Annotated in this window: 46 protein-coding genes (2 of these 46 running past the window's edge); 20 read left to right on the plus strand and 26 right to left on the minus strand. The window is 73.1% G+C overall.

The features are described 5' to 3' along the window. From ABT354_RS06055 to ABT354_RS06065, 3 genes are all read left to right on the plus strand, one after another. Positions 1–5103 carry the 3' portion of a hypothetical protein gene (locus ABT354_RS06055; RefSeq protein WP_351489659.1) on the plus strand. The gene continues 1587 nt to the left of window position 1, outside the view, so the window shows 5103 of its 6690 coding nt (coding positions 1588–6690); its start codon lies beyond the left edge, outside the window; its stop codon occupies positions 5101–5103. A gap of 207 nt (positions 5104–5310) precedes the next feature. After that, on the plus strand, positions 5311–6030 hold the full coding sequence (locus ABT354_RS06060; protein ID WP_351489662.1) for a 4'-phosphopantetheinyl transferase family protein: 720 nt from the start codon (positions 5311–5313) through the stop codon (positions 6028–6030). 86 nt (positions 6031–6116) lie between these two features. Continuing rightward, positions 6117–6410 (plus strand): DUF6191 domain-containing protein, encoded by a 294-nt coding sequence (locus ABT354_RS06065; RefSeq protein WP_351489665.1) that lies wholly within the window; start codon positions 6117–6119, stop codon positions 6408–6410. Positions 6411–6464: 54 nt separating this feature from the next. On the opposite strand, the gene ABT354_RS06070 is transcribed toward ABT354_RS06065, so the two are convergent. After that, positions 6465–7445: a class I SAM-dependent methyltransferase gene (locus tag ABT354_RS06070; RefSeq protein WP_351489668.1), complete on the minus strand. Its 981-nt coding sequence runs from the start codon at positions 7443–7445 to the stop codon at positions 6465–6467. Between the two features lie 71 nt (positions 7446–7516). Here ABT354_RS06070 and ABT354_RS06075 point away from each other — a divergent pair, with 71 nt between their 5' ends. Next, positions 7517–7687, plus strand: coding sequence for a hypothetical protein (locus ABT354_RS06075; RefSeq protein ID WP_351490206.1), 171 nt, complete (start codon positions 7517–7519; stop codon positions 7685–7687). Positions 7688–7731: 44 nt separating this feature from the next. On the opposite strand, the gene ABT354_RS06080 is transcribed toward ABT354_RS06075, so the two are convergent. Beyond that, positions 7732–8505 (minus strand): helix-turn-helix domain-containing protein, encoded by a 774-nt coding sequence (locus ABT354_RS06080; protein WP_351489671.1) that lies wholly within the window; start codon positions 8503–8505, stop codon positions 7732–7734. Positions 8506–8635: 130 nt separating this feature from the next. Between ABT354_RS06080 and ABT354_RS06085 the strand changes: the two genes are divergently transcribed. The 4 genes from ABT354_RS06085 (at position 8636) to ABT354_RS06100 (ending at position 12882) form a co-directional block, all read left to right on the plus strand. After that, a complete protein-coding gene (locus ABT354_RS06085) occupies positions 8636–9130 on the plus strand; it encodes a glycine-rich domain-containing protein (protein WP_351489673.1) in 495 nt (164 codons plus the stop codon). 80 nt (positions 9131–9210) lie between these two features. Then, positions 9211–9846, plus strand: a complete 636-nt coding sequence (locus ABT354_RS06090; protein ID WP_351489676.1) for a class I SAM-dependent methyltransferase — start codon at positions 9211–9213, stop codon at positions 9844–9846. Positions 9847–10242: 396 nt separating this feature from the next. Continuing rightward, a complete protein-coding gene (locus ABT354_RS06095; protein ID WP_351489678.1) occupies positions 10243–12072 on the plus strand; it encodes a S9 family peptidase in 1830 nt (609 codons plus the stop codon). Between the two features lie 48 nt (positions 12073–12120). Then, positions 12121–12882, plus strand: a complete 762-nt coding sequence (locus ABT354_RS06100; protein WP_351489680.1) for an SURF1 family protein — start codon at positions 12121–12123, stop codon at positions 12880–12882. Between the two features lie 181 nt (positions 12883–13063). On the opposite strand, the gene ABT354_RS06105 is transcribed toward ABT354_RS06100, so the two are convergent. The 7 genes from ABT354_RS06105 to ABT354_RS06135 all read right to left on the minus strand — a co-directional run bounded on the left by ABT354_RS06105 (position 13064) and on the right by ABT354_RS06135 (position 19661). Then, positions 13064–14356 carry a hypothetical protein gene (locus ABT354_RS06105; RefSeq protein ID WP_351489682.1) on the minus strand — a complete coding sequence of 431 codons (1293 nt, stop codon included), beginning with the start codon at positions 14354–14356 and terminating at the stop codon, positions 13064–13066. After that, positions 14353–15090 carry a SigE family RNA polymerase sigma factor gene (locus ABT354_RS06110; RefSeq protein ID WP_351489684.1) on the minus strand — a complete coding sequence of 246 codons (738 nt, stop codon included), beginning with the start codon at positions 15088–15090 and terminating at the stop codon, positions 14353–14355. The genes ABT354_RS06105 and ABT354_RS06110 overlap by 4 nt, the downstream gene beginning before the upstream one ends. 344 nt (positions 15091–15434) lie before the next feature. Continuing rightward, a complete protein-coding gene (locus ABT354_RS06115; protein WP_351489686.1) occupies positions 15435–16493 on the minus strand; it encodes an aspartate-semialdehyde dehydrogenase in 1059 nt (352 codons plus the stop codon). After that, complete coding sequence (locus ABT354_RS06120) at positions 16490–17761, minus strand: aspartate kinase (RefSeq protein WP_351489688.1); 1272 nt, start codon at positions 17759–17761, stop codon at positions 16490–16492. Before ABT354_RS06120 ends, ABT354_RS06115 begins: the two co-directional genes overlap by 4 nt. Positions 17762–18015: 254 nt before the next feature. After that, on the minus strand, positions 18016–18669 hold the full coding sequence (locus ABT354_RS06125) for a DUF5063 domain-containing protein (RefSeq protein ID WP_351489690.1): 654 nt from the start codon (positions 18667–18669) through the stop codon (positions 18016–18018). Beyond that, complete coding sequence (recR, locus tag ABT354_RS06130; RefSeq protein WP_351489692.1) at positions 18662–19261, minus strand: recombination mediator RecR; 600 nt, start codon at positions 19259–19261, stop codon at positions 18662–18664. The genes ABT354_RS06125 and recR overlap by 8 nt, the downstream gene beginning before the upstream one ends. A gap of 64 nt (positions 19262–19325) precedes the next feature. After that, complete coding sequence (locus tag ABT354_RS06135; protein WP_351490157.1) at positions 19326–19661, minus strand: YbaB/EbfC family nucleoid-associated protein; 336 nt, start codon at positions 19659–19661, stop codon at positions 19326–19328. 446 nt (positions 19662–20107) lie between these two features. Here ABT354_RS06135 and ABT354_RS06140 point away from each other — a divergent pair, with 446 nt between their 5' ends. Then, the gene (locus ABT354_RS06140) at positions 20108–20854 is read left to right on the plus strand and encodes an SLATT domain-containing protein (RefSeq protein ID WP_351489694.1); all 747 of its coding nucleotides are present in this window, start codon (positions 20108–20110) and stop codon (positions 20852–20854) included. Positions 20855–20994: 140 nt separating this feature from the next. Here ABT354_RS06140 and ABT354_RS06145 read toward each other — a convergent pair whose 3' ends face one another. After that, on the minus strand, positions 20995–21816 hold the full coding sequence (locus ABT354_RS06145) for a diacylglycerol kinase family protein (RefSeq protein ID WP_351489696.1): 822 nt from the start codon (positions 21814–21816) through the stop codon (positions 20995–20997). A 152-nt stretch (positions 21817–21968) separates the two neighbouring features. On the opposite strand from ABT354_RS06145, the gene ABT354_RS06150 reads away from it, so the two are divergent. From ABT354_RS06150 to ABT354_RS06180, 7 genes are all read left to right on the plus strand, one after another. Continuing rightward, positions 21969–23252: an adenylosuccinate synthase gene (locus ABT354_RS06150; protein WP_351489699.1), complete on the plus strand. Its 1284-nt coding sequence runs from the start codon at positions 21969–21971 to the stop codon at positions 23250–23252. Positions 23253–23529: 277 nt separating this feature from the next. Then, entirely contained in the window at positions 23530–25302 is a 1773-nt protein-coding gene (locus ABT354_RS06155) for a DUF11 domain-containing protein (RefSeq protein ID WP_351489701.1), read from the plus strand. A gap of 139 nt (positions 25303–25441) precedes the next feature. Then, the gene (locus ABT354_RS06160; RefSeq protein WP_351489703.1) at positions 25442–27571 is read left to right on the plus strand and encodes a hypothetical protein; all 2130 of its coding nucleotides are present in this window, start codon (positions 25442–25444) and stop codon (positions 27569–27571) included. 108 nt (positions 27572–27679) lie between these two features. Beyond that, positions 27680–29833: a CLIPPER-2 domain-containing protein gene (locus tag ABT354_RS06165; RefSeq protein ID WP_351489705.1), complete on the plus strand. Its 2154-nt coding sequence runs from the start codon at positions 27680–27682 to the stop codon at positions 29831–29833. A gap of 80 nt (positions 29834–29913) precedes the next feature. Beyond that, entirely contained in the window at positions 29914–30435 is a 522-nt protein-coding gene (locus ABT354_RS06170; protein ID WP_351489707.1) for an SMI1/KNR4 family protein, read from the plus strand. Positions 30436–30565: 130 nt separating this feature from the next. Beyond that, on the plus strand, positions 30566–31024 hold the full coding sequence (locus ABT354_RS06175; protein WP_351489709.1) for an SSI family serine proteinase inhibitor: 459 nt from the start codon (positions 30566–30568) through the stop codon (positions 31022–31024). Positions 31025–31159: 135 nt separating this feature from the next. Beyond that, positions 31160–32530, plus strand: a complete 1371-nt coding sequence (locus tag ABT354_RS06180; RefSeq protein WP_351489711.1) for an aspartate aminotransferase family protein — start codon at positions 31160–31162, stop codon at positions 32528–32530. Positions 32531–32555: 25 nt separating this feature from the next. On the opposite strand, the gene ABT354_RS06185 is transcribed toward ABT354_RS06180, so the two are convergent. After that, positions 32556–36455 (minus strand): nSTAND1 domain-containing NTPase, encoded by a 3900-nt coding sequence (locus ABT354_RS06185; protein WP_351489713.1) that lies wholly within the window; start codon positions 36453–36455, stop codon positions 32556–32558. A gap of 181 nt (positions 36456–36636) precedes the next feature. Here ABT354_RS06185 and ABT354_RS06190 point away from each other — a divergent pair, with 181 nt between their 5' ends. Then, positions 36637–38070, plus strand: a complete 1434-nt coding sequence (locus ABT354_RS06190; RefSeq protein ID WP_351489715.1) for a glycosyltransferase family protein — start codon at positions 36637–36639, stop codon at positions 38068–38070. Between the two features lie 66 nt (positions 38071–38136). Here the strand turns inward: ABT354_RS06190 and ABT354_RS06195 are convergent, their stop codons facing one another. Beyond that, on the minus strand, positions 38137–38577 hold the full coding sequence (locus ABT354_RS06195; RefSeq protein ID WP_502983335.1) for a hypothetical protein: 441 nt from the start codon (positions 38575–38577) through the stop codon (positions 38137–38139). A 90-nt stretch (positions 38578–38667) separates the two neighbouring features. Between ABT354_RS06195 and ABT354_RS06200 the strand changes: the two genes are divergently transcribed. The 3 genes from ABT354_RS06200 to ABT354_RS06210 all read left to right on the plus strand — a co-directional run bounded on the left by ABT354_RS06200 (position 38668) and on the right by ABT354_RS06210 (position 42748). After that, positions 38668–39405, plus strand: a complete 738-nt coding sequence (locus ABT354_RS06200) for a GntR family transcriptional regulator (RefSeq protein ID WP_351489717.1) — start codon at positions 38668–38670, stop codon at positions 39403–39405. A 47-nt stretch (positions 39406–39452) separates the two neighbouring features. Next, on the plus strand, positions 39453–41903 hold the full coding sequence (locus tag ABT354_RS06205; RefSeq protein ID WP_351490161.1) for a dolichyl-phosphate beta-glucosyltransferase: 2451 nt from the start codon (positions 39453–39455) through the stop codon (positions 41901–41903). A 194-nt stretch (positions 41904–42097) separates the two neighbouring features. Continuing rightward, positions 42098–42748 (plus strand): putative DNA-mimic protein, encoded by a 651-nt coding sequence (locus ABT354_RS06210; protein WP_351490164.1) that lies wholly within the window; start codon positions 42098–42100, stop codon positions 42746–42748. 53 nt (positions 42749–42801) lie between these two features. Here ABT354_RS06210 and ABT354_RS06215 read toward each other — a convergent pair whose 3' ends face one another. From ABT354_RS06215 to ABT354_RS06280, 14 genes are all read right to left on the minus strand, one after another. Further along, positions 42802–44007, minus strand: coding sequence for a cytochrome P450 (locus tag ABT354_RS06215; protein ID WP_351489719.1), 1206 nt, complete (start codon positions 44005–44007; stop codon positions 42802–42804). Positions 44008–44163: 156 nt separating this feature from the next. Continuing rightward, positions 44164–44826, minus strand: a complete 663-nt coding sequence (locus ABT354_RS06220) for a response regulator (RefSeq protein ID WP_351489721.1) — start codon at positions 44824–44826, stop codon at positions 44164–44166. Further along, a complete protein-coding gene (locus ABT354_RS06225) occupies positions 44823–46136 on the minus strand; it encodes a sensor histidine kinase (RefSeq protein WP_502983349.1) in 1314 nt (437 codons plus the stop codon). The genes ABT354_RS06220 and ABT354_RS06225 overlap by 4 nt, the downstream gene beginning before the upstream one ends. Before the next feature lie 199 nt (positions 46137–46335). Beyond that, positions 46336–47163 (minus strand): NAD(P)H-binding protein, encoded by an 828-nt coding sequence (locus ABT354_RS06230; protein WP_351489723.1) that lies wholly within the window; start codon positions 47161–47163, stop codon positions 46336–46338. Between the two features lie 64 nt (positions 47164–47227). Then, positions 47228–48103, minus strand: coding sequence for an alpha/beta hydrolase (locus ABT354_RS06235; RefSeq protein WP_351489725.1), 876 nt, complete (start codon positions 48101–48103; stop codon positions 47228–47230). A gap of 161 nt (positions 48104–48264) precedes the next feature. After that, positions 48265–49596, minus strand: a complete 1332-nt coding sequence (kynU, locus tag ABT354_RS06240) for a kynureninase (RefSeq protein WP_351489727.1) — start codon at positions 49594–49596, stop codon at positions 48265–48267. Beyond that, positions 49589–50434 carry a tryptophan 2,3-dioxygenase family protein gene (locus tag ABT354_RS06245; RefSeq protein ID WP_351489728.1) on the minus strand — a complete coding sequence of 282 codons (846 nt, stop codon included), beginning with the start codon at positions 50432–50434 and terminating at the stop codon, positions 49589–49591. Before ABT354_RS06245 ends, kynU begins: the two co-directional genes overlap by 8 nt. 206 nt (positions 50435–50640) lie before the next feature. Next, positions 50641–51054, minus strand: coding sequence for a DUF3151 domain-containing protein (locus ABT354_RS06250; protein ID WP_351489730.1), 414 nt, complete (start codon positions 51052–51054; stop codon positions 50641–50643). 24 nt (positions 51055–51078) lie between these two features. Next, on the minus strand, positions 51079–52683 hold the full coding sequence (locus tag ABT354_RS06255; protein ID WP_351489732.1) for an MFS transporter: 1605 nt from the start codon (positions 52681–52683) through the stop codon (positions 51079–51081). 221 nt (positions 52684–52904) lie between these two features. Beyond that, positions 52905–53927 (minus strand): class II fructose-bisphosphate aldolase, encoded by a 1023-nt coding sequence (fbaA, locus tag ABT354_RS06260; protein ID WP_351489734.1) that lies wholly within the window; start codon positions 53925–53927, stop codon positions 52905–52907. 284 nt (positions 53928–54211) lie between these two features. Beyond that, positions 54212–54760 (minus strand): orotate phosphoribosyltransferase, encoded by a 549-nt coding sequence (gene pyrE, locus ABT354_RS06265; protein WP_351489736.1) that lies wholly within the window; start codon positions 54758–54760, stop codon positions 54212–54214. 284 nt (positions 54761–55044) lie between these two features. Beyond that, the gene (locus tag ABT354_RS06270; RefSeq protein ID WP_351489738.1) at positions 55045–55839 is read right to left on the minus strand and encodes an aldose epimerase family protein; all 795 of its coding nucleotides are present in this window, start codon (positions 55837–55839) and stop codon (positions 55045–55047) included. 95 nt (positions 55840–55934) lie between these two features. Further along, a complete protein-coding gene (locus tag ABT354_RS06275; RefSeq protein WP_351489740.1) occupies positions 55935–56951 on the minus strand; it encodes an SRPBCC family protein in 1017 nt (338 codons plus the stop codon). Positions 56952–57027: 76 nt separating this feature from the next. Continuing rightward, a protein-coding gene (locus ABT354_RS06280; RefSeq protein ID WP_351489742.1) for a polyamine aminopropyltransferase crosses the window boundary here: on the minus strand, positions 57028–57671 show its end. It continues 967 nt past the right edge of the window; only the last 644 of its 1611 coding nucleotides appear in the window; the start codon falls outside the window, past its right edge; the stop codon is at positions 57028–57030.

The raw sequence follows: 57671 nt of genomic DNA on the forward strand, positions 1-57671 counted from the left end.
GGGGGCGGTGGCGATCCCGTACCGAAGGGGCCCGCCGCACCGCAGGGCCCGGCCGCCGATCCCGGTGCGGACCCGGCGCCGGAGGAGCCCCCCGTACCCCCGCGGACAGAGCCGGAGACCGGGCCGGAGACGGCGCACCGGACAGCGGCGGGGGTGCCCGCGCCCCGGGAGCCCGGGGAGGCGCGGACCGTACGCCGGGCCGGGCCGCCGGAGCGGTCGGGGCCGGTGGCACCGGCGTACCGGAGGACCCACCCGGACACCCCGCACACCCCGGCGAACACCGGCACCGGGAGCACCGGGGGTTCCCCTCGGACCGCCGGGACCGGCCGGAGCGAGCGCCCCGGGGCACCCGCCCAGGAGGCCGCCCCCGGCTCCCCGGATGCCGTCCTGGCGCTGCTCGTCGGAACGGGCCACCCCGGGCCGGCCGCCGTCCTCGCCGAGCAGTCCGGCGCGCCCGCCCACCGGATCTCGGCCCTCCGGATCGCCGCCCTCGCCGAGAACCTCCGTACCGCCGACGGCGACGGCGCCGCCCGGCTCCGGGCCGAGCTGGCCGGGACCGACCCGGAGGAGCTGGCCGCCCACCGGCCGGACGCCCTGCTGGTGACCGCCGCGCTGCTGCGGACCGTCCTGGTCACCGGGGACCCCGAGACCGGCGCCCCGCTCGCCCGGCTGGCCGCCGCCGTACCGCCCGCGCTCGGGGCCGTCGCCCGTGAGGTCTCCCAGCGGGCGCTGCGGTCCACCCTGCTCCACGCGCCGCCGCTGGCGCTCGCCCGGGACGCCGCCGAGCTGGAACGCGCCCTCCAGGAGGCGTGCGAGGAGTGCCGGCAGGGCCTGGAGCAGCACCCCCGGCTCCGTTTCAACCGCGCCTCCGACATCGCCCGGCAGTGGCTCGCCCGCGACGGGCTGCTCGGCTCGCTGCTCCACCGGGCGGCCGGTGACGACCGCTCCGCCCGGGACGAGGTCGCCGCTCGGGTCCGCGAGCTGAGCTGCGGCACCGCCCTCCAGGACCGGCTCGCCGAGATCGACCGGCGGCTGATGAAGTCCAACCGCACCCGGCTGGAGGGGGCGTCCCGGCAGAATCTGCTCCGGCTCGCCCACCATCAGCTCCGGCTGGTGGAGCGCTGGGTGGTCTGCTCCCGCGCCCTGGACGCGGGGGCCGCCGACTGGGGTGCCGACCAGGTCCAGGAGATGCGTTCCACCGTTCTCGGGCTGCGCGCCCCCGTCCTCGCCGAGTTGGACGGCCACCGGTCCGGTGCGGTCCCGGACCGCACCGGATCACCCGGGGAGCGCGGTACGGGGGGTACGGGCGGCACGGGCAGCGGTACGGGTGGCGCAGGCGGTGCCTATGCCTGTGCCGCCGTACGGGCCGCCGCCGCCTCCCTCGCCCACACCTTCCGGCTGCTCTCCGGCGAGGCCCGGCCCGCCCCCGCCGCTCCCCCGGGCACCCCCGCACTCGGCCCCGTACTGCTGCGGATCGCGGGCGTCCGGCTGGATCCGGTGACGGGCGACGCACTCGTCCCCGTCACCTCCCCGGCGGAGTTCCTGGCCGCGAGCCGCCGCAGCCCGGCGGAGGCGGTCCGGCTGCACACCGCCGCCGAGCGGTACGACGTGGCCCGCAGGCTGCTCGATCCCCCGGCCCCGGTGACGGCACCCGCCGGGCCCGGCGACGGCGTTCCCGGTGGCCATGCCATCCCTGGTGACCACGCCATCCCCGGCGGTGACGGCGTTCCCGGCGGTGACGGCGGTGACGGCGGGCGGCCCTCCGCGCCCCCGCTCCCCGACGAGCTGCACACCCTGGTCGCCGAGGCGGGCGCGCGCACCTCGGCCCAGCTGGAGCAGCGCCGCCGGATCCTGGAGGACCGGCTGCGCCGGGCCCGGATCGACGATGTGTTCCAGGAGGCGGAGGAGCGCGCTTTCGAGCACCGGCTGCGGGCCGTGCCGATCACCCCGGTGAGCGATCTGGCCGAGGCCCGCGCCCGGCTCGACGCCCTCGCCGAGGAGCTGGAGCGGGCCCACGCGGGCTTCACCGCCCGGCTGCGCACCCGGCTGGCGGAGATCCCGGGGCTGACCGCCGAGGACACCGACCGGGTGACCCCCCTGCTGGACGCGGGCGATCTGCTCACCGCCCATGAGCTGATCTCCGCGCTGGCCGCCGGGGACGCCGTCCCCGACATCCGGCGGACCGATCCCGCGCTCACCGCGCTCGCCCACTTCTTCCCCGCCGTCCCGGACGCGCTGCCGGACGGCATCACCCCGGAGCTGATCGACGCGGTCCGCCGCCGGGAGCGCTTCCTCGGCCTGGACGGGCTGGACTGCTCGGCCATGTCGCCCGAGTTCGCCGAGGCGGCGGCCCAAGGTCTGGAGGGCTGGCGGGACATGGCGTCCCGGGAGGGCGCGCGGCGGCTCGACGGGCTGAGCGAGGAGTCGCTGCTGATGCCCGCGCTGCGGCTGATCGGCTTCCGCAGCACCCGCAGGCCCCAGCGCGACCAGCAGAAGAGCCTCGGCCGGGAGTACCGCTTCCTGGAGGTCCGGGATGTCACCCACACCGGGGAGTCGCTGGTCCCGGAGTTCGGCTCGGGGCTGCGGGGCCGGCTGCGGGTGATGCTGGTGTGGGGCCAGCCGACACCGGAGGCGCTGCTGGCGCGGGTGCGGCAGGACCCGGGCCAGGGCGGTCTGCTGGTCGCCTACTTCGGCACCCTGTCGGCGGCGGGCCGGGTCCGGCTGGCCGCCGAGTGCATCGGCCGCCGCCCGCTGCTGGTGCTGGACGACGCGGCGCTCGCCCATCTCGCCGCGCGGGGCAATCAGCTGCTCGGCCCGGCGACCCGGGTGCTGCTGCCGTTCTCGGCGGTGAATCCCTATGTCAGCGAGAAGCGCGGCCGGGTCGCCGAGGAGATGTTCTTCGGCCGGGGCGACGAGCTGAAGTCGGTACAGATCCCCACCGGGAACCAGGTGCTCTTCGGGGGCCGGGGGCTCGGCAAGTCGGCGCTGCTGCGGGAGGCGGCCCGCCAGTTCGAGCTGGGGACGGGCCCGGCGGGCGGCCAGGTCGCGGCGGTGCTCAGCCTGGACTCCACGTACACCGGCACCCATGCCCCGTCCGCGACGATCTGGCACATCATCGGCCGGGAGCTGCTGGACCGGGGCGCGCTGGAGATGCCGCGCAAGTTGCGTTCGGACGCCACCCCGACCTATGAACAGGTCCTGGCGGGGATCAAGGGATGGCTGCGGGGGGACAGCGGACGGCGGATGCTGATCATGCTGGACGAGGCGGACGGGTTCTTCGAGGCGGACTCGCCCCGCTTCACCGAGACCCGGCGGCTGCGCGACCTCAGTGCCCGGACCGACGACGGGGTCAAGGTCGTCTTCGCCGGGCTGCACTCGGTGCAGCGGTACGCGACCCTCGCCGTGAACAACCCGTTCAGCCATCTCTCCCAGCACCCGGAGGCGATCGGTCCGCTGGAACCGCAGGCCGCCGCCGATCTGCTGATCACGCCGCTGACCGCGCTCGGCTACCGCTTCGAGGAGCCGGCGCTGGTCCACCGGATCCTGGGGCACTGCTCGTACCAGCCCTTTCTGCTCCAGATGTTCGCCCACCGGCTGGTGCAGACGATGCACGACCGGCGGCGCGGCGAACCGGCGCCGCCGCCGTACCGGATCAGCCGGGCCGAAGTCGAACAGGTCCAGTCCGACAAGGAGTTGCAGCGCTCGATCACCGGGGCGTTCCATGACACGCTCCGGCTGGACTCGCGGTACAACGTCATCGCCAATGTGGTCGCCCTGCACGCCTACCACCAGGGCCTGGGCGCCCTGATGACCCATGCGGAGCTGCGGGATGAGTGCACCTACTGGTGGTCGGAGGGGTTCTCGGACCTCGATCCCGACCAGTTCCGGGCGTATCTGACGGAGATGGAGGGGCTCGGGGTGCTGGCGCCCGACCCGGACCACCGGGGCTGGCATCTGCGCGGCGCCAACGCCCTGAGCATGATCGGCACTCTGGACGATGTGGAGTGCCAGCTCCAGAGCGCGGCCAGCCGGGAGATCACCGAACGGCTCTCGGCGCTGGAGTCCCGGCACAGCTCCCGGCTCACCCACTCGCACTCGCCGCTGACGGCGGCCCAGATCGCCCAGATCCTGCCCGGCGGGCGGGGCGGTCCCGAGCGGCGCAATCTGACCCGGGTGGTCATCGGGACGCCCGCGACCGGGATCGACCGGGTCGGCCCGGCGCTCCGGGAGATCGCCGAGAGCACCGGCTGGGCGATGCCGCCGGTCGCCCGCCGCTCCGACTTCGAGCGGGAGCTGACGGGCGGGGCCCCGGGGCGGGGGCGGGTCGTCGTCTCCGATCTGCACGCCAAGGAGCCCGGCCCCGGGACCTGTCTGAGTTCGCTGGAGAGCGCCCGGCGGCTGGTGCCGGAGCGGGCGGGGGTGACCCGGTCCGCCGTGATCGTCGCCGGGCCCCGGCAGCGGGCGCTGTGGTTCCTCGCCGACGACCGGGAGGGCGACATCGACACGGTGCCGCTGCGCCGTTACACCGCGAGCGGGCTGCGGGTGTGGGCGCTGGACCGGTCCGCGTTCACCTCGGAGGCGGCGCTGGCGCGGCTGGCGGCGGCGACGGGCGGCTGGCCGCTGCTGGTGGACCGGGTCGCGGAGGAGCTGGGGCGGGGGCGCGGGGAGCGGGAGGCGCTGCTGACCGTGGTGGAGTGGCTGGAGTCGGAGGCGGGCGCGGCGGAGTTCCTGGGGCTCGCGGGGGTGGAGCCGGGCACCCGGCTGTGGTGGGCCTACCGGGCGGTGGGCGAGTTCATGACGGAGGACGGGCTGAGCCGGGAGGACGTCCTGACGGCGGTCGCCGCCGGGCTCCCGGCGGGTACCGGGCCGGACGGCGCACCGGCACCGGTGACCGCGCTGGGCGCGGTGGCTCCGCCGGCTCCGATGGCTCCGCTGGCTTCCGCGCGGTCGATGGCGGCGGACGCGCTGCCGACGGAGCTGGAGACCCTGGAGACGGTACGGGCGCTGCGCGCGATGCAGGTCTTCACGGTGGACGAGGGGGGACGGCACCGGCTGGAACCGGTCCTGCTGTCCTGCTGGCGCCGGGTCCGGGTGATGCCCTGAGGGCGGCGGGCCGTCCCGGGGCCCTCAGGAAGCGACCGGCCGTCCCGGGGGCGCGGGAAGCGACCGATCGCCCCGGGGCGCGGGAAGCGGCCGGCGCGCCCCGGGGGGCGGGAAGTGGCCGGCGCGCCCCGGGGGGCGGGAACCCCGGCGGGGGGACGGAGCGTTGGAGGGACACCGCACCCGCCGTGACCTGAGGAGAGGCAGCACATGTCCACCGAGTCCCCCGCCGACGGCAGACCCGCCCCCGTGTCCCCCGGGGGGACCGACCCCCGGACCGCCCCCGCGCCGCCGGGGGTGGAGCGGATCTTCTACGGCCGGGTGGCGGAGCTGGCCGCCGACGCCCTCGCCCACCGGGAGACGCTGGACGACGCGGAGCGCGCCAAGCTGGCGGGCTTTCTGCGCCCGCAGGACCAGGAGGCGTACGCGGTGGGGCATGTGGCGCTCCGCAGACTCCTGGGCGAGCGGCTCGGGACGGCACCCGCCGATGTCGTCCTGGAGCGGCGGCCGTGCACCCAGTGCGGCGGGCCGCACGGCAGACCCGTGGTCCCGGGCGACCCGGTGCACTTCTCGCTCTCGCACACCACCGGCGGGGTGCTGATCGCGCTGGCCACGACCGCCGTGGGTGTGGACATCGAGCGGCTGCCCGCGCCGACGACCGTGGACGAGATCTCGGGCCAGCTGCATCCGGGCGAGCGGGACGAGCTGGACCGGCTGGCGGGTGAGGACCGGCTCCGTGCCTTCGCCCGCTGCTGGACCCGTAAGGAGGCGTTCCTCAAGGCCACCGGGACCGGGCTGAACGAGGACCTGTCCCTGACCGAGGTCGGCGCCGGGCCGCTGCCGGTGCCCGTGCCCGGCTGGTCGATCGCCGATGTGCCCGCCGACCCGGGGTACGCGGCGGCGGTGGCGGTGGCCCTGCCGGGTCGATAGGCCCTGCCGGGTCGCCGGCCCCTCCCGCCAGGATCCCGCCGAGCCCGCATCCCCCAGGAGCCCGTACCCCACAGGAGAGCGACGCCATGGAACTCATCGTCTTCATGACCCTGCCCGGCCTGGTGATAGCGCTGCTGGTCGTCGCCTTCGCCGACCAGATCATGCGGGCCACCGGCCTCGGCAAGCGGCGCGGCCAGGTCTCCGCCACCGGTTTCGAGCAGCTGCACGCCACCTTCTCGCAGGGCAAGCAGAACGAACTCAAGGAACGCCAGAGCGCGCTGGTGCTGCGGGACGACGAGGAGGACGGCGCGCCCCCGCACCACTCCACGGTGGACCTGGACGGCGGCCGGGCGGTGGTGCGGCTGCCCAAGGCTCCCTGAGGGAGCCCCGGCGCTCTCCTGGGGAGCACGGCCCCGGTGGGCCGACGGAACGATTCAGCGGGGGCGGGTCGCCTTCAGGGAGTACATCAGCGGCACCCGGGGCCGGTCGGCCGGGAAGCGGTAGTGGTGCTCCCCCTCCTTGACGAGGTTCCCGAAGCGGGCGAAGACCGAGACATCGTGCTCATGCAGGAACTCCAGCCGCAGACCGGCGGCGCAGAGCGCGGAGACCACCTCGCCGATCGGGTGCTGCCACTCCACCGAGCGCCGGTTGGCGAGGGTGGCGGCACTGTCGGTGTAGGTGTTGGGCTCCTCGGACACCCAGGCGGCGGGCGAGAAGTAGTCGTGGACGACCCGGGAGCCCGTCTCGTCGTCCAGCATGTCCGTCACCGGGTGGAACTCGGAGAGATAGAGGAAGCCCCCGGGCGCGACCAGCGCGGCGGCGGTCTCCGCCCAGCGCTCGACGTCCGGGAGCCAGTTCAGCGCGCCGGTACCGGTGTAGACGATGCCGTACGAGCGGTCGGGCACCGCCTCCACCGCGTCGTACACATCGGCGGCGACGAATGCCGCCCGGTCCGGGCCGAGGCCCAGCTCCGCCGCGAGGGCACGGGCGTTCTCCACGGCGGGCTCGGAGAAGTCGAGCCCGACCACCCGTGACGCGCCGCGCCGGGCCCAGGCGAGGGTGTCCTGCCCGAAGTGGCACTGGAGGTGGAGCAGACTGCGGCCGGTGACCTCGCCGACCTCGGCGATCTCATGGCCGCGCAGCACCTCACGGCCGGCGCGGAAGGCGTCGACCGAGTAGAACTCGCTGGCCACATGGATCGGCACCCGCTCGTCCCAGTTGGCGCGGTTCGCCTCGCGCCAGCCGTCGGGGATCCGCTCCCCGGGGCCGCCACCGGACTGCGGCTCCCCGGCCTGCGGCTCCCCTGTCTGCGGCTCCCCTGTCTGCGGCGCTGCGGCGGGCGGGGTCCGGGGGTCGGTGTCCCCGGGGCCGGGGCGATCGGATCCGGGCTGGTCGGCAGGGGTCTGCTGGGGCATGGTGACGACGTTATCCACAGGCTGAGGACGGCGCGAACGGTTTGTCGGCGAACGGGCGCAGAATGGGGGGCATGACTGACGCCAGCGACTCGATGCCCGCCTGGGAGCGGCGGTTCCGCGCCCCCCGTGTCTCCCTGCCCGACTGGGCGGAGGACGCCCCGGACCGCAGCGACGGATCTTGCCGCTACATAAGAACGTCTGTCCAGTCCTGCCGGGCGGCCAGCGCTCTGCTCACCCGCTGACACCCACCCCTCCGGTCCCCCGAAGGAGCTTCTTCACCCGTGCTTCAGCCAGGGGTGGTCGAGTACCGCTCAATGCTTGCGCGGGCGCTTGACCGATCGAGTAGGCGCAGTTCCCATGGCCCGGTGTTCATGTCGAAGTCCTTACCGAACCCCACCCACTTGCCCGCCATGCGTCGGCCTGTCGGCTCGATCAGCATCTGGATGGCACCGTGATACCGCGCACCCTGGTAGTAGCCATCGGCCGCAGTCTGTTCCGTCCACGTGCCCGTGATGACGTTCCGGTCCACGGTGAGGTCCAGAGACAGTGGGCTGTCCGGGTTGGTCGACGCGCCAGGCAGGCTCTGGGCTGTCAGCCGGTTGCCGTGCTGGACGATCACGACATGGTGCTTGCAGTCGAATGTCTCGTCACGGCTGGATGAGTAGAACTCGTACCGGGACACCCAGATGCCCCCGTACTCGCCCTGAGTCTCCGGCTCCGGGCTCGCGACGACATCGGTCGTGCGGACTTCCCCAGCTTCCATGTCGTGGCCTCCTGCTCCGTCTGAGTGGACGCGGGTCATGGGGATGGCGAACCCCAGCGACTCGGGAACGCGGCCCGTGAACCGCCTCAGCGCCCGCGCGTACAGCGGACGGCATGTCCTGGTCTCCCCGGATTCCCAGCGTTGCACAAGCCGCTTGGAGGCGTCGTTGGGTTCGCCCAGCTCCTCGCCCGCGCGCCGGAGTCCTTGGGCAAACTCGTCCTGGCTGAGGTTCATCGACTTGCGTACTGAGGTCAGCACGTCGTTGGGGGTGCGCTCACGCTCGGCCGTGGTCGTCATGATCCGAGGTTAGTCACGCCGCGCCTCCAATGACACCGGTTTGACGCCCTCGGCGTGACGCCGACATGACGCCCGAGGGACGCCTTCAACGTCGCCGCAATGGTGCCGGCTGATCCGGAACATGGTCGTCATGTCCATCCGCATCAGCACTACGTGGAGGTCAGCCAGGATGAGTACGGCAGTAGTGGTCCGCGACCCGAAGGCGTACGTCACGCCGGACGTGTGGGAGCGGGAGGTGACGCTCCTCCTCCGGAACCCGGAGAACACCCGCGAACTGGCGGAGGCCAAGTTCGGGCAGGCAGTCGCCTACCTGGTCACATGCGGCGAGAACCCGGACCTGCTCATGGGTCCGTCCAAGCAGGTGGACGAGGCGTGGCACTCGTTCATGCTGGACTCGATCCCGTACCACCACTTCACTGACCGGCACTTCGGCCGGTATATCCATCACGTTCCCGAGCTGGGGGACCGACACGACTCGCGGGACGCCGGTCCGCTGGTCCTGGAACGGACGGTCAAGGCCATCCGGACGGCCGGGTTCGAGATCGACCCCGACCTGTGGGGCATGGAGGATGCGGCCAAGTGCACGCAGTGCCACGCCGGATGCACCGACTCACCCAACACATAGAACCGTCCACCTGCAAGTGAGTGGGGGCTCATCCCATACGTTGGGGGTGGGCCCCTTCCGCCATGAGAGGAACCGTCTGCATGTCGTCGACGCTGGCTGAGTCCTGGGAGCGCTACGCGGCCACCAGCAAGCCCCGTAGGGCCACCAACGGGTGCGGGGAATCGACCTGGCTCAACTGGACCCAGTACGCCGACCACGGCCCGGACGAGACTGTTCTCGGGCCGGTGGCGGGGCGGAAGGTACTGGAGCTGGGATCAGGCAGCGGTGACAACCTCGCTCACCTCGTCACCCTCGGGGCCAGCGGCGTGGGCATTGACGTCGCTCCGTCCCGCGAAGCCGTCGCGCGCAAGCGCTGGGGCGGTCTGCCCGGCGTGGAATTCCGTACGGCTGAAGCCGTCGAGTTCCTGGAGGGTGCGACGGAGGAGTTCGATGTCGTGCTCTCGATCTTCGGTGCCGTGTGGTTCACGGCTCCCGATACGTTGATGCCGCTTGTACGGGGGCGCATTTCTCTCGGCGGGGTGCTGGTGTTCTCGCACCTTCCCCCGGGGAGCCAAGAGCTACAGCCCGGCAAGACGGGAATGCGACACGACCACACCCCGGACGAGTGGAGGAGCCTTCTTGTGGGGCACGGCTTCTCCGATGTGCGTGTGTCCTTGATCGACCCACCCGAGGCCAAGGCTGTGGGCACGATGCTGGTTCACGCCCGAGCAGCCTGACGATGTGCCGGTTGACGTCCTCGGCAATGGTGTCGGTCGAGTCCCCATTGCGTATGCGCATCGCTATCTCCTGGAGCAGCGCCGCGTAGACCGGGTCCGTAGTGAGGATACGGTGTTCATCCTCGGATTCGACGGAGAGGTAACCGAAAGGCTGCCGGGGGGCGTCCACCCAATATGAAAATCGCGCTTCTGGGCAAGCACGAAAAGAGATTTCTCGCCTTCGGTCCGCGTTACCGACTGCCGACCTCAGCCCACTACTCGAACATTACTGCGCATTGCTTCTGATCTTAATTTGAATCGTTCCCGAACGAAGCATTCACGGCCTCGAATTCGAATGAACTCCGATTCAGATGACGAGCCGTGCACCAGATGACCGGCATCGGGTTGGATAGAGGCATGACTGACACCGAGAACCTGCCTGCCTGGGAGCGGCGGTTCCGCGCCCCCCGTGTCTCCCTGCCCGACTGGGCGGAGGACGCCCCGGACCGCTCCCTGTTCGTCTCCAACGCCACCGGCACCTTCGAGCTGTACGCCTGGGACCGCTCCACCGGTGAGCAGCGGCAGGCCACCGACCGGCCGAGCGGCACGACGGACGGGGTGCTCACCCCCGACGGCGGGTCCATCTGGTGGTTCAGCGACACCGACGGCGACGAGCTGGGCATATGGATGCGCCAGCCCTTCGGCGGCGGGGAGGATGTCCCGGCCGCCCCCGGTCTGGCCCCGGCGTACGGGGCGGGGCTGGCGATCGGGCGGCACGGCGCCGCGGTGGTCGGGCGCTCCACCGACGAGGAGGGCACCACGATCCATGTGGTGCGGGAGGGGCGGGAGCCGGAGGAGATCTACCGCCACCGGGAGTCCGCCGGGGTGGGCGACCTCTCCCACGACGGCTCGCTGATCGTGATCGAGCACACCGAGCACGGGGACGCCATGCACTCCGCGCTGCGGGTGGTGCGGCTGGACGGCACCCCGGTCGCCGAGCTGGACGACAGCAAGGGGGGCACCCGCGAGCTGGGCCTGGAGGCGCTGGGCTTCGCCCCCGTCGCCGGGGACACCCGGCTGCTCGTGGGGCATCAGCGCCGTGGCCGCTGGGAGCCGATGATCTGGGATGTGGCGACCGGCGCGACGACCGATCCGGCGTTCGGCCTTCCCGGGGATGTGCACGCCCAGTGGTGCCCGGACGGCTCGGGGCTGCTGATCGCGCACGACCACGAGGCCCGGGGCGAGCTGTTCCGGTACGACCTGGCCACCGGGGAGCTGGTGCGGATCTCCACCCCGTCCGGCTCGGTCTCGGGCGCCACCGCCCGGCCGGACGGATCGGTGGAATACCTGTGGTCCTCGGCGGCGCTCCCGCCGCAGGTGCGCTCGACGGCGGGCGGGGTGGTGCTCGATCCGCCGGGCATGAGGGCACCGGAGTCGGTGCCGGTCGAGGATGTCTGGGTCGAGGGGCCCGGGGGCCGGGTGCACGCCCTGGTGCAGCGCCCGGCGGGCGCCACCGGTCCGCTGCCCACGATCTTCGACATCCATGGCGGTCCGACCTGGCACGACAGCGACTCCTTCGCCGCGGGCCCGGCGGCCTGGGTCGACCACGGCTATGCGGTGGTGCGGGTGAACTACCGGGGTTCCACCGGATACGGCCGGGAGTGGACCGACGCCCTCAAGCACCGGGTGGGTCTGATCGAGCTGGAGGACATCGCGGCGGTCCGGGAGTGGGCGGTGGCCTCGGGTCTCGCCGACCCGGCGCGGCTGGTGCTCGCGGGCGGTTCCTGGGGCGGCTATCTGACCCTGCTGGGCCTGGGCACCCAGCCGGACTCCTGGGCGCTGGGCCTGGCGGCGGTGCCGGTCGCCGACTATGTCACGGCCTACCACGACGAGATGGAGGCGCTGAAGGCGATGGACCGCACCCTGCTGGGCGGCACCCCCGAGGAGGTGCCCGAGCGGTTCGCGGCCTCCTCCCCGCTGACCTATGTGGACGCGGTGGGCGCCCCTGTCTATATCTCCGCCGGGGTGAACGACCCCCGCTGCCCCATCCGCCAGGTGGAGAACTATGTCGACCGGCTGACGGCCCGGGGCGCGGTGCACGAGGTGTACCGCTACGACGCGGGCCATGGCTCGCTGGTGGTGGAGGAGCGGATCAAGCAGCTGGCGCTGGAGATCGCCTTCGCCGAGGCGCACCTCGGCACCGGCACCGGCACGAAGCGGGCCGAAGGGGTCGCCATGGAGTCCTGAGAGGGGGGCGGGACACGGTCCCGGTGAGGCGTTCCGTACCGTGGAGGGGTGTACCGGTTCCTGCTGACGCCCCGGTGGTGGGGCATCAATGCCTTCGTCGTCCTGGCGATCCCGTTCTGCATCTTCATGGGGTCCTGGCAGCTCGACAGGTTCGAGGACCGGGTCGACTCCCATCAGGAGGCCCGTCAGGGGCCCGCCGCCGGTGACCGTCCGGCGGCGCCGCTGAGGGAGCTGCTCCCGGTGGACAAGCTGACCGCCGGGCGGACGGCCACCGCGACCGGGGTCTACGGCAAGCAGTTCCGGGTCCCCGACCGGCAGGTGGACGGGGAGCGCGGGGACTATGTGCTGACCCTGCTGAAGACCGACGGCGGACGGCAGCTCCCGGTGGTCCGGGGCTGGGTGCCGAAGGGCGCCCCGGCTCCGGCCGCGCCCTCCGGGGAGGTCGCCGTGCGCGGTGTGCTCCAGCCCTCGGAGCACATGGGCACGGACGGGGTGCACTCCACGGGCGGTCTGCCCGCCGGGAGCCTGGGCATGATCAGTGCCGCCTCACTGGTGAACCTGGTGCCGGACGAGGTCCACAACGGATGGATCACGCTCACCGAGGCCGACGGGGACATGGTGACGGTGCCCCCCGCCCAGCTGGACGGAAGCGGACTGGATCTGAAGGCGTTCCAGAACCTCGGCTACACCGGCGAGTGGTTCGCCTTCGCCGCCTTTGTGCTCTTCATGTGGTTCCGTCTGTTCCGCCGGGAGGCGGAGGAGACCCGCGACCGCGAACTCGGGCTGCCCGCCGAGCCGACCACCGTCTGAGGGCCGCCTGAGGACCGCCTGAGGACCGTCCGGGACCCGCTGCCACAACGGCCGACGCCCCGCCCGGTACGGGCGGGGCGGCACGGTGGTGACGGCACAGAGGTGACAGTACGGCGATCACGGTGCGGCGCCGGGTGCCGGTGCGGCGGGTGGTCGCGGTCAGGAGCCGGTCGCGTCGCGGTCAGGAGCTGGTCAGCAGCCCCGTCTGGTAGACCGTGCCCGCGCAGGCGTTGGGGATGACGGCCTGGGCGGCCGGCGCGCCGGAGTCCGGGATCAGGGAGACGGTGACCGACCCGTCCTGCGGGCCGCCGTCCTGGCTGATCGTCTGCGGGAGCGTGCCGTCGCCGGTGACATCCGTACCACCGGCCGAGCCCTCGCCCGGCGCGGGAGGCTCCGAGGGGGTCGGGGCCGGGCTCTCGCCCACGGTCGGGCAGGTCTCACTGGGCACCCAGGCGAACCGCACGTCATAGCTGGTGTCGGGGGCCAGCATCAGCGCGGCCGACTCCTGTGCCGGGTCGGGCAGCCCGAAGGCCGCGTCACCGGAGGTGTGCCGGGCCACGGTGATCTTCTGCGGGTCGGCGGCACCGGCGTGTTCGAGGCTGATGGTGCCGGGTCCGGCGACCGTGCAGTTGCTGTCGGAGACATTGGCGATCCGGAAGGTGCCGTACACCGCGCCGTCGGCCCCCGGCGGGCCGGTCTCCTCCAGGGCGACCCCCAGTTGGGAGGCATCGCACACCTGGACGCCGGTGCCGGAACGGCCGGTCGGCGGGTCCACCGGGACCGCGCCGCCGTTGCTCCCGCTGTCGTCGGGGTCCCGCCCCGGGGTCTGGCCGCCGTCGTCGCCCCCCTTGTCGGGGTCCCTGGGCTTGGTGGACGGCCCCTTGCTGGGCTCGGCGGGGTTCCGGGTGGCCGAGGCGCCGGGGACGGGCGAGCCGCCGTTGGAGCCCTCGGCCGGGTTGACCTGGCCGAGGGGGATACGGGCCTCGTCCCTGCCACCGCCGGAGCCGGTGAGGTGCTGGACCACGGACGGGAGCGCGGTGCCCAGCAGCAGTGCCGCCGCGGCCACCCCGATCAGCGCCTGTCGTTTGCGGGCCCGCCGCTTGGGCACCGCCCGGCGCAGATGGTCGAGGGTCCCCTCGGCGGGGGCGAGGGAGCCCACCGCGTCCTGGAACATCCGGCGCAGCTCGTCCGCGTCGGAATCCGGACCGCCGGGGCCACCCGAACCGCTGGGAGCACCCGCACCGGCGGGACCACCGAGACCGCCGAGACCGGCGGGGCCGGCGGGTGAGTCGCCGCCGGACACCGGGGCGGCGTCCGGGGGGAGGTTCGTGCCGTCGGCCGGTCCGTCGGCCGTGTCGTCGCGCTCCTCGTCCTTGCCCACAGTCCCGTTCCCCGTCAGGTCGCCGGCCGGCCGGTCGTCCCCCTCGGGGGTCCCGGGACCGTGCCGGTCGATCCGCTTCTTGTCGCCGCTCACGCCGTGGCCTCCATCGCGACGCGCAGCGCCGCTATGCCCCGGGAGCCGTATGCCTTCACCGACCCCAGCGATACGCCCAGTGTCTCAGCGACTTGAGCTTCCGTCATATCCGCGAAGTATCGCAGCACCAGGACCTCGCGCTGACGGCGCTGGAGGCCGCGCATGGCCTTGATGAGTGCGTCCCGCTCCAGCTGGTCGTAGGCGCCCTCCTCCGCGCTCGCCATGTCGGGCATCGGCTTGGAGAGCAGCTTCAGCCCGAGGATCCGGCGGCGCAGCGCGGAGCGGGAGAGGTTGACCACGGTCTGGCGGAGGTAGGCGAGGGTCTTCTCGGGGTCACGGACCCGCTTGCGCGCGGAGTGCACCCGGATGAAGGCCTCCTGCACCACGTCCTCGCAGGACGCGGTGTCGTCGAGGAGGAGCGCGGCGAGGCCGAGGAGCGACCGGTAGTGGGCGCGGTAGGTCTCGGTGAGGTGATCGACGGTGGTACCGGCGGTCATGGTGAGGTCGGCGCCGTCACGCTGGGCCGGGATGTGGGTGGCGCGTGGGGTGGGCATGGGAGCGATCACCGGCATACCGCCGGGGAACCGGGGTGCGCGCGCCGGCCGGACGGCCGTGCCGAAGCCCGTGCCCGCCGCTTCCCCGCGCGGGGTGCCGGCTGTCGCCGAGGAGCCTCCGCGCGGGCGCAGGGCCCTGCGGACCGGGACCACGGCCGCGAAGTCGAGTACGTCTGCCACGTCTGTTGGACACGCGTCCCCCCCTCAGGGTTGTACGCGTACGTCATCGCGTTCGTCGATTCCTGCTCCGCTGTCATGCGTACTCGCTCCCCCATGCCCCAAGTGGTGCGTGGCACCGTTCAGAGGTGCACGCCAAGACGCCTCCCGCCGGGCCGCCGGTTGCATGACGGGGGAGATGAATTTTCGGCCATGCGCCCGTACGGGGGCCACCGGATTGGTGGACCGTTGTTCCGCGCACGGCACGTCCACAGGACGTTCACAGATACTACAAACCTGAAGGACATCCGTTCCAGATCGTTCCAGGTCCGATCATGAAACGATGTGGTGAAGGGTTTGAGCAACCATCACCGGGGGAATTCCGCCGCGACGGTCTCCGCGATGTGGACCGCGTTCAGCGCGGCGCCCTGGCGGAGGTTGTCGGCGCAGAGGAAGAGATCCAGCGCGCGCTCGTCGTCCGGGGCGCGGCGCACCCTCCCGGCCCAGGTGGGGTCGGTGCCGACGACATCGGCGGGGGTGGGGAAGTCGCCCAGCGCGGGCTCGTCGTAGAGCACCACCCCCGGCGAGGTGGCGAGGATCTCATGCGCCCGTGCGACGGTGACCTCGTCCTCGAAGCGGGCGTGCACGGTGAGCGAGTGGGCGGTGAGTACGGGGACCCGGACACAGGTCGCCGCCACCTTCAGCTCGGGCAGCCCGAGCACCTTGCGGGTCTCCTCGCGCAGGCCGAGCTCCTCGGAGGACCAGCCGCCGGGGCGGACCGTCCCGGTCCAGGGCACCACATTGAGGGCGAGCGGCGCGGGCAGCGGCCCGGTCCCGGCCTCGCCGACGGCCCGGCGCAGATCGCCGGTGGCGGTGCCCAGTTCGGTCCCCGCGACCAGCGCGAGCTGGGCCCGCAGCGCGGCCATCGCGCCCCGGCCCGCCCCGCTGGCCGCCTGGTAGGAGGAGATCACCAGCTCCCGCAGCCCGAAGGCGGCGTGCAGGGCGCCGATGGCGGGCAGCAGGGTGAGGGTGGTGTCATGGGGGCTCGCGACGATGCCGCGCGGCCGGATCCGCAGCGCGTGCGGGTTCAGCTCCGGGACCACCAGGGGCACATCGGGGTCGAGCCGGAAGGCGCCGGAGCCGTCCACGGCCACCGCGCCGAGGCTCACCGCGACCGGGGCCCAGCGGGCGCAGATCTCCTCGGGAGCGAGGAAGAGGACCACGTCGCAGCCGCGCAGGGCCTCCTCGTCCAGCCCCAGGACGACGCACTCCTCCCCGCGCACGGCCAGCTTGCGGCCGGCCGAGCGCGGGGAGGAGATCAGTCGTATCTCGCCCCAGATGTCCTCGTGGCGGCTGAGGATCTGGAGCAGCTCACCGCCGGCGGCCCCGGTCGCACCCACGACCGCGAGCGCCGGCTTGCGGGTCATCGCCCGGTGCCTCCGTAGACCACGGCCTCGTCGGAGTCGCTGTCGAGCCCGAAGGCGGTGTGCACGGCGCGCACGGCCTCGTTCACATCGTCGGCGCGGGTGACCACCGAGATACGGATCTCGGAGGTCGAGATCAGCTCGATGTTGACCCCCGCGTCGGAGAGCGCCTCGAAGAAGGAGGCGGTGACCCCGGGGTTGGTCTTCATCCCGGCGCCGACCAGCGAGATCTTGCCGATCTGGTCGTCATAGCGCAGCGACTCGAAGCCGATCTGCGCCTTCGCCTTCTCCAGCGCCTCGATGGCGCGGGCGCCATCGGTCTTGGGGAGGGTGAAGGAGATGTCCGTGAGGGCGGTGGTGGCCGCCGAGACGTTCTGCACCACCATGTCGATATTGATCTCGGCGTCCGCGATGGTGCGGAAGATGGCCGCCGCCTCGCCCGGCTTGTCCGGTACTCCGACGACCGTGACCTTGGCCTCGGAGACGTCGTGGGCGACTCCGGAGATGATGGCGTGCTCCACCTGCTGGTCTCCCTGCGGCTCGTTGCTGACCCAGGTGCCGCGCAGTCCCGAGAACGACGAGCGGACATGGATCGGAATGTTGTATCGGCGTGCGTACTCGACGCAGCGGTGCAGCAGCACCTTGGAGCCGGAGGAGGCCAGCTCCAGCATGTCCTCGAAGGAGATCCAGTCGATCTTCCGGGCCTTGGGCACCACCCGGGGGTCGGCGGTGAAGACACCGTCGACATCGGTGTAGATCTCGCAGACCTCGGCGTCCAGCGCCGCCGCGAGGGCGACCGCCGTGGTGTCGGAGCCGCCCCGGCCCAGGGTGGTGATGTCCTTCTTGTCCTGGGACACCCCCTGGAAACCGGCGACGATGGCGATATTGCCCTCGTCCAGCGCGGTCCGGATACGGCCCGGCGTCACATCGATGATGCGCGCTCTGTTGTGGACCGAGTCGGTGATGACGCCCGCCTGGCTGCCGGTGAACGACTGGGCCTCGTGGCCCAGGTTTTTGATCGCCATGGCCAGCAGGGCCATGGAGATGCGCTCCCCAGCGGTCAGCAGCATGTCGAATTCACGCCCGGCAGGGATCGGGGATACCTGCTCGGCGAGATCGATCAGCTCGTCCGTCGTGTCGCCCATCGCGGAGACCACCACGACCACTTGGTGGCCGTTCTTCTTGGCGTCCACGATTCGCTTGGCGACGCGCTTGATGCCCTCGGCATCGGCAACGGAGGAGCCTCCGTACTTCTGCACGACAAGGCCCACGTGCGCTCCTCGCTCGGTTCTCCACCGCAGCTCTGTACTGCGGTCGGCTCAGTCTAACGAGCGGCCGGATTCGATCCCCTGGCGTTCACATCGCGAGATGTCCTGCTCAGGAAGTGAGCACGGCCGCACTCGGACCACTCATGCCCAGGGAGCGGCGGGGTACTCGGGGTGTGCGGCGGCTCACATCATGACAAGGTGGCGGTTGGCCGAAAACCGACAGCCGCACCGCCCGTACCCCCTGCCGTGGCGACGGCTCAGCTCGTACGGATCCCCAGCGGGGCGGCGATCTCCTCGGCCATCACCCGGCCCGCCTCCTCCGCCAGCGCCTCGTCCGCCAGCTCGTCCGTGTCCAGCCCGTCCAGCTCCTCCAGGGGCTGGTCCAGCCGGACATGCGCCACCAGCGACTGGAGCGCCCGCAGCGCGGCCGAAGCGGTCGGCCCCCAGTTGGAGAAGTACGAGAACTGCCACCACCACAGCGCCTCGGAGACCCGGCCGGCCCGGTAGTGCGCGAGACCGTGGCGCAGATCGGTGACGATGTCCGCGAGGCTGTCGGAGATCCGGCAGGCCACCGGCGCCTTGCGCGGCTCGTACGGGTCGAAGACCTCGGAGAACACATCGACCGGGTCGAGCATCCGGGCGAACCGCTCCCGCAGGTCGTCCACGTCCGGCTCCGGACCGGTGTCCGGTTCATAGCGCTCGTCCGGGACGATGTCCTCGTGCGCGCCCAGCCTGCCCCCGGTGAGGAGCAGCTGGGACACCTCAAGGAGCAGGAAGGGCACGGCGCTGTCCGGCTCGTCACCCTTCGCCACCTCGGTGGTCGCGACGATGAAGGATTCGATCGAGTCCGCGATCTGGACCGCGAAGTCGCCCGGATCCTGGTGCGTCGCGTGCAGCATGGCATCAGACATCGAGAAGTCGTCTCCCCTCGAAGGCACGCCCCAGCGTGACCTCGTCGGCGTATTCCAAGTCTCCCCCCACGGGCAGACCACTGGCCAGCCGGGTGACCTTCAAACCCATGGGCTTGATCATGCGGGCCAGATAGGTGGCGGTCGCCTCGCCCTCCAGATTGGGGTCGGTGGCGAGGATCAGCTCGGTGACCGTGCCGTCCGCCAGCCGGGCCAGCAGCTCACGTATCCGCAGATCGTCGGGGCCGACGCCCTCGATCGGGCTGATCGCGCCGCCCAGGACGTGGTAGCGGCCCCGGAACTCGCGGGTCCGCTCGACCGCCACCACATCCTTGGACTCCTCCACCACACAGATGACGGAGAGGTCCCGGCGCGGATCCCGGCAGATGCCGCACCGCTCCTCCTGGGCGACGTTCCCGCAGATCACGCAGAAGCGGACCTTGTCCTTCACTTCCAGCAGGGCATGGGCGAGGCGGCGGACGTCGGTCGGCTCGGCCTGGAGGATGTGGAAGGCGATCCGCTGGGCGCTCTTGGGACCGACACCGGGCAGTCTGCCCAGCTCGTCGATGAGGTCCTGAACCACGCCTTCGTACACCGGAGTGCCTCTCCTCGGCTCGTACGGCCCCTGTGGCTCGTACGGTAGTTGTTCCGCGCGCGGCTTAGAAGGGCAGACCCGGCATGCCGCCGAGGCCCTGGGCCAGCGGGCCCATCTTCTGCTGCTGGAGCTGCTGGGCGTTCTCGTTCGCCGCCTGGACCGCGGCGACCACCAGATCGGCGAGGGTCTCGGTGTCCTCCGGGTCGACCGCCTTGGGGTCGATCACCAGGGCGCGCAGCTCGCCGGAGCCGGTCACGGTGGCGGTCACCAGACCACCGCCCGCCTGGCCCTCGACCTCGGTCCGCGCCAGCTCCTCCTGGGCCCGCGCGAGATCCTGCTGCATCTTCTGGGCCTGCTGGAGAAGCTGCTGCATATTGGGCTGGCCACCACCGGGAATCACGGTCACTCCAGGGCACACATCGAGATCGGATGTTCGGTCATGCCGAGCCTACGTGGTCGCCACGCACCACGCCGAACGCCTGCGGCGACACCTCTTTCGAGTGAGTGTCCGGTCCTTCCCCCGGCTGTTCACAGGCCACCCGACCACGGAGAATGCGGGTTTTCCCTCGCGCGGACCGCCGTTCGGCGGTAGGAAGGGCATACGCGTCCGCACCCACGCCACGGACATATGCGCCGACGGGGTGGGCGGGCGTGCCGTACGGCGGCGCGAGCACCGTACGGCGCCAGGGCATGACACAGAGCGACGGATCCGGGTACGGGACCGGTCGCACGGACCACGAAGCCGCACGCGCGGCACACCGCACGAGCGACAGAACCACACGCGCAAACGAAGCCGCACGAGCGACGAAGCCGCACGGACACAACACAACGAACAGGAGCGCCCCGGTGAGCCAGCCGGAGATGCAGCCCGGGGGGCAGGCCCGGGAGGAGCGCGGCGAGGCGTCGCGCGGGGATCTGACCGGCCGGCCCTTCCCGCTCGGCGACTGGGGACAGCCCGCGGAGCGGCTGGACGAGCTGTACCGCTGGGTGGAGACGGGGGCGCTGCGCACGGTCGCCTGGTATCTGAGCGACCGGGTCTGGAAGCGCCGGGCCGGGCGGGTACTGCGGCTGACCGCCGCCGCGGGGTTCACCGCCGGGGCCGCCCTGCCGCTGGCCGATCTCACCGGCGTGCTGCCCGGGGCCGCGGGCTGGGGGTATCTCGCCCTGCTGCTGGGGGCGGCGGCACTCGGCTGCGACCGCTGGTTCGGGATCACCTCGGGGTGGATGCGGAGCGTGGCCACCGCGCAGGAGCTTCAGCGCAGACTCCAGAAGCTCCAGTTCGACTGGGCGTCGGAGAGCGTCCGTGAGGTGCTGGGCCCCGCCGAGGGGACGGCGGCGGAGGCGGCCGAGCGCTGTCTCGGGGTGCTGCGGCGGTTCTCGGAGGAGGTGACCGAGCTGGTACGGGCGGAGACGGCGGACTGGATGCGGGAGTTCGCGGGACCGCCGGCACCGCTGGCCGCCCGCCCGGCGCCGCTGCCCCCGGCCCCCTTCCGGGCCGCCCCGGCCGACCCGCCGGCCTCGTCCCGCTCACCCGTACCGCCGGGCGCCCGCCCCACCATGCCCCGCCAGCGCCCCCCGGAGCCCCCGCGCTGAACCCCGCCGGGGACGGTCCGGACCCCTGCCGGACCCGGGGCCGGGCCGGCACGGGACCCCCGCCGGGACCGGGCCGGACCCCGGGCCCGGGCACGCGCACCGGACCCCGGGCTCAGGCACCCGCGCCGGATCTCCGGGGCTCAGGCGCCCGCGCCCGCCGCGGAGAGCCCGGCCTCCGGCCCCCGGCTGGGCGGCAGGGTCAGCCCCCAGGCCCCCGCGCGGACCGTCCAGGTGCGGGTCCGGACCGGCCCGGTGACCGTGGTGTCCGCGCGGTAGCGGAAGTCCGGCCCCGAGACCGTGACCGAGAGCGCCTCCGCCGTCAGCGCCCGCCCGGTGCCGCCGGGCCGGACGACCACCTCCGCCCGGCCCCCCACCGCCCGTACCGTCACCGCCGAGACCTGGTGGTCCCGGTCGGCCAGCACCACCCCGTCCGCCTCCACCCGCAGCCGCTGCCCGCCCGGCACCGGCGCCGAGCGGACCAGGGAGCGGCCCAGCAGCCGCAGCACCTCCCGCACCGGACCGGATCCCTGCGCCGGGGCCACCGGGATCACCAGCTCCCCGACGACCACCCCGTCGCTCTCGTCCACCAGCAGATCCAGCCGCCGGACCACTCCGTCCAGCACCGCCCGGGCCGCCGCGACCGTGCCCCGGGGCACCCCCAGCGAGTGCGCCAGCTCCACCACGGGCCCCACCGGGACCAGCGCCAGCGCCCCGTCCCCCAGCCAGCGGTCCCGGTGCAGCAGGGCCACCGCCCGCAGCAGCGCCCGGTCGTCACCGATCACCACCGGGCGTCTGGAACCCCTGCGGGCCAGCGCTCTGGCGAACTCCTCGGGCCCGTCCGGAAGGCAGATCTTCGCCGAAGATCCACCGCACAGGACATCCTTCGCGATCCGAACGGACTCGCCGTCACTTCGGCGGGCGACCGGGTCGATGACCACCAGCAGCTGGTCGTGAGCCGACACCTCGGTCCTTCCTCGGGTAGCATCTTTGTGCAAGAGCCCCTTGCGCTATTGCGCCAGGGGCTTCGTCTATTCCGGGGCAACCGGTCCGCGGACTCAGGCACGGCTCACGCCCCTGACCTTGGACATGCCCCGCCCGGAAGGGGTGTACGCCTGTGCCCGCACTTGTGCTGCTCGGTGCTCAGTGGGGTGACGAGGGCAAGGGAAAGGCCACCGACCTGCTCGGTGGATCAGTGGACTATGTGGTGCGTTACCAGGGCGGCAACAACGCCGGCCACACGGTCGTCGTCGGCGACCAGAAGTACGCGCTGCATCTCCTCCCTTCCGGAATCCTCTCTCCCGGGTGCACGCCCGTCATCGGCAACGGTGTCGTGGTCGACCCCGCCGTGCTGCTCTCCGAGCTGAGCGGGCTCAACGACCGGGGCGTCGACACCTCGAAGCTGCTGCTCAGCGGGAACGCGCACCTGATCACCTCGTACAACGTCACCCTCGACAAGGTGACGGAACGGTTCCTCGGTAAGCGCAAGATCGGCACCACCGGTCGCGGCATCGGCCCGACCTATGCCGACAAGATCAACCGCGTGGGTATCCGGGTCCAGGACCTCTACGACGAGTCGATCCTCCACCAGAAGGTCGAGGCGGCTCTGGAGTCCAAGAACCAGCTGCTCGCGAAGGTCTTCAACCGCCGCGCGATCGAGACCGACCAGATCGTGGAGGAGCTGCTGGGGTACGCGGACCAGCTCAAGCCCTTCGTCGCGGACACCACGCTGATCCTGAACAACGCCATCGACGACGGCAAGGTCGTGCTGTTCGAGGGCGGCCAGGGCACCCTGCTCGATGTGGACCACGGCACGTATCCCTTCGTGACCTCCTCCAACCCGACCGCCGGCGGTGCCTGCACCGGCGCGGGCGTGGGCCCCACGAAGATCAGCCGGGTCATCGGCATCCTCAAGGCGTACACGACCCGGGTCGGCGCCGGTCCGTTCCCGACCGAGCTGTTCGACGAGGACGGCGAGGCGCTGCGCCGCATCGGCGGCGAGCGGGGTGTCACCACCGGCCGTGACCGCCGCTGCGGCTGGTTCGACGCCCCGATCGCCCGGTACGCGACCCGGGTGAACGGCCTCACCGACTTCTTCCTCACCAAGCTCGACGTGCTGACCGGCTGGGAGGAGATCCCGGTGTGCGTCGCGTACGAGATCGACGGCAAGCGCGTCGAGGAGCTGCCCTACTCGCAGACCGACTTCCACCACGCGAAGCCGATCTACGAGCGGCTGCCGGGCTGGTCCGAGGACATCACCAAGGCGAAGACCTTCTCCGATCTGCCGAAGAACGCGCAGGCGTACGTAAAGGCGCTGGAGGAGATGTCGGGCGCCCCGATCTCTGCGATCGGTGTCGGTCCCGGCCGGACCGAGACGATCGAGATCAACTCCTTCCTCTGATCGGTCCGGCTCCGATCGGTCCGGCTCTGATCGGTCTGCCTCCGATCGTTCCGGTCCGATCGTTCCGGCGGTCCTCTCGGATGCCCGGACGGGTTCTCCCGTCCGGGCATCCGTGCGTCCGGGGGCCGTCACCCTCCCCCCGCACCCCCATCACCCCCATTGGTTCCTTACGGGCAATTCATCACGATTATCAGATAAATCGTGCAGATGGGGGGGATGTGTGCTGTCTGTGGATCATCCGCCGGCGAATCCATGAACAGCACGGAGGGCGCACCGTATGAGAACCATCCACGGACGGCACGGAAGGCCGGCCCGGAGCGCCGGGGGTGCTCTCGCCGTCCTCGCCGCGCTGGCGGCCGGGTCCGCCTGGCCCGCCTGGGCCGAGCCGGCGGTGTCGGTGCCGGAGGGCCCCGCGACCCCGGGGGCCCTCGCCGAACCGGTCACGGGCGCCGGTGCCGCCCCGGGGCCGCTCGCCTCCCCCGCGCCCCCGGGTGCCGGGCCGGGCACCCGGGTGGCCGGACCCGCCCGCGCCGCCCGGGCCGACCTCGCGGTCCGCGCCTCGGCGGCGCTCCCCCGCGCGGGAACCGCCCCGCCCCCGACCACCGGGAACACCGGCACCGGGGTCGGCATCAGCGGCGGGGTCACCGCGCCCGCGAAGACCGCGCCCGGCAGGATCACGCCCGAGAGCGCCGCACCGGCCATGACCGAACTGCTCCAGCAGCTCGTGGACGGCGACGGCATCTTCGAGTACCGCGTCACCGTGACCAACCACGGCCCCTCCCAGGCGGTGGACGTCACCGTGACCGACCAGCTCCCCGAGGCGCTGGTCTTCGAGTCCTCGCCGGACGGCTGCACCGCCCAGGGCCGGCGGATCACCTGCGGCCCGCTGGCCCGGCTCGCCGTCGGGGAGTCCCACTCCTGGCGGCTGATCGTCCGGCTGGCCGACGACTACCAGGGCGACGGCTCGGACATCACCAATGTCGTCGCCGTCTCCTCGCCGACCGAGGACCCCGACCCGGGCAACAACACCGCCACCACCACCGGGCTCCCCGTCACCCCCGGCGAGGGCACCGCCGATCTCGCCCTCACCATGCGGGCCGTCCTGCCGGCGGGACAGACCCGGGTACGCCCCGGTGAGACCTACGCGTACCGGATCACCGTCCGCAACCACGGCCCGGCCACCGCCCGCCGGGTACGGGTCACCGACCCCCTCCCGGACGAGGTGCGCTTCCTCTCGTCGCCGGAGGGGTGCACGGCCTCGGGTCAGGATGTCGGCTGCCCGGTCGTGGACCGGCTCGCGGTGAACGGCACCCTCACCTACACCCTCACCGTCCGGGTCCGCCAGCCGCTGACCCCGGAGAACACCCCCGGCCAGCCGCTGACCGGGGAGGACACCCCCGTACCCGAGAACACCCCCGTACCCGAAGACACGGCTGTACGGGAGAACGCGCCGGTACGGGGAGCCGCGCCGACCCCGCAGCAGACGGCCGAGGAGGCGGCCGAGGGCACCGCAGGGGACACCCCCGAGGGCGGTGACGGCGGGCACGACGGGCACCACGGTCATGACGGACACCCCGGCCACCATGGCGGCCATGACGGGGAGCCCCGGCTCCAGGAGATCGACAACATCGCCACGGTGACCGCCGACACCCGCGACCCCGTGCTGAGCAACAACAGCAACCGCGCCCACACCACGGGCCCCGACGGCGGCCCGCTCTATGTCGAGTACCCGGCGCAGCCCCACCCGCACCCCAGTCCCACCGGGCCGGGAAAGCCCGGCGGGCCACACCCCGGCAAGCCCCACCCCGGAGAACCCGGAGAGCCCGGCGGACCCGGACCCGGACCCGGACCCGGCGGCCCGGGTGAGCCGGGGGAACCGCCCGGACCCGGTGAGCCCGGACCCGGCCCGGGGCACCCCGGAGCGCCCGGCGACCCCCAGCTCCCCAACACCGGCGGCACCCTCCCCGCCTGGCTGCCCTGGTCCGCCGCGCTCACCCTGGCGAGCGGCTGCGCCCTGGTCGCCCTCGCCCACCGCGCCCGCCGCCCCTGACCCGTACCGCCGTCGCCGCGCACCGCCCCGTACCCCCGTCCCGTACGGCCCTCCCGTACAGCCGGGGCGGGCCGGTGGGCGGCGGTACCCCGACCCGCACGACAGAACATCCGAGATTCCGAGATGAGGGTCCACGGACATGAGACTCACCCGGGCCTCGGCCAGCGGCGCCCGCCGACTCGCCCTGGCCGTCCTGTGCGGGCTGCTGCTGACCCTGCTCCCGCAGCCCCCCGCCGACTCGGCGCCCCCCGGCCCGGCCGGGCGGGCGGCCCCCCGGGCCCTCACCTTCCCCGTCCATGAACCCTTCGACTCGGCGGTGGGCTCCCTGGGCACGGCCGTGGGCACCGCCACCTTCCAGAGCGGCGGCTGGCTCCGGCTCACCAGCGCGGCCAGCTCCCAGGCCGGGGCCTGGGAGATGAACGACTCCTTCTCCACCAGCCTCGGCATCGTCGCCGAGTTCACCTATGCCACCTACGGCGGCACCCCCTTCGACGGCAAGCGCGGCGACGGTCTGGCCTTCTTCCTCGCCAACGGCACCGCCGCCAATGGCACCGGCGCCCCGGGCGGCAGCCTCGGCTACTCCTGCGGCGGCGGCCCGCCCTGCAACCGGACGGGGGTCCCCGGGGCCTTCCTCGGCATCGGCATCGACGAGTTCGGCAACTTCTCCACCATCCAGGCCGGGAACGACGGACCCGGCACCCAGGCCAACCGGATCGTGCTGCGCGGCGGCGGCAACGGCACCACCGGCTACCGTTTCGGCACCTCCACCCCCGGCCCCACCCAGGGCACCTCCGCCTGCGGCCTCGCCGCCACCTCCGTGGAGACCTGCGGCCGGGGCGACTACCGCACCGTCCGGGTCACCGTGATGCCCAACGCCGGCCGGCTGCTGGTCAATGTGTGGTCGGACACCGGTCCCGGCACCACGCTGCAAAAGATGATCACCGACTTCAATGTGTCGGGCATCGCCAACCAGCCCGCACTGCCGTCCTCCCTGAAGGTCGGTTTCTCCGGCGGTACCGGCGGCGCCACCAATATCCATGAGATCGGCGATCTGAAGATCAATGTCCCGGCGGATCTGTCGATCACCAAGACGGCGAACCTCTCCACCGTCCCGGCGGCCGGCGGCCCGGTCGTCTACACCGTCCGCGTCGCCAACAGCAATGACAACGATGTGATGGGCGCCTTCGTCCGGGACGCCGTGCCGGGTCTCACCGGGGTCACCTGGAGCTGTACCGCGACCAGCGGCAGCTCCTGCGGCCAGGCGTCCGGCAGCGGCAACAACCTCAGTACCACGGTGAATCTGCTGCGCGGCGGCTCCGCCACCTACACCATCACCGGGACGGCGCCCGCCCAGCCCACCACGCTCACCAATACCGCCACCGTCACCCCGCCCAGCGACCGCTCCGACACGGACACCACCAACAACAGCGCCTCGGTGACGACGACGGTGACGGCGCGCGCGGATGTGGTCGCGAGCAAGAACGGGGTCGGGACCGGTCCCATCACCCCCGGCCAGCAGTTCGACTACCGGGTCACCGCGCTGAACAACGGGCCGTCGAACACCACCAATGTCCGGATCACCGACACCCTCCCGGTCGGGCTGACCTTTGTCTCATCGGCCGACGGCTGCACCGCGAGCGGCCGTAACCTCGCCTGTCCGACCCGGCCGAGCCTGCCCTCGGGCACCTCCGTCTCCTGGACCTTCCGGGTGCTGCTCGACCCCTCGTACACCGGTGACGGCTCCGATCTGGTCAACACCGCGACCGCGAGCCATGACGTGACGGATCCGAACACCGCCAACAACACGGCCACCGCGATCCCGCCGGGCGGGGTGACCGTCCCCCGGGCCGATCTGCGGACGGTCAAACGGACGGTGACCAGTACCCCCATCGCCCCCGGCCAGACCTTCGAGTTCACCGTCACGGTCACCAACGGCGGTCCGTCCACCGCCCGTCAGGTGCGGCTCACCGACCCGTTGCCGACCTCGCTCGCCTTTGTCTCGTCGGCCGACGGCTGCACGGCGAGCGGACAGAACGTGAGTTGCGGCCCGGTCTCCGGTCTGCCCACGGGTGCCTCGGTGACCTGGACCTTCCAGGTGCGGCTGAGCGCCTCGTACGAGGGTGACGGCTCGGACCTCCGGAACACCGCCACCGCGTCGGCCGCTACGGACGACCCCGATCCGACCAACAACAGCGGCTCGACCGGGCCGCCCGGTGGCCGGACCAATCGGCCCACGGCGGACATCGTCCTCACCAAGCGGACCGACTGACCGACCCCCAAAAAAATGCCCCCCTGTCCCCTCTGTCCCCTTCACCGCCCCTGGAACCCGCCCGCAGGCCCCGGCCCCGGACCACGAACGGATCGGAATCGATGTGAGATGAGAGCGACCAGACATCGGCCCCCCACGGTGAGGGCGGTCATCACCGCCCTGGCCTGTGCGCTACCGCTGTGGTCCGGCACGGGTCACGCCTCGGCCGCCCCGCAGCCCCTGTCCGTCACCGCCCCTTCGGCGGTCACGGCCCCTTCGGCGGTCGCCGGGCAGACCTCCCGGGTGGAGACCCGGCTGACCCGGGCCGCCTCGGCGGTCCCGCCCGGCGGTCTTGTCACCTACACCCTCACCGCCACCAACCGGGGCCCGTCGGTCGCCCGTGAGGTCATGGCCACCGATGTCCTGCCCGAGGGCATGGAGTTCGTCTCCTCCGCCGACGGCTGCACCGCGAGCGGCCGTAACATCACCTGCGGTCCCGAGCCCCAGCTCTCCGTCGGGGAGACCAAGCACTGGAGCTTCATCGTCCGGCTCGACCCCTCCTACCAGGGCGACGGCAGCGATCTCGGCAACTCCGCCGAGGGCACCTCCGAGGCCGTCGACCCGGACCCGGGCAACAACAAGCCGGATCCGGTGATCCCGGTGGGCCCCTTCGACCCGGTCTCCGACCTCAACACCGTGAAGACCGCCGTCGGCAACGGCCCGATCGCCCCGGGCGAGGAGTTCGAGTACGAGATCACCACCGAGAACACCGGACCGTCCGACGCCCGCAATGTGACCGTCACGGACGCCCTGCCGGCCGGGCTGGCCTTCGTCTCCTCCGGCGACCCCTGCCGGGCCTCCGGACAGCAGGTCACCTGCGGCCCGCTCGCCCGGCTGGCCGCCGACGACCATGTGACCTGGACCTTCCGGGTCCGGCTCAGCGACGCCTACACCGGGGACGGCAGCGATCTGCTGAACACCGCCACCTCCACCTCGGACTCCGAGGACCCCAACCCCGAGGACAACACCTCGCCACCGGTCCGGCCGCCCGGCGGGGTCTCCGCGCCGCAGGCCGATGTGTGGACCGCCAAGCGGCCCACGACCGGCACCCCGATCTCGCCCGGTGAGACCTTCTCGTACGCGGTCACCGTCACCAACGACGGCCCGTCCCGCGCCCGGAACGTCCGGATCACCGACACCCTCCCGGCCCCGCTGGCCTTTGTCTCATCGGCCGACGGCTGCACGGCGACCGGGCAGGACGTGAGCTGTGGCCCGGAGGCGACCCTCGCCCCCGGCGCCGCCAAGACCTGGACCTTCACCGTCCGGCTCGACCCCAACTACCGGGGCGACGGCTCGGACATCGCCAACACCGCCACCGCCGCGTCGGACACGGCGGACCCGGTGCCCGGGAACAACACCAGCCCGCCCGCCGGGCTCCCCGGCAGCGCGGTCAACCAGCCCTACGCGGATCTGTCGGTGACCAAGACGGCCCAGGGCGACACCCCGCTGCCCCCGGGATCCACCTTCGACTACCGGATCCGGGTCACCAACAACGGCCCCTCGGCGGACGCCCTCAACGTACGGCTCACCGACGCCCTGCCCAGCGGGCTCGTCTATGTGTCGTCGTCGCCCGCCGGATGCACGGTCACCGGCGCGGTGGTCACCTGCCGCCGCAGCACACCGCTCCAGGTGGGCCAGAGCGCCGACTACACCCTGACCGTACGGATCGACCCCGACTACAAGGGCGACGGCAGCGATCTGCTGAACCGGGCCCGGGTCACGGCCGACAACATCGACCCGAACAGCCGCAACGACGTGGACGAGGAGCTGCCGCCCGGCGGTTCGGTCGCCCAGCCGTCGGCGGATCTGGCCATCGTCAAGCGGCCGACGACCAACACCCCCATCGCTCCCGGTGAATCCTTCGACTACGAACTCACCGTCACCAACAACGGTCCCTCCACGGCCGAACAGGTCCGGGTGAGCGATGTCCTGCCGACCGCGCTCACCTTCGTCTCCTCGGACGACGACTGTGTCTCCGGCGACACGGTGCAGTGCGGACCGTTGGACTCCCTCGCCCCCGGAGCCTCGGTGACCTGGGTGTTCCGGGTGAAGCTCGACCCCGAGTACGAGAACGACGGCTCGGACATCCGCAACACCGCCACGGTGGACGCGGACACCCACGACCCGGTGCCCGGCAACAACACCAGCCAGGCGGCGGGCACCCCCGGCGGCCAGGTCAAGGACCCGACGGCGGATCTGGAGGTGACCAAGAAGACCCCGTAGCCCTCAGGGGCCCGGAAGTGTGATCGCCAGGCGTACGGCCGTCGCCGAACGGCCGTACGCCTGGCGCTACTCTGCCGCCTGTGTCTCCGACTTTCGACCGTGATCTCCCGCCCGCGCTCGCCGCCGCCAACCAGGCCGACTACGGCCACGCCGACGGCGACGGCATCGAGTTCGACCCGTACGAGGCCTTCCTCTCCGCCGAGGACACCGCCGACTGGATCCGCGACTGGACCGGCAACAGCGACCTGGGCGGCGAGGACTTCCTGGTCTTCGGCCGCGATGTGGGCGGCGGCCACGCGGCGCTCTGGCTGGTGCGGCCCGGCGCCCGGATCGCCGAACAGCCCGTGGTCTTCCTCGGAGGCGAGGGCGAGACCGCCGTCGTCGCCCGGGATCTGCCCTCCTATCTCTGGCTGCTGGCCGACGGGTACGGGCCGCTGGAGGTGGTCCAGTACCCCGACCGCGATCCCCAGCCGCACGAGGAGCTGACCTCGATCGCCGAGCGCTTCGCCCCGGGGGCGCGCCGCACGGGCCGCCAGGTGATGGCGGAGGCGGCCGGGGAGTTCCCCGACTTCGACTCGGTCATCGAGGCCCTCTGCCGCTGACACCCTTCCGGTGACCGGAGCGGCCCTTCCCGTACCTCGTTGGAGGGACCGCGCCGGGGTGTCGGCCGGGCGGGGGCGGGGGGCGGCGGTGATGTGGGGAGGTTCCTCCCCTTCGCTCTCAAGGAGCCCCATGCGCCGCCGCGCCCTTCTCCGTACCCTCGCCCTCTCCGTCGCCCTCCTCGGGGCGGGCACGCTCCCCGCCCAGGCCACCGCCGCACCCGCCACACCCGCCACGGCACCCGTCGCGCGGGCCGTCGCCGAGGCCACCGCCGACGCCACCGCGCAGGTCGGGCCCGGACTGCTGCTGACCCTCTCCGGGCCGGGCAGCGGCGGCGCCCGGTCCGTCCGGCTCCAGTGCGACCCGCCCGGCGGCTCCCACCCCCGGCCGCTGGCCGCCTGTGGCGAGCTGGCGGAGGCGGGCGGCGACCCGGACGCGCTCGCCGGGGAGCCGGGGTTCTGCCCGCTGAACCACGACCCGGTGACCGCCAGCGCGTACGGGGAGTTCATGGGGCAGCCGCTGAGCTGGCGCAAGACCTTCACCAACGCCTGTGCGCTGCGCCGGGCGACCACCCCGGTCTTCGACTTCTGACCCCGGTCACCGCCCGTCCCGTCCCGGACCTCACAGAGCCAGGGCCCCGGTGCGACAGAACGCCGTGGTGGCGGGGCCCGCGCCCGACAGAATGGCCATGCCGGACCGTACCGGCCGCTCCGTACGCTGGCCGCCATGACCACTCACGCCCAGCAGCCCGCCGACCCCGCCGCCGTCCGGGACACCGTCAAGGCCCTGGACCGCGCCCATGTCTTCCACTCCTGGTCCGCCCAGGGGCTGATCGACCCGCTCGCGGTGGCGGGCGCGGAGGGCTCGTACTTCTGGGACTACGACGGCAAGCGCTATCTCGACTTCACCAGTGGCCTCGTCTTCACCAATATCGGCTATCAGCACCCCCGGGTGGTGGCCGCCATCCAGGAGCAGGCCGGGAAGCTGACCACCTTCGCCCCCGCCTTCGCGATCGAGGCGCGTTCGGAGGCGGCCCGGCTGATCGCCGAGCGCACCCCCGGCGATCTGGACAAGATCTTCTTCACCAATGGCGGCGCCGAGGCGGTCGAGAACGCCGTACGGATGGCCCGGCTGCACACCGGCCGTCCGAAGATCCTCTCCGCCTACCGCTCGTACCACGGGGCCACCGGCACCGCGATCAATGTGACCGGTGACCCCCGGCGCTGGCCCTCCGACAGCGGCACCGCCGGTGTGGTGCGCTTCTGGGCGCCGTTCCTCTTCCGCTCGGCCTTCCATGCCACCACCGAGGCGGAGGAGACCGAGCGGGCGCTGCGCCACCTGGAGGAGACGATCGTCTTCGAAGGCGCGTCGACCGTGGCCGCGATCGTGCTGGAGACGGTGCCGGGCACCGCCGGGATCATGCTCCCGCCGCCGGGCTATCTGCCGGGGGTACGGGAGATCTGCGACCGGTACGGGATCGTCCTCGTGCTCGACGAGGTGATGACGGGATTCGGGCGGACCGGACGGTGGTTCGCGGCCGAGCACTTCGATGTCGTCCCCGATCTGCTGACCTTCGCCAAGGGCGTCAACTCCGGCTATGTGCCGCTGGGCGGGGTCGCCATCTCCGAGCGGATCGCCGCCACCTTCGAGAAGCGCCCCTACCCGGGCGGGCTCACCTACTCCGGCCACCCGCTGGCCTGCGCGGCGGCGGTCGCCACGATCGGGGTGATGGAGGACGAGGGGGTGGTGGAGCGGGCCGCCCGCCTCGGCGAGGCCGTACTCGGCCCGGGTCTGCGCGCGCTGGCCGAGCGGCACCCCAGCGTGGGCGAGGTCCGTGGGGTCGGCGCCTTCTGGGCCCTCGACCTCGTCCGCGACCGCGCCACCCGGGAGCCGCTGGTCCCGTACAACGCCTCCGGTGAGGCCAACGCCCCGATGGCGGCCTTCGCGGCGGCCTGCAAGGAGGGCGGGGTGTGGCCCTTCGTGAACATGAACCGCACCCATGTGGTGCCGCCGTGCACCACCGGGGACGCGGAGGCGAAGGAGGGCCTGGCGGTCCTGGACGCGGCGCTGACGGTGGCGGACCGCTTCACCGTCTGACCGTCACGGGAAGACCGTCACCGGGTCAGGGGCAGGTCGGGCGGTACGGGATCCCCGGGAGGTGGGTCCGCCACTCCTTCCCGGTGAGCCCGCCCCCGGCCCGCCCGCAGACCGCCGCCGCCGTCCCGCCCGGATCCAGCGGATGCGCCCGGTGGACCCGGCGGTCGGTGGTCACCCGTACCTCGTCGCCGTCCGGGGAGAAGCCCAGCGCCAGGACCGGGCCGTCGGCGGGCGGCAGCACCAGCCCCCGGGAGCGCGGATCGGCGGTCTCCCGGACCACGATCCGGCCGTCCGCGCCCCCGACGGCGACCCGGCGGCCGTCCGGGGAGAACGCCAGGGCGGGCGGGGTGCTGGGCAGCCCCCTGGCTGGTTCGGCCGGGGTCAGCTCCGCCAGCGGAGCGCCCGCGCCGGACCGCCACAGGGTGGTCCGGCCGAGCTGATCGGCCATCGCGGCCAGGGTGCCGTCCGGGCTGAACGCCACCGCCCAGGCGTCCCCCGCCCCCGGCATGGCCGCCGTGACCTCGCCGGTCCCGGGGTCGATCAGGCTGCGCCGCCCGGTGAGGACCCGGTCCGCCGGGGTGGTGCCCAGGACCGGGCCGTGGACCCCGGCCAGCAGGGTTGACCAGCCGTCCCGGCCCGCTTCCCCCGGCCCCAGCCGCAGCCGGTCCACCGACTTGTGGCGCTGGGCGGAGCGGGAGACCCGGATCTCCTTCCCGCCCACACCGACCGAGAGCCCGCCGTCGAAGTCCGGGGGCGCGGCGGCCGACCGGGAGACCCCCGAGGCGAGATCCCGTACGGTCAGCTCCCCCGCGCCGTTCGCATGGCCCAGATGACGGCCGTCCGGGCTGAAGGCCAGGGGCACACAGGGATGGCAGCCCACTTTTCCGCCGGGGCCCGCGAGGGTGGTGAGCACCCGCCCGTCGGCGGCGTCCCGGATCCTGTACGCGCCGCCGCGCTGGGTGACGAGACGGGTGCCGTCCTGGCTGTAGGCGGCACGGCCGAGGGGCGGCGGTACGGGGCGCCGCGCGGCCGCCGGGTCGAAGGCGACGGTCCAGACGGTGAGCGAGGGGAAGTGGCTCAGCGAACGGATCGTCCCGGAGGCGGGATCGAGGCGGACCTCGGCGAGGTTCATCGTCCCCCGGGGGACCCGGAGCAGCGACCGGGGCGCGCGGTCCCGGGAGAGCCGCCAGAGCCGGACCCCGTCGCTCCCCACGGTCGCCAGCAGGGTGCCGTCCGCGCCGAACGCCACATCCGCCGGGGCCTCGGTGGGCACCCGGGGGTGCTCCCGGCCGGTCCGCACATCCCAGAGGCGGATGTCCTTCCCGGTGGGGACGGCCAGCATCCGGCCGTCCGGGGCGAAGGTCAGGGTCTGCGCCGTACAGGCGAGCCGCCCCAGGGCCCGGGGGACGGGGAGCGGACGGCCCTCCCGGATGTCCCAGAGCCGGAGCCGGCGGTCGTCCGGGCAGAAGGCGAGCAGCCGGTCGTCGGGGGAGAGGGTGACCAGCCGCACTCCGCGCCGGTCGCCGGGGACGGTCAGGACCCGGCGCCCGGTGCGCGTCTCCCACACCGTCAGCCGGCCGCCGAACGGATGCGCCGCGTAGAGCCGGCCGCCGGAGCCGAACCAGCCCTCGTGGCGGCTGCCCCGGGGGCCGAAGGGCCCGCTGACGGGCCGCCCGGCCACCGTGTCCCAGATCCTGACGCCGTCCCGGTTCCCGTACGCCACCTTCCGGTCGTCGGGGCTGATGTCGATCATCCGGTCGGCGGCTCCACCGAGTCCGGGCCGGTCGGGGAGGCGGGCCCGGGTCGCCGTGTCCCACCGTGCGACCCGGTCCGGTCCGACGACGCTCACCGTGCGGCCGTCCTCGGAGAGGCGTGGCCACACGGAGTTGTCGTCGCTCTCGTGCATCTCCAGCTCGGTGGCGATCTCGGGCAGGGTGAACCGGTCGGTGAGCGGCTGGGCCGCCGCCGCGAAGAGCGCCTCCCTGGTCTCCGGCAGATCGGCGAGCCGCCAGGCCGCGAGGGAGAGCCGCATCGCCGAGCGGGGGTCCACGGCCCGGACGCTCTCGGCCCGTTCGGCGATCCGGCGGGCCTCCGTCTCGACCACCCGCCGCTCGGCGGAGCCGTTCTGACGCTGGATGACCACTCCGGCGACGGTGGTGAGACAGAGCAGGGCGGAGAGCGCCACCGTCAGGACGCGCAGTCTGCGGGTGGTACGGGCGGCGGCGCGCAGCCGGTCGTCGTCGGCGCGCAGGGAGGCGGCGAGGAAGGCGTGTTCCTCGGGGGCGAGGGGGAAGCGGGGTGTCCACCCGGAGCGGCCCGGACGGATCCTGCGGGCCCTGCGGGCCCGCAGGAAGCCACGGATCCGTCCGGAGCGCCGCGCGGTGGCGGCGGTGCTCTCCACCGGGCCGACGGCGCCCGGAGCCCCTGCCTCCGGGCGGACCGGCTCCCCCGGCTCCCGGGTATCCCGCTGCCCCGGGTGCTCCGGATGCCCCGGGTGCTCCGGGTGCTCCGGGTGCTCCGGGTGCTCCGCGTCCCGCCCCGGGGTGAACGCCTCCCGTGCCGCCGCCAGCTGCGCCCCCCGGTACAGCGCCCCCTCGTCCCGCCCCAGCGCCTCCCAGGTGCGGGCCGCGTCGGTGAGGCGGCGGTGCAGCCGCAGCCGGTCGCGGTCCGCCTCGATCCAGCCGCGCAGCCGGGGCCAGCCCCGGATCAGGGCCTCATGGGCGAGGTCCACGGTGCCGTCGTCGGCGGTCAGCAGCCGGGCGCGGACCAGGCGTTCCAGGACGTGCTCGAAGTCGGGGTCGTGCGCGAGTTCGGCGCGGGCGGCCGAGCGGCGGGTGTCCTCGGTGGCCTCGCCGGGCGAGACCAGCCGCAGCAGCAGGGCCCGGGCGGCCCGTGCCTCGCTCGCGGTGAAGGCGGTGAAGACCTCCTCGGCGGTGTGCGCGACCGCTCCCCGTACCCCGCCGATCGCCTCGTACGCCGCCACCGTGAGGGTCCGTCCGCGCCGCCGCCGCCAGGTCTCCAGCAGGGCGTGGGACATCAGCGGCAGCCCGCCGGGCTCATCGGCGACATCGGCGACGATCCGGGCGGTCAGCGCCCGCTCCACGATCAGCCGCGCCGCGCCGGCCGGGCCGACGACCGCCGCCCGCAGCTGCTCCGGGGTCATCGGCCCGACGAGCAGGACCGATTCCCTGAGTGCTGCGGCGAGTGCGGGGTGTTCGGCGCAGCGGCCGTAGAAGTCGGCGCGGACGGCGACGACGACCCGGCAGCCGGAGCCGGTCAGCAGCGCGATGAAGGCCTTCCGTTCGCCGGGGTCCCGGCAGAGGGTGAACACCTCCTCGAACTGGTCGACCAGGAGCAGCGCGCCGGGGGTGAGCAGGGCCCGGTGGGTCCGGGCGGGGGTGGGTCCGGGGGTGAGGATCCGGATCACGGTGGCGTCGGTCGCGGGGTCCTCCCGGAGGGCGGGCACCAGTCCGGCCCGCAGCAGGGAGGACTTGCCGCTGCCGGAGGCGCCGACGAGCGCGGTGAACTCCCGGGTACGGGTCATCTCACGGAGTTCGGCGATGAGTTCGTCGCGGCCGAAGAAGTGCTCCCGGTCCTCGGTCCGGTAGCGGGCGAGTCCGGGGTAGGGGGCCTCGGCCCCGTCGTCGGGGGCGACGGCGGCCCGGTCGGGGCCGGCCAGGTGCCAGCGTTCCTCCCACTCCACCGGGTCGCCGCCGCAGGCCCGGACATAGGCGAGGGTGACGGGGAGGGAGGGGAGCCGTTCCCCGGCGGCGGCGCCGGAGAGGGTGGGCGCGGTGTACGGGGAGCCCTCGGCCATGGCCCGGTAGGTGGGGGAGCCGGCCGTGCGGCGCAGGGCGCGGAGCCGGTGGGCGAAGTCCTGGACCGGTCCGGCGGTGGGGTCGAGCGGCTTCTCCCGGCGTCCCATGTCCCGTCGCCCCCGTCGCCCCTGTTCCCCCGCCCGGCACCCGGGCCCCTCGGCCCCGCTCCAGCTCAGGCGGCCCGGCGGCGCCCTGTCCGGCCCCCGGGCAGCCTAACTCGGCCGACTCGATTGATGGGTGCGGCGTGGGGGGCCTGCCCATCAACGCCGGGGCCGGTGGACTCGCCGCATGATCGAGACCGCGACCGTTCCCGTCCGCTCGCTGCCGCCGAAGCGGCGGCCCGCGCCCCGCACCCCCTGGGCCGTCGCCCTGCCGCCCGCCGCGCTGGCGCTGGCGCTCGGGCTGTGGGGGCTGGAGCGCGAGGGGACGATGTGGAGCGACGAGGCGGTCACCTACGACATGGCCGGGCGGAGCCTGCCGGGGATCTGGCGGACCCTCGGCTCGGCCGACGCCGTCCATGGCCTCTACTACCTGCTGATGCACGCGGTGTTCGCCGTCTGGGACCCGGGGCTCGTCCCGCTGCGGCTGCCTTCGGTCCTGGCGACCGCCGCGACCGCCGCCCTGGTCGCGCGGATCGGGGCACGGCTCGCCGGGCCGAGGGCGGGGCTGCTCTCCGGGCTGGTGCTGGCGCTGCTCCCCGTCGTCCAGCGGTATGCGCAGGAGGGGCGTTCGTACGCCCTGGTCTGCGCGCTGGTGGCATGGGGGACGCTGCTGCTCCTGGAGCGGCGGTGGCGGGCGTACACGGTGGTGATGCTGATCGCCTGTCTGCTCCATGAGTTCGCGGTGCTGGCGCTGGTGGCGCATGCGGTGACGGTGTGGCCGGCGGGGCGGCCGGGCGGGCGCGGGCTGCCCCGCGACTGGCGGCGGGCGGCGGCGGTGGTCTGCTGCGGTCTCGCGCCGCTGGCGGTCTTCTCGATGACGCAGTCGGCGCAGCTGGACTGGGTCGGCCCGCCGAGCACCCCCAAGCTGGTGGACTTCGCCGTCCTGGCGCTGGTGGGGCTGGTCTGCGGGGCGCTGCCCGGCGGCGGCGCGGTGCGGCGGCTCGCGCTGCCCCTGCTGGTCCTGCCGATGGGGCTGCTGATCGCGGTCTCCTTCGCCCACCCCCTCTATGTCGAACGGTATGTGCTCTTCCATGTCGTCGGGCTCGCGCTGCTGCTGGGGGCGGTGCTGGACCGGCTCTGGTCACCGCTGGTGGCGGGGGGCGCGGTGGTCACGGCGGTGGTGCACCTGACGGTCACGGGTCCGCAGCTGCGTTCCCCGGAGAGCCGCAGCGACCGGGTGACGGCGATGGCCGGGGTCGTCGCCGAGCTGGCCCGGCCGGGGGACGCGGTGCTGTTCGTGCCGGGGCAGCGCCGGGTGTGGTCCCTGGCGCCCGGCGATGGCTTCCGGGGGCTGCCGGATCTCTCCCTGGACCGCGCGCCGCGCGCCTCGCACACGCTGTACGGGACGGAGGCGTCCCCGGGGACGGTCCGGGAGCGGCTCCTCGACCACCCGGGCCGGGTGCTGGTGGTCGCGGACCGGCCCGGGGAGCGGCGGCTGGTGCCGGCCAGGGAGACGGCCGCGCTGGCGGTGCTGGAGCGACACTTCCGGCTGGTGGAGGAGCGGACGGTGAGCCGGGCCCGGATCGGGGTGTACATCCGGGACCGGGGTCCGGGCCGTTGAGGCGGAGCGCGGGGAGCCGGGGGCCGGGCCGTTGAGGCAGCAGGAGACCGGGGCCCGGAACCGTGTTCAGGAGCCCGGGCGCGCCGGGGCCTCCACCTCCAGGAATCTCCGCCCGGCCGCGCCCCGGTAGAGCAGCGCCTCCCACCCCGCCTCCGTGAGCAGCCGCGCGCACTCCCGCAGCCGTTCGTCCGCCTGCCGCCGGACCCCGCCGCCCGGGGGCCCCGCCCACTCCACCCGGACCGCCCCCGGGCGTTCGGACTCCAGCACCCGGTAGCCGGTGGCGACCCGGGTGCCGTCCGCGTCCACCGCCGACGGCGCCACACCGCCCGCCTCCAGCGCCAGGGCGACCGCCCAGGCCGGCCGGGAGCGTTCCCAGGGCGCGGGGGTGGTCCCGGTGAGCCGGCGGATCTGTATCAGCCCCGCGTACGCGGCCCGTACCTCCGTGTCACGAGAGGGGCCGGCCGACGCCCGGCCGTCCCCCGTCGCCGCCTCGAACATCCCATCCATACCGCTTTCTCCCGTCATATTCCCCTCACTTGGTCCTCACCGGGTGGCCTATATCGTGTCCGGGACCACCCTGGCGAAGGAGAGCCATCGATGCCCGCCCCCGGACCGTACGGCGCGACCACCGCTGTCACCCGCAGCACCCTGCGGCAGCAGATCGCGGACGCGCTGCGGGACGAGGTGCTGGCCGGGCGGCTCCCGCCCGGCGAGGAGTTCACGGTGAAGCAGATCGCCGACCAGTACGGGGTCTCCGCGACCCCGGTCCGGGAGGCCCTCGTGGACCTCAGCGCCCACGGTCTGCTCGACTCCGACCACCACCGGGGTTTTAGGGTGCACCGCTTCACCCTCGCCGACTTCCGGGCCATCGTGGAGTCCCGCTCCCTGGTCATGGACGGGGTCATCCGCCACGCGGAGCGCCGCGCCCACACCGGGACCCGGGCGGTCGCCATGGTCTCCGTACGCCGCCGCGCCGAGGAGGCCGCACGCGCCGCCCGCTGCGGCGATCTCGACATCCACATCGGCTACGACCTCCGTTTCTGGCAGGAACTGGGGTCGATCCTCGCCAATGTCTACATCTCCGGTTTCCTCTACCGGCTGCTGGTGCAGGGGTGGGTCTTCGCCGTGCCCCAGCTGCGGACCGACGACGACCGCGGCCGCTGGCTGTGGGGCGGCCATCTGGAGCTGGTGGACGCGGTGACCCTCGGCGACCTCCGGGCGGCCCGCGCGGTCATCGACACCCACAACGACCGGGCCTCGGCCTGGGCGGACCGGCTGGAGCGGGCGGCAGCCCGGCCCGGGGTACCGGCCGAACGACGAGAGGGCCAGCCGTGACCACAGCCCCGCACCCCGGCCCCACCGCAGCCGAACCGGGCGGCCCGATGCGCACCCCCCCGTACCAGGGCGATGTCGACCTGAGTGTGATCGTCCCCGCGTACAACGAGGAGGGCAGGCTCCGCCCCACCCTGGACGCCATCCGCGCCCATCTGTCGGCGGACCCGGAGCGCACCTGGGAAGTCATCGTGGTGGACGACGGCTCCACCGACTCCACCGCCCAGGTCGCCCGCCGGGCCGCCCGCGACGAGCCCAGGATCCATGTCGTCACCGCCTTCGACGGGGCCAACCACGGCAAGGGCGACGCACTGCGGCGCGGGGTCCTCGCCTCGTACGGCCGCCGGGTACTGATCACCGACGCCGATCTCTCCACCCCCATCGAGGAGCTGGAGCATCTGGAGGCGCTGCTGGCCGACGAGGAGTCGGCGGCGGCGATCGGCTCCCGCGCCCACCCCGACTCGCTGATAGAGAACCACCAGTGGCGGGTCCGCGAATGGCTCGGCCGGCTGGGCAACCGGCTGATACGCACCGTCGCGGTACGCGGGATCCATGACACCCAGTGCGGCTTCAAGCTCTTCGACGGCGAGAAGGCGCGGGCCGCGTTCGCCGGTTCCCGGCTGGACGGGTGGGGCATCGACGTGGAGATCCTGCGGCACTTCCGGCGCGAGGGCTGGCCGGTGACCGAGGTCCCGGTCCGCTGGTCCCACCGCCCCGGCTCCAAGGTCCGCCCGCTGGACTACGGCCGGGTCCTGCTGGAGCTGGTCCGGCTGCGCACCGGCCCGGTCCGGCGCGCGGACCTGGTGGTCGCCCTCGCCTTCCTGCTCGGCGCCGTCATCCTCTACCAGGACCTCTGGGCCGATCTGGACCGGGGCTATCTCGCCGACGCGGGCCAGGACCAGAACCAGTGGGAGTGGTTCTTCCGGGTCACCGCCGAGAACGTCACCGAGCTGCGCAACCCCCTCTTCACCTCCCTCCTGAACCATCCGGAGGGGGTGAATCTGATGGCGAACACCGTGATGCTGGGGCTCTCGGTGCCCCTCACCCCCATCACCCTGCTGCTCGGCGCCAGCGTCACCTGGACCCTCGTCCTGACCGGCGGCCTCGCCGCCACCGCCCTCTGCTGGTACTGGCTGATCGGCCGCTGGCTGGTCGCCAGCCGCTGGGCCGCCGCGATCGGCGGGGGCTTCGCCGCCTTCGCCCCGCCGATGATCTCCCACGGCAACGCCCACCCCAACTTCATCGTCCTCTTCGCGATCCCGCTGATCGTGGACCGGGCGCTCCGCCTCTGCCACGGCCGGCGGGTGGTCCGCGACGGCGTCCTCCTCGGCCTCCTCACCACGTACCAGATCTTCCTGGGCGAGGAGTCGCTGCTGCTGGCGGCGATGGGAATGGTCTTCTTCGGCCTGGCGTACGCGGTGGCCCGGCGCGATGTCGCCGCCGCCGTCCGGCGTCCGCTGCTGCGCGGGACCCTCATCGGACTCGCGGTCTGTCTGCCGCTGGTCGCCTTCCCGCTGGGCTGGCAGTTCTTCGGGCCGCAGAGCTACACCCATGTCGTCCACGGCCCCGTCACCCACAACAGCCCGCTCGCCTTCGTCGAGTTCGCCGGGCGCTCACTGGCGGGCTCGGACGCCGGGTCCGATCCGCTGGCGATGAACCGCACCGAGCAGAACGCGTTCTTCGGCTGGCCGGTGCTGCTGGTCTGCACGGCGGTCGTGGTGTGGCTGCGGCGGCTGGCCGTGGTCCGGGCACTGGCCTTCACGGCGGTGGCCGCGGCGCTGCTCTCGCTCGGGGTGAAGTTCCGTATCCCGTACACCGATGTGGTGCTCCCCGGGCCCTGGAAGGCGCTCGCCGAGGCGCCGCTGTTTGAATCCGTCATCGAGTCCCGGGTGGCGATGGTCTGCGCCCCGGTGCTCGGCATGCTGCTCGCCCTCGCCGTCGACCGCTTCCTGGCCGCGCGGCGCCGGCCCCGGGCGCTGCGGGCGGCCGGGGTGCTGGTGGTGGTGGCCGCGCTGGTGCCGGTGCTGCCCACGCCCTATCCGGTACGGGAGAGGGGGCCGGTGGCCGCGTTCTTCACCGAGGGGATGTACCGGGACTACCTCGCCGAGGGGGAGTCCGTGGTCACGGTCCCGGTCGCCTCACCGGGCCATGCCGACCCGCTCTTCTGGCAGTCCTCGGGCCGGATGGACTTCGCGCTGGCCGGGGGGTACTTCATGGGCCCCTGGGGCCCCGACCGGATCGGGATCTACGGGCCGACACCGCGCCACACCTCGAACATGCTCGCCGAGGTCCGCACCACCGGCCGGGTGCCGGTGATCGGCGGAGGCTGGCAGCGGCAGGCGGCGGCGGATCTGAAGGCCTGGCGGGCGGGGGTGGTGGTACTGCCGCCGCAGGACAACGACCACGCCCTGTACGCCACCGTCGAGGGGCTGCTCGGCAAACCGGGGAAGCGGGTCGGCGGGGTCTGGGTGTGGGATGTGGGCACCGGATACGGGGAATGAACGGGAAAAGCGCACCACGGGTGCCGTGACCGGGCTCGATGTGCGACGGTGTGACCGCGACAGCCCGCAGTACCGCAATACCCGCGATGCAGCAGTACCCGCAGTGCCGCCGACCGTGGTCCCGTCCGGGATCGCGCCGACCGCGACCCTGCCGGCCGACCGTGCCCCCGCCCCCGTTGGAGAGCGAGCCTCCCTTGGCCTGTGACCTCTGGCTGGTCCCTCTTGTCGATGTGCTCTGCCACAGCCCGGACAATCCGTTCGCCGAAGAACTCGCCGTCTACGACAAGGCGCTGACGGACGCGGGGCTGCCCGCCGTCCCCGTCTTCGCCTATACGCCGGGACTCTCCGGCGATGTGGCTCCGGTCGCCGGGTTCGACTACGACGCCCTGCACTTTCTGCGCCGCGCCTATCTGCTCCAGCTGTGCGGACTCGCGGTGACGCCGGTGGACGAACTCGGCGGCGACTACGAGCAGCTGCTGGAGATGTTCGAGCCCGCCGCCCAGCAGTCGCATCTCGTCTGGCACTACGACCACGCGGGCGCCTATGTCCCGGTCGACTTCGCGGCGCCGCTCTCCAATGACGCCCTGCTGGCGGGCGGGGGGCCGCTGGGCTCCACCCAGGGGCTCCTGCGCGAGCTGGAGTTCGTCGCCCCCGCCCTGGGCATCGACCCGGCCAACCCCCCGGCCCCGCCGGGGCCACCGCCGCGCCCCACCTCCCTGGAGGAGCCCGCGGCGCCCCTCCTCCCCGACGACAGCCCCTTCGCCCGTGAGCGCCATGTCTGGCTGGGTCTCCATGCTGCGGCCATCCGCAGCCTGGGCCAGGGATCGATGATCATCTTCAGTTGATGGCCTCAGGGGGTGCCCCGGGGGCGGGGGCACCCCCTGAGGTCCCTACGGCTCTACAGCTCCACCCGCAGCTCGCGCAGGCCCCGGATCACATACCCCGGCTGCCACTCCGGCTCGGCCACCAACCGCATCGTCGGGGCCTCGCGGAGGAGTTCACCGAAGGAGGCGTTCAGCTCCACCCGAGCGAGCGGGGCACCCAGACAGAAGTGGATGCCCGCACCAAAGGTGATGTGGGGGTTGTCCGTACGGGCGAGATCCAGCCGGTCCGGGTCGGTGAAGCGGGCGGGGTCGCGGTTGGCGGAGCCGAAGAGCAGGGCGAGTTCGGAGCCCCGGGGGATCACCGTGCCGTCGATCTCGATGTCGTCCAGCACCCAGCGCTCGAACATCTGGAGCGGGGTGTCGTACCGCATCAGCTCCTCGACGGCGGACGGCAGCAGGGAGTGGTCCGCGCGCAGGGCGGCCAGCTGCTCCGGGTGGCGGAAGAGCGTCCACCAGCCGCCCGCCGTGGTGTTCACCGTCGCCTCGTGGCCCGCGTTGAGCAGCAGCACACAGGTGGAGATCATCTCCTGCTCGCTCAGCCGGTCGCCCTCGTCATGGGCGGCGATCAGGGCGGAGATCAGATCGGTGCCGGGCTCGGCGCGCCGCTCGGCGATCAGCTTCCGCAGATAGGCGGAGAACTCAAGCGACGCCGTGACCGCCCGGCGCGCGGTCTCCTCCGAGGGGCTCAGCTCGAACATCCCGCAGATATCGGCGGACCAGGGGCGCAGCAGCCCCCGGTCGGACTCCGGGATGCCCAGCATCTCCGCGATCACCGCCACCGGCAGCGGCTCGGCGACATCGGCGAGGAGATCGCCGCCGCCCGCCGCGCGCACCCCCGCCACCAGCTCGGCGGCGAGCCGCCGGACCGTGGGCTCCAGGGCGGCGACCGTCCGGGGGGTGAACGCCTTGGTCACCAGCCGCCGGATCCGGGTGTGGTCCGGCGCCTCCAGATCGAGGATGCCGTGGTCGTTGAGGGTGTGGAAGGGCTCATGGGCGGCGGGCGGGGGTGTCCGCCCGAACTCCTCATGGGTGAAGCGGTGCCGATAGGTCCGCCCCAGCCTGCGGTCCCGCAGCAGGGCGGAGACATCCGCGAAGTGGGGGACCAGCCACTGCCGGGTGGGCTCGAACCAGTGGACCCGGCCGGTCTCCCGGAGCCGGGCGTACGCGGGGTACGGATCGGCGACGAACGAGGGCGACCATGGCTCGAAAAGTGCGCTCATAGCGGGAAGTCAACCGCCATGGCCGGGTGCGGGCCAGCCCTGTGGACAAACCTCCACCCGCTTGTGACCAGCCGGTAAGCCACGGCGGCCCCGGGGTCACGGGGACCCAGGGGCCGGAGGCCGGAGCCGGTTCGGTGGCATGCCGGTGCGCCGGGGCTATCCGGGGGTGACCAGCCGTGCCTCGTACGCGAAGACCGCCGCCTGGGTGCGGTCCCGCAGCCCCAGCTTCACCAGGACCCGGCTGACATGCGTCTTGATCGTGGACTCGGCGACCACCAGATGCGCGGCGATCTCCGCGTTGGAGAGGCCCTGGGCGATCAGCACCAGCACCTCCGTCTCGCGCTCGGTCAGCTCCCCCATCTGGGAGACCGTGCCGGACCGGGGGGACTGGGTGGCCAGCTTGGAGAACTCGGTGATCAGCCGACGGGTCACGGTGGGCGCCAGCAGCGCCTCGCCGGCCGCGACCACCCGTACCCCCTCGGCGAGCTGCCGGGCGGAGGCGTCCTTGAGGAGGAAGCCGGAGGCACCGGCCCGCAGCGCCTGGTAGACGTACTCGTCCAGATCGAAGGTGGTGAGCACCAGCACCTTGGCGGGGGTGCCCGACGCGACGATCTCCCGGGTGGCCTCGATGCCGTTCAGCTCCGGCATCCGGATGTCCATGAGGACCACGTCCGGCGCCAGCTCGGCCACCTTGGTGACCGCCTCCCGGCCGTTGACGGCCTCGCCCACGACCTCGATGTCGGGCATCGCGTTCAGCAGGACGGAGAAGCCCTCGCGCACCATCATCTGATCGTCGACGATCATCACGCGGATGGTCATGCGGACCCCTGCCCGGTGGCGCGGGCCCGTGCCGGGGCGGCCGGCTCCTCGTCGGCGGGGGCGGCCAGCAGGAACGCGGTCACCTCGTACCCGCCGTCCTCGGTCGCCGCGTGCGTCAGCGCGCCGTTGAGCATCGCCACCCGCTCCTTCATTCCGGTGATTCCGTGCCCCGCGCCCGGTGAGGGCTTCACCAGGCCGCGCGGGGCGGTGTTCACGATCCGCAGTCCGATGCCGCCCAGGACATAGCCGACCTCGACCAGCGCGGTCGAGCCCGGGGCGTGGCGCAGGGCGTTGGAGAGCGCTTCCTGAATGATCCTGTACGCCGACAGCTCGACGCCCTGCGGCAGCGGCCGTACCGCGCCCGTCACCGTCTTGGTGGTCTCCAGACCCGCCTCCCGCACATTGGTGAGCAGGGTGTCGAGATCGGCGAGGACCGGCTGGGGCGCGTCGGGGGCCTCGTAGTCCTCCGCACGGACGACCCCGAGGATCCGGCGCAGCTCGGTCAGGGCGGCGACGGCGTTCTCCCGGATGGTGACGAACGCCTTCTCCAGCTCCGGCGGGGGGTTCTCCACGCGGTAGGGCGCGGCCTCGGCCTGGATGGCGACCACGGACATGTGGTGGGCGACCACGTCGTGCAGCTCGCGGGCGATGGTGGTGCGCTCCTCCAGCAGGGTGCGGCGGTCGCGCTCGACGGCGGTGACGGACTGCTCGGCGGCGACGTCCCGCTCCGCCTTGCGGCGGACATGCACCAGCGAGGTCGCCAGCAGGAGCACCGCCGCGAAGAACAGCATGATCAGCGCGTTGTCCCCGCCGTAGCCGAGGAAGGACGAGGTGAACATCGCGTAGAAGGCGGTCAGGGTCCACATCCAGCCCGCGATGGCGGGGTGGGTCCGCAGGGCCGCGAGAACCATCACGCCCAGATGGGCGAAGAAGCCCGGGGGCGACCAGGGGGCGAGATCCCCGAACTGGGAGAACATCGCGACGACCGGGGTGGAGGCAAGGGAGATCCAGAACGCCCCCACCGGGCGCATCAGCGCGAGGAGCAGGGTGGCGGTGGGTATCAGCCCGGTGATCACCACGATGCCGGCGGGGACGCTGTAGTAGGCGTCCGAGTCGAGGGCCGACAGATAGAGCGTGAAGAGCACGAGGGCGAGGACGACTCCGTGCGGGGTCCAGGCGGAGAGTTCCCGGGCGCCCTCGGGCAGCCGTCGGGTCAGCGGCCCGTCGGTCTTCATCCGGGGCAGGGGTCGGAAGGCGAAGGCGTCGTGGAAGAGGTCCCTGGGCAGGCCCTTCACGGCGCCCGAGGCCATTGCGAATTCGGGGCTGCGGGTCTTCTGGGTCACGATCAGAACGGTAGGCGCGGGGGACGGACGCGGTCGTCACCATCGCTGGGGATCCTGCCGCGTCCGTCCTGAGGACTACATGAGCCTACGCCTGTCCCGGTTCAGCGGGTCCCGTCCGTCATCCGGCGGCCGGCCGGAAGGCGTCCGCCGAGCGGGTCCCGTCGTCTCATCCGGCCGGGCGGAAGGCGTCCGCGTGCTCCCGCGCCCAGGCGGCGAAGGTCCTGGCGGGGCGGCCGGTGACCCGCTCGACGGTGCCGGAGACGGTGCGGCCCTCCGGCGGGGTGTCCCGGTAGACGGAGAGCAGGAAGTCGATCACGTCCTGGGTCTGCCCGGCTTCCCGCCAGCGCTCGATCGCCGCCGCCTCGCTCAGCTCCACCAGGGCGATGGCCCGGCCGCGCGCGGCGGCCAGCCGCTCGGCCTTGTCGGCGATGGTGAGGGCCTCGGGGCCGGTGAGCACATACGTCTCCCCGGCATGGCCGTCCTCGGTGAGGGCGACGGCGGCCACGGCGCCGATGTCGGCCTCGTGGACCATGGCGCTCAGCCGGTCCACGAAAGGCTCGCGGATCTCGTCGCCGGTACGGACGGGCTCCGCCCACTCCAGCGCGTTCGCCATGAACTCCACCGGCATCAGCACGGTCCAGTCCAGGCCGCTCGCGCGGACGGCGTCCTCCAGGGGGCTGGGCCCGCCGCCGTGCAGCACGGTGATCCGCCGCACCCCGGCCGCCTCCGCCAGCCCGACCAGGCGGGGCCCGGTCTCCAGCGGGGTGAAGTACGGCCCCCCGAAGGTGATCAGATGCGCTCCGGTGACACCGTCGAGGGCGTCGCCGAGCGCGTCGGGTTCGGTGAGATCGCCGCGTACGACCTCCACCACGGAGGGCAGGTCGGCGGCTTCGGGATCACGGGTGAGGGCCCGTACGGAGTGCCCGCGCTCCAGCAGCTCACGCACGATCTGACGGCCGACGGTTCCGGTGGCCCCGGTGACAAGGTGGGTCATGGGGAAGACGGTAGGGGGGCTTGCGGTCACCTTCTGTCCTCAATGCCCAAACGCCGACCGCAGGTCACCACGCGAGCTGGGCGATCTCCTCCGCCACCACCGCGCAGGCGTCCGCCGCCGGGTCGATCAGGGGGAAGTGGCCGACCTCCGGCAGCAGGGTGAGGCCGACGGTCTCGCCCGCGTGGGCCGCCGCGTCCACGAAGGCGTCGGCGACCGGGGCCGGGACCACGATGTCGTCCTGGCCCTGGACGACGACGGTGGCGATCCCGGTCGGCAGCAGCAGCGCCGGGTCGGCGTGGTCCGCCCGCGCCGCGAAGTCGTCGCCGTCACCGCTGCCGAGGAGCTGCCGTACCGCGCCCCCGCACACGTCCAGCTCCACCGCCCGGGTGAAGTCCGCGATCGGGGCGAGCGCCACCACCCCGCGCAGCGCGGGCGGCGCGGGCAGCCGCCACGGCGAGCCCACCGGGAGCACATGCCGGGCCGCCGCCCAGAGCACCAGCTGTCCCCCGGCGGAGTGGCCGGTGAGGACGGTGCGCCGGGGGTCGGCCCCGGGCACCGCCCGGGCGGCCAGCGCGGGCAGCGCGTCCAGGACGGCGGCGATATCGTCGAAGGTCTCCGGCCAGCGCCCCGCGACCGGCCCGTCCCCGCCCTGCTGCGGCAGCTCCCGGCCCCTGCGGTACTCGACGCTGGCGACGGCGAGCCCGCGCCGGGCGAGGAAGTCCGCGAAGGGCGAGACATGCCGCCGGTCGTACGCCGCCCGCCAGGCGCCCCCGTGCACCAGCACCACCAGCGGCACCCCGTCCCGGCCGTCACGTGGCCGGTAGAAGTCCACCACCTGGTCGGGATGGTCGCCGTAGGGCAGCGAGACATCCGGGTCGACGGCCGGATGGGAGAAGACCGACTCGGACTCGGCGGTGTCACGGGCCACGGGGTCCGGCATGCGGTTTCACCTTCCCGGGAAGACGCGGATGACCGCGCGTCAGCCGCGGGAGCCCAGAACCGGCACCGCGGAGAGAACGACCTTGATCAGCGGGACCGTACCAGTCCCCGCCGATCGGTCGCTCCCCTCGCCCGGCCCGGGGCGCCCGCGGTGACTCCGGGTCAGCCCTCCGTCGACACCCCGGAGTTGCCGGACGCCGCCTCAGTCAAGGGCTCCGCCAGGACCTCAGCCAGCACGTCCACCAGTACCGACGCCGCCCGTTCCGCGTCGGCGAAAGAGGTGTAGAGCGGGGTGAAACCGAAGCGCAGCACATCCGGCCTGCGCAGATCGCCCACCACCCCCCTGGCGATCAGCCGTTCCATCACGACCGGGGCGTCCGCGCAGCTCAGCGCGGTCTGGCTGCCCCGGTGACGGTGCTCGGCCGGGGTCAGGGACCGTACCGGACAGCCCGGCTCCCCCAGCCCCGTACCCAGCCGCTCGCCGAGCCGGCCATCCACGCACTCCAGGAAGAAGTCGGTCAGCGCCAGGCTCTTCGCCCGGACCGCCTCGATCGGGACCCCGTCCCACACATCGAGCGCCGCCTCCAGGGTGAGCATCGAGAGGATGTCCGGCGTCCCGACCCGCCCCCGCAGCGCTCCCTCGGCGGGGGTGTACGCGGGATCCATGGCGAACGGATCCGTGTGCGAGGTCCACCCCGGCAACGGTGAGTCGAAGACACCCTGGTGACGCTCGGCGATATAGAGAAAGGCGGGGGCGCCGGGCCCGCCGTTCAGATACTTGTAGGTGCAGCCGACCGCGAGGTCCACCCCATGGGCGTCCAGACCGACGGGGAGCGCCCCCGCGCTGTGGCAGAGGTCCCAGACGGCGACGGCGCCCACCGCGTGGACCGCCGCCGTGAGCGCGGGCAGATCGTGGAGCCGCCCGCTGCGGTAGTCGACCTGGTTGAGCAGGACGGCGGCGGTGGCCGGACCGAGCGCCGAGGCCACCGCACCGGGATCGGCGGGATCCACGGGGACGATCCGGCACCCCGTCAGCCGGGCGGCGGACGCGGCGATGTACCCGTCCGTCGGGAAGGTCCGGGCGTCCACCACCACCTCGGTACGGGCGTCTCCGTCCGGCCCCCGCCGGGCGATACGGACCGCGCCCACCACCGCCTTGAAGACATTCACGCTGGTGGAGTCCCCGACCACGATCCGCCCCGGCGCGGCGCCGACCAGCGGGGCGATCCGGTCGCCGATCCGCTCCGGCGCCGTCCACCAGCCGCTCTCGCTCCAGGAGCGGATCCGCAGCTCGCCCCACTCCCGTTCGACCACCTCGGCGATCCGGGCGGGGACATGGCGGGGCAGCGCGCCCAGCGAGTTGCCGTCGAGATAGACGGTGTCGTCCAGGGTGAACAGCTTCCGCAGCGCGGCCAGGCCGTCGGCGGCGTCCAGGGCGGCGGCGCGCTCGGCGAGGTCATCGGGCACGGTCGTCCCGCAGGAGTTCTCAGACATGGCTGCGCGCCGTCCACAGCTCGGGGAAGACCTGACCACGGGCGCGCTTCTCCAGCCAGGCCACCCCGGCGGAGCCACCGGTGCCGGTCTTGGCCCCCATGGCGCGGCGGGTCGCCACCAGATGGTCGTTGCGCCAGCGCCAGACCAGCTCGGCGACATCGGTCAGCGCCTCACCGAGCCGTACCAGCTCGGCATGGGCGTCCGGGTCCGCGTAGAAACCGGCCCAGATCCGCTCCACCGCCTCGCTGGGCTCGTGCCGGAGCGCCGGAGCCCGCTCCAGCACCTCCTGCGGTACGGGGAAACCGCGCCGCGCCAGCAGCCGCAGCACCTCGTCGTAGAGGCTCGGTTCCTGGAGCGCCTTCTCCAGCTCGGCGTGGACCCGGGGGGCACCCCGGTGCGGTACGAGCATGGAGGCGGACTTGTCGCCCAGCAGGAACTCCATCCGCCGGTACATCGCGGACTGGAATCCGGAGCCCTCGCCGAGAGCGCTCCGGTAGGAGTTGAACTGGGCGGGGGTGAGCTGCCCGAGCGGGCGCCAGGAGGCGTTGAGCGCCTCCAGCTCCCGGACGGAGCGCTTGAGGGCGTCCACCGCGACCGGGATCCGGTCCTCGCGCAGGGCGCGTCCGGCGGTCTCCCACTCATGGACGATGACGGTGAACCACAGCTCCATCACCTGAGTGGTCACCAGAAAGACCATCTCGCCGGGGTCCTCGGAACGCGGATGCTGGAGATGGGTCAGCACATCCGCCTGGACATAGTCCTCGTAGGGAGTGGTCCCCGCGAAATCCAGATGCGGGGTGGCATCGGGATGGGGGGTGGCGTCGGCGTCTTGCGACATCGCTGTCTCCTCGACGATCCGGGTAGCGGTCCGCCCCTTCCTGGTCGGTGTGGGCCCCGGTCCCCACGCGCATGATAGGCCGGGGCCCGCGCCTGCCTCCAGGGTCACCACGGCGGGTACGCCGGGCGCACCCAGGGGGGCGCGGGCCTCTGACCTGCCGGTCTCCTGACCTACAGGTCTCCGGACGCCGGTCGGCCCAGGGCCGATCAGCTCAGGGCGTCGGCGGCGGCCTCGGAGGAGTCGCGCAGGAAGGTGGTGCAGCGCTCGTACTCGCCCTGCTCCCCGATCTCCCCGGCGGCCCGCGCCAGCGCGTTCAGCGCCCGCAGGAAGCCACGGTTGGGCTCGTGCTCCCACGGCACCGGACCATGGCCCTTCCAGCCGTTGCGGCGGAGCGCGTCGAGGCCCCGGTGGTAGCCGGTACGGGCGTACGCGTACGACTCGACCACGCTGCCCCGGGCGAAGGCGTCGTCGGCGAGGAGCGCCCACGCGAGCGAGAAGGTGGGGAAGCGGGCGGCGACCTCGGCGGGGGTCGCACCGCCTTCGAGCAGCGTGCGGGGCTCGGACTCGTCGGGCAGACGGGTGGGGGGCGGTCCCCCCAGAAGGTTCTCGTGGATGGCCATGGCCCCAGTCTCCCTCAGCCGCGCTCATCGTCCCCGGCCCGGGTCGGGTCCCCGGGGCCCCTCCTCCCCCTCCGGCCCGGCACCGGGACCGCTCCGGCCCGTCTCCCCGGCCTCCGCCGCCGTCCCCGCCGCCTTCTCCGTCGCCTTTTCCGCTGCCTTCTCCGGCTCCGGTTCCGGTTCCGGCTCGCCCGGCTCCAGCGGGGGCGCGCCGACCCCGCAGCTCACCCGGCACTCCGGGTGGACACAGCTGGGGGCGGGGCGGCGGATGGTCACGGCCGCGATCACCGCGCCCAGCACCAGCACCGCCGCGCACATCGGCATCGCCCGGTCGAAGGCGGCCCCGAAGGCGCTCGCGGAGCGGTACGCCTCCGGCCCCATCCCGGCGAGCATCGGCAGCGCCGCCACCGCCAGCAGCCCGGCCGCGCGGGCGGCGGCGTTGTTGACCCCGCTGGCGATCCCGGCACGGGCGGTCTCCACCGAGGCCAGCACGGTCGCGGTGAGCGGGGCGACCAGGGTCACCATGCCCACCCCCATCACCAGGACCGCCGGGAGCACATCCGTCATGTACGAGGCGTTCTCGCCCACCCGCAGCATCAGCAGAATGCCGGCGGCGCAGATCAGCGGCCCCACGGTGAGCGGCAGCCGGGGGCCGGTCCGCTGCGCCAGCTCACCGGAGCGGGCCGAGAAGAGCAGCATCAGGACGGTGGTCGGCAGCAGGGCGAGACCCGCCTGGAGGGCGGTGTAGCCGGAGACCACCTGGAGTTGGAGGGCGACCAGGAAGAAGAAGCCGCCGAAAGCCGCGTACACACAGAAGGTCACCAGATTCACGGCGGTGAAGAGCCGGGAGCGGAAGATCGACAGCGGCAGCATGGGGTCGCTGCGGTGCCGCTCCACCAGGACGAAGACCACACCGACCACCACCCCGGCGACCCCGGCCCACCAGACGCCCTCGATCAGGGCATAGGTGACCAGGCAGAGCGCGGCGGCCCCGAGGGCCGCGCCGAGGACATCGAAGCGGCGGTCCAGATGGGCCCCGGGGTCCCGGGACTCGGGGACATGGCGCAGGGCGACGGGGACACAGAGCGCGGCCAGCGGCACATTGATCAGGAAGACCCAGCGCCAGCCGGGGCCGTCGACCAGCCAGCCGCCGACAAAGGGCCCGATGGCCGCGCCGACCCCGCCGAAGCCGGACCAGAGACCCACCGCGCGGGCCCGGTCGTCCGGGTGGAAGCTCGCCTGGATCAGGGCGAGCGAGCCGGGGGTGAGCAGGGCACCGCCGATGCCCTGGAAGGCACGGGCGAGCACCAGCAGCTCACCGGTGGGGGCGAGGCCGCAGAGGAGGGAGCCGATGGCGAACCAGATCACGCCGAGGACGAAGATCCGGCGCCGGCCGTAGCGGTCGCCGAGGGCTCCGCCGAGGAGGATCAGCGAGGCGAGGGCGAGCGTATAGGCGTTGACGATCCACTGGAGGACCGCGAGATCGGCGTCGAGGCTCTCGCCGATGCGGGGCAGCGCCACATTGACGACGGTCGAGTCCAGCAGGGCCATGCTGGAGCCGAGGACGGTGGTGAGGACGACCCAGCGGCCGGTGGCCGTGGACAGGCGGATCTCTCCCGGGCGGACAGCCATATCCGGATCATCGCAGCGTCCGGGGCCCGGCACGACCGGAACGCCCCGGATGCCCCAGGAGGGCCAGGGGACCGCCCCGGATGCCCCGGGAGGGCCAAGGGAACGACCCGGGTACCCCGAGGGGAGTCACGGCAACGGCCCGGACCCCTTTCCGGGGGTCCGGGCCGTTGGCCTGGGCGGAGCGGCCCTCTTCGCGGAGGGCCGGGACCGCCTGAGGACCACTACTTGATCCGCTTGCCCGCCGAGCGCAGCGTGCCGCACGCCTCGGTGACCCGGGCGGCCATGCCGGCCTCGGCCAGCTTGCCCCAGGTGCGGGGGTCGTAGGTGTTCTTGGAGCCGACCTCGCCGTCGACCTTCAGCACACCGTCGTAGTTGGCGAACATGTGCCCGGCGACGGGACGGGTGAACGCGTACTGGGTGTCGGTGTCGAGGTTCATCTTCACGACGCCGTTCTCCAGCGCGATGGCGATCTCCTCCGCCGTGGAGCCGGAGCCGCCGTGGAAGACGAAGTCGAACGGGTCGGCCTTGCCGTAGCGCTCGCTCACGCCCTGCTGGAGGTCCTTCAGCAGCTCGGGGCGGAGCACCACATTGCCGGGCTTGTAGACGCCGTGGACATTGCCGAAGGAGGCGGCCAGCAGGTAGCGCCCCTTCTCGCCCAGGCCCAGGGCCTCGGCGGTACGCAGGGCGTCGTCCACGGTGGTGTACAGCTCGTCGTTGATCTCGTGGGTGACGCCGTCCTCCTCGCCGCCGGTCGGGGTGATCTCGACCTCAAGGATGATCTTGGCGGCGGCGGCCACGGCCAGCAGCTCCTGGCCGATGGCCAGGTTGTCCGCGAGGGTCTCGGCGGAGCCGTCCCACATGTGCGACTGGAAGAGCGGGTTCTCGCCCTTGGCCACCCGCTCGGCGGAGACCGCCAGCAGCGGACGGACATAGCTGTCCAGCTTGCCCTTGGGGCAGTGGTCGGTGTGGAGGGCGATGGTGACGTCGTACTTCGCGGCGACGATATGCGCGAACTCGGCCAGGGCGACGGCGCCGGTGACCATGTCCTTGCTGTACTGGCCGCCCAGGAACTCCGCACCACCGGTGGAGATCTGGACGATGCCGTCGCTCTCGGCCTCCGCGAAGCCGCGCAGCGCGGCGTGGAGGGTCTGCGACGAGGTCACATTGATGGCCGGGTAGGCAAACTTTCCTGCCTTCGCCCGGTCGAGCATCTCGTTGTAGACCTCAGGGGTTGCGATGGGCATCTGTCCGCTCCTTGTGATGTGCGGGTAAGCGATATGAGCTGGCCCTGACCTGGGGGGCGACGTCATCGTCGGACCCCATCTTTCCAGACGGCCCGCGCGGCTCCACCCGGCCCGGTGCCTTCACCCCTTCGGGTGCGGTCCCCGTTTCACGTGAAACAGCCGGGCTCCCGCCGTCACCGCAGGTCAGAGGGGTGATTCCCCTCCCTGGATCCCCCCGGACCCCCCGGTCCCCCGTCCGGATCCACCCTGCCGCAGCCCCGGGGCAGCACCCCGGGGCGCGCGGATCAGGAGAGGCCCAGCTCGTCGAGGGCGTAGGCGGCGCGGTAGGGCACCCCGGCGGTCTCGCTGATCTTCTCGCCGGCCCCGGTGGCGCGGTCCACGATGGTGGCGACAGCGACGACCTCGCCACCGGCCTCACGGACGGCCTCGACGGCGGTCAGCGGGGAGCCCCCGGTGGTGGAGGTGTCCTCCACCACCAGACAGCGGCGGCCCCGGATGTCCGGGCCCTCCACACGGCGCTGCATGCCATGGGCCTTGGCGGCCTTGCGGACGACAAAGGCGTCCACCCGGCGGCCCTGCCCGGCGGCGGCGTGCAGGATCGCGGTGGCGACCGGGTCCGCGCCCAGGGTGAGCCCGCCGACGCAGTCGTAGTCGAGATCGGCGGTCAGATCGGCCATGACCTGGCCCACCAGCGGCGCGGCGGCACCGTCCAGGGTGATCCGGCGGAGGTCGACGTAGTAGTCCGCCTCCAGACCCGACGAGAGGGTCACCTTGCCGTGCACCACGGCCTTGTCCTTGATCTGCTGGAGCAGATCCCCACGTGCATCACTCATGCCCACGAGCTTAGGTCGTGTCTTCAAAGTCCCGTCTGCCGGCCGAGCCCTGGCACGCACACTCGCGATGTTGTCGTCGGTCGCCGATGCTCCGCATGGACTCCCTCCTCCGCCTTGCGATTGCACGCACCAGACCCCGCCCGGCCCGCCCTCCGGGCGAACGACGCTACTGTGAAGACACTCCCTAGGTCGTGTCCCGGGCGGGGACGGACGGCCCCGCCACCCGGCCCGACCGGGGCCCGTCGGGCGGCCGGACCGGGCCCTTCCGGCAGCCCGGCCGGGCCTCAGAGGCGGCGCCAGCTCCAGGTGGTCGCGATCTCCAGCGGGTCCACCGGGGTCACCAGCCGGGGGTGGGTGTTCAGCCCGTTCGGCGGGCCGGACTGGGGCTCCACACAGACCGCCTCCGGCTGCTCGTCGTAGATCACCACCCACTCCTCCCGGCTGCTCACGGTCAGCTCCAGCCGCTCCGGCCAGGTGACCGTGACCCGTACCCCGTCCGGCATGCCGAAGCAGTCGTCCCAGGGACCCGGCAGCGGCGCGATACGGCGGCCGGTCGGCAGATGGTCGTCGCCGCGCTCCTCCTGCCAGGCCGGGTCGAAGTCGATCCGCGCCTCGCTGTCGCCGAGGGTACGGAGGAACCACGGATGCCAGCCCGCCTGCGCCGGGAAGGAGTCCTCGGCCGCCTCGACCCCCATCCGGAGGGTCAGCGAGTCCTCGGCCAGCTCCACCGTCTGGGTGACCCGGCCGGGGTAGGGCCAGGGATCGCCCAGCTCGCAGACGAAGACGGCCTCCGTGGCGGTGTGCACGGCGGTCCGCCACGGCTGGTCCCGCACGGTGCCATGGATGGCGTGCGGGGGCGCGTTGAGCGGCATCCGGCGCAGTTCGGCACCGTCCCGGAAGATTCCGTTCTCGATCCGCCCGGCCCAGGGGGCCATCGGGAAACAGCCGTACCGCTCGCCCTGGCGGAGGAGTTCGGTCCCGCCGATGGTCAGGCTCTCGATACGGCAGCCATGGCGCGGCCCGACGGTCAACTCCACATCGCCGGCGGTCAGCCGGACCTTCTCTTCACTGCTGTTCACCCTTCGGACCCTACTGGCAGCCGTGGTTCCGCACCGCACGCACGAGGCCCCCGCGCACCGGCGACTCACGCACCGGGCCCCCGTGTACGGGCATCTCACGCACGGCGGCGCAGCGCCCGGTGGATGACCACGGCGGAGGCGACGGCGAGGGCGGCGGCGGGCGCGATCCAGCGCAGCGCCAGCCCCCGGCCGTCCCCACCGGGCGCGGGGACCGGGGCGTACCGTCCGCGCGGGGGAGCGTGGTCGACCTCCTCGGCGCTGCGCCCGATCATGGTGCGCCGGGCATGGGCGGCCTCGGCGGGCGGCACCTCGTCCGGCACCCCGTCCGGCTCGGAGAGACCCCCGAGGGCGGCGAGATCGCTGACGGCGGAGAGTTCGCTCAGATCCTGGAGGTCCTGGGCACGGGAGAGATCGAGCGGGGAGCCGGGCACGGCCTCCTCGCTCACCGGGTGCTCCCCGCCGGCCCCCTTGCCGTCCTCGCCGTCGCCATCGCCCTCGTCATCGCCCTCGTCGGTTACGGGGTGATCAGCGGGTACGGGATAGTCGGGCGCGCCGGGGTGCTCGGGCGTGGTGCCGGTGCCCGGGTGGTCCGCCGCCACCTCCGCCAGCCGCTCGCCGAAGCCGTCCAACAGCCGGTGCGCGGTCTGCTCCCGGACCCCGGCCGCCAGCTCCGCCAGCCGCCCGGTCGCGGTGGCCGTACCGCCGATGCTCAGTACGGTGCCGCCCTCGGCCGGGGCCGGACGGATCGTCAGCTCCAGGCGGACCGTGCCCTCGCCCCGGACCTCCGTGCCCTCGCCCCGGACGGTGACCCCGTCCGCCGCCGTCTCCAGCCGCAGCGCGCCCCGGTAGGTGATGGTGTGTCCGCCGGCCCGGATCCGCAGCCGCCCGGCGAGCGGATCACCGGCCCGCGCCGCACCCGCTTCCGCACCGGCTTCCGCGCTCGCCGCCGCGCCCGCTTCCGTACCGTCTGTCTCCGTACCGTCTGTCTCCTCGCCGTCCGCTTCGGGGGCGTCCGCATGGAGCCCCTGGACACAGCGGGCGAACCGCGCCGGGTCGGAGAGCACCTGGCGTACGGCGTCGGCCGGGGCCGGAACGAATACCTCGTGGTCCATGGGGTCCGAGGGTACCCAGGGGGCCGGTGCGCGTCTCCGTTTCGGTGCGGGGCCTTCGGGGAACCCCCGCGCCGGGTCAGTCCTCGTAGCGCGGATGGACCAGAGTGGAGGGCTCCAGTCCGGGAATCCGGGTGCGGGCCGTCTCCCGGGCCCCGTCCGCGAGCCCCCGCTCGCCGAGGGAGCGCAGCTCGGGCGCCCCGGGGTCGAGACCGAGCCGGGGCGGGTACGGGCGGCCCGCGAGCAGAAAGCCCCAGTCGCGCGGGGCGGTCACCGCCTCGGACGCCCGCTCGGGCCCGACGGCGAACCGGGAGAGTCCGCCGGTGGCCCGGTAGGGCGTGGTGCCGAACCCGGCCGCCCGCAGGCTGGCGTCGACCGTCCAGTACGTACGGGGGCGGGAGTCGGCCGGTCCGGCGTGGACCACCAGCCTTCCCCCGTCGGCGAGCGCCCCGGCGACCAGTCCATAGAACTCCTGGGAGTAGAACTTGGCGCTGCGGGTGGTGCCGGGGTCGGGCAGATCGGTGATCACCACATCCCAGAGGGCGGTACGGGCGGACGGCAGCGAGCGCAGCCAGGTGAAGGCGTCCCCGGTGACCACGGTGAGCCGGGGGTCGTCGTAGGCCCGGCGGTTGAGGGCGGTGAGCGCCGGGTCGGTACGGGCCAACCGGACCACGCCCGGGTCGAGTTCGACCACGGTGACCGAGTCGGTGTCCGGGTAGCGCA

Source organism: Streptomyces sp. NPDC000594 (assembly GCF_040299965.1).
Taxonomy (GTDB): domain Bacteria; phylum Actinomycetota; class Actinomycetes; order Streptomycetales; family Streptomycetaceae; genus Streptomyces.

What these genes read in the sequence shown, in the direction of transcription:
- ABT354_RS06185 (WP_351489713.1), bottom strand. Translation starts at nt 36,455, where the DNA reads ATGGGACGCCGGGAGAAGCCGCTCGACCCCACCGCCGGACCGGTCCAG.
- ABT354_RS06275 (WP_351489740.1), bottom strand. Translation starts at nt 56,951, where the DNA reads ATGGACCACGAGGTATTCGTTCCGGCCCCGGCCGACGCCGTACGCCAG.
- ABT354_RS06075 (WP_351490206.1), top strand. Translation starts at nt 7,517, where the DNA reads ATGACTGACGCCAGCGACTCGATGCCCGCCTGGGAGCGGCGGTTCCGC.
- pyrE (WP_351489736.1), bottom strand. Translation starts at nt 54,760, where the DNA reads ATGAGTGATGCACGTGGGGATCTGCTCCAGCAGATCAAGGACAAGGCC.
- ABT354_RS06065 (WP_351489665.1), top strand. Translation starts at nt 6,117, where the DNA reads ATGGAACTCATCGTCTTCATGACCCTGCCCGGCCTGGTGATAGCGCTG.
- ABT354_RS06155 (WP_351489701.1), top strand. Translation starts at nt 23,530, where the DNA reads ATGAGAACCATCCACGGACGGCACGGAAGGCCGGCCCGGAGCGCCGGG.
- ABT354_RS06200 (WP_351489717.1), top strand. Translation starts at nt 38,668, where the DNA reads ATGCCCGCCCCCGGACCGTACGGCGCGACCACCGCTGTCACCCGCAGC.
- ABT354_RS06060 (WP_351489662.1), top strand. Translation starts at nt 5,311, where the DNA reads ATGTCCACCGAGTCCCCCGCCGACGGCAGACCCGCCCCCGTGTCCCCC.
- ABT354_RS06095 (WP_351489678.1), top strand. Translation starts at nt 10,243, where the DNA reads ATGACTGACACCGAGAACCTGCCTGCCTGGGAGCGGCGGTTCCGCGCC.
- ABT354_RS06195 (WP_502983335.1), bottom strand. Translation starts at nt 38,577, where the DNA reads ATGGATGGGATGTTCGAGGCGGCGACGGGGGACGGCCGGGCGTCGGCC.
- ABT354_RS06175 (WP_351489709.1), top strand. Translation starts at nt 30,566, where the DNA reads ATGCGCCGCCGCGCCCTTCTCCGTACCCTCGCCCTCTCCGTCGCCCTC.
- ABT354_RS06080 (WP_351489671.1), bottom strand. Translation starts at nt 8,505, where the DNA reads ATGACGACCACGGCCGAGCGTGAGCGCACCCCCAACGACGTGCTGACC.
- ABT354_RS06115 (WP_351489686.1), bottom strand. Translation starts at nt 16,493, where the DNA reads ATGACCCGCAAGCCGGCGCTCGCGGTCGTGGGTGCGACCGGGGCCGCC.
- kynU (WP_351489727.1), bottom strand. Translation starts at nt 49,596, where the DNA reads ATGTCTGAGAACTCCTGCGGGACGACCGTGCCCGATGACCTCGCCGAG.
- fbaA (WP_351489734.1), bottom strand. Translation starts at nt 53,927, where the DNA reads ATGCCCATCGCAACCCCTGAGGTCTACAACGAGATGCTCGACCGGGCG.
- ABT354_RS06070 (WP_351489668.1), bottom strand. Translation starts at nt 7,445, where the DNA reads ATGCCCCAGCAGACCCCTGCCGACCAGCCCGGATCCGATCGCCCCGGC.
- ABT354_RS06220 (WP_351489721.1), bottom strand. Translation starts at nt 44,826, where the DNA reads ATGACCATCCGCGTGATGATCGTCGACGATCAGATGATGGTGCGCGAG.
- ABT354_RS06235 (WP_351489725.1), bottom strand. Translation starts at nt 48,103, where the DNA reads ATGCCGGACCCCGTGGCCCGTGACACCGCCGAGTCCGAGTCGGTCTTC.
- ABT354_RS06180 (WP_351489711.1), top strand. Translation starts at nt 31,160, where the DNA reads ATGACCACTCACGCCCAGCAGCCCGCCGACCCCGCCGCCGTCCGGGAC.
- ABT354_RS06245 (WP_351489728.1), bottom strand. Translation starts at nt 50,434, where the DNA reads ATGTCGCAAGACGCCGACGCCACCCCCCATCCCGATGCCACCCCGCAT.
- ABT354_RS06190 (WP_351489715.1), top strand. Translation starts at nt 36,637, where the DNA reads ATGATCGAGACCGCGACCGTTCCCGTCCGCTCGCTGCCGCCGAAGCGG.
- ABT354_RS06205 (WP_351490161.1), top strand. Translation starts at nt 39,453, where the DNA reads ATGCGCACCCCCCCGTACCAGGGCGATGTCGACCTGAGTGTGATCGTC.
- ABT354_RS06250 (WP_351489730.1), bottom strand. Translation starts at nt 51,054, where the DNA reads ATGGCCATCCACGAGAACCTTCTGGGGGGACCGCCCCCCACCCGTCTG.
- ABT354_RS06085 (WP_351489673.1), top strand. Translation starts at nt 8,636, where the DNA reads ATGTCCATCCGCATCAGCACTACGTGGAGGTCAGCCAGGATGAGTACG.
- ABT354_RS06165 (WP_351489705.1), top strand. Translation starts at nt 27,680, where the DNA reads ATGAGAGCGACCAGACATCGGCCCCCCACGGTGAGGGCGGTCATCACC.
- ABT354_RS06090 (WP_351489676.1), top strand. Translation starts at nt 9,211, where the DNA reads ATGTCGTCGACGCTGGCTGAGTCCTGGGAGCGCTACGCGGCCACCAGC.
- ABT354_RS06225 (WP_502983349.1), bottom strand. Translation starts at nt 46,136, where the DNA reads ATGGCCTCGGGCGCCGTGAAGGGCCTGCCCAGGGACCTCTTCCACGAC.
- ABT354_RS06125 (WP_351489690.1), bottom strand. Translation starts at nt 18,669, where the DNA reads ATGTCTGATGCCATGCTGCACGCGACGCACCAGGATCCGGGCGACTTC.
- ABT354_RS06160 (WP_351489703.1), top strand. Translation starts at nt 25,442, where the DNA reads ATGAGACTCACCCGGGCCTCGGCCAGCGGCGCCCGCCGACTCGCCCTG.
- ABT354_RS06230 (WP_351489723.1), bottom strand. Translation starts at nt 47,163, where the DNA reads ATGACCCACCTTGTCACCGGGGCCACCGGAACCGTCGGCCGTCAGATC.
- ABT354_RS06215 (WP_351489719.1), bottom strand. Translation starts at nt 44,007, where the DNA reads ATGAGCGCACTTTTCGAGCCATGGTCGCCCTCGTTCGTCGCCGATCCG.
- ABT354_RS06255 (WP_351489732.1), bottom strand. Translation starts at nt 52,683, where the DNA reads ATGGCTGTCCGCCCGGGAGAGATCCGCCTGTCCACGGCCACCGGCCGC.